Origin of the sequence: Streptomyces sp. NPDC058741 (assembly GCF_042746715.1) — a bacterium.
GTDB lineage: Bacteria > Actinomycetota > Actinomycetes > Streptomycetales > Streptomycetaceae > Streptomyces.
The window spans coordinates 111,573-168,425 of record NZ_JBHYQH010000003.1; the positions used below are offsets into that span (position 1 = coordinate 111,573).

43 protein-coding genes, 3 tRNA genes and 5 pseudogenes (1 of these 51 cut by a window edge) are annotated in these 56,853 nt (G+C 72.7%); 22 read left to right on the forward strand and 29 right to left on the reverse strand.

Going from position 1 to position 56,853, the window contains the following annotated elements:
- Positions 1–438: 438 nt before the first annotated feature.
- The 7 genes from pheA to ACFW6P_RS03365 form a co-directional block, all read right to left on the reverse strand.
- Positions 439–1,371: a prephenate dehydratase gene (pheA, locus tag ACFW6P_RS03335; RefSeq protein WP_386349066.1), complete on the reverse strand. Its 933-nt coding sequence runs from the start codon at positions 1,369–1,371 to the stop codon at positions 439–441.
- A 62-nt stretch (positions 1,372–1,433) separates the two neighbouring features.
- Complete coding sequence (gene efeB / locus ACFW6P_RS03340; RefSeq protein ID WP_386349064.1) at positions 1,434–2,723, reverse strand: iron uptake transporter deferrochelatase/peroxidase subunit; 1,290 nt, start codon at positions 2,721–2,723, stop codon at positions 1,434–1,436.
- Positions 2,724–2,729: 6 nt separating this feature from the next.
- Positions 2,730–4,763, reverse strand: a complete 2,034-nt coding sequence (locus ACFW6P_RS03345) for a copper resistance CopC/CopD family protein (protein WP_386349061.1) — start codon at positions 4,761–4,763, stop codon at positions 2,730–2,732.
- A gap of 12 nt (positions 4,764–4,775) precedes the next feature.
- Entirely contained in the window at positions 4,776–5,246 is a 471-nt protein-coding gene (locus ACFW6P_RS03350; RefSeq protein WP_386349058.1) for a copper chaperone PCu(A)C, read from the reverse strand.
- Positions 5,243–5,896, reverse strand: coding sequence for an SCO family protein (locus tag ACFW6P_RS03355; protein WP_386349056.1), 654 nt, complete (start codon positions 5,894–5,896; stop codon positions 5,243–5,245). Before ACFW6P_RS03355 ends, ACFW6P_RS03350 begins: the two co-directional genes overlap by 4 nt.
- Before the next feature lie 92 nt (positions 5,897–5,988).
- A complete protein-coding gene (locus ACFW6P_RS03360; protein ID WP_386349053.1) occupies positions 5,989–6,729 on the reverse strand; it encodes a YcnI family protein in 741 nt (246 codons plus the stop codon).
- A 129-nt stretch (positions 6,730–6,858) separates the two neighbouring features.
- Positions 6,859–7,677 carry a hypothetical protein gene (locus ACFW6P_RS03365; protein ID WP_386349050.1) on the reverse strand — a complete coding sequence of 273 codons (819 nt, stop codon included), beginning with the start codon at positions 7,675–7,677 and terminating at the stop codon, positions 6,859–6,861.
- 288 nt (positions 7,678–7,965) lie between these two features.
- Here ACFW6P_RS03365 and ACFW6P_RS03370 point away from each other — a divergent pair, with 288 nt between their 5' ends.
- Positions 7,966–8,430, forward strand: coding sequence for an ATP-binding protein (locus tag ACFW6P_RS03370; protein ID WP_386349047.1), 465 nt, complete (start codon positions 7,966–7,968; stop codon positions 8,428–8,430).
- 79 nt (positions 8,431–8,509) lie between these two features.
- Here ACFW6P_RS03370 and ACFW6P_RS03375 read toward each other — a convergent pair whose 3' ends face one another.
- The 3 genes from ACFW6P_RS03375 to ACFW6P_RS03385 all read right to left on the reverse strand — a co-directional run bounded on the left by ACFW6P_RS03375 (position 8,510) and on the right by ACFW6P_RS03385 (position 14,867).
- The gene (locus tag ACFW6P_RS03375) at positions 8,510–11,506 is read right to left on the reverse strand and encodes a glycine--tRNA ligase (protein ID WP_386349044.1); all 2,997 of its coding nucleotides are present in this window, start codon (positions 11,504–11,506) and stop codon (positions 8,510–8,512) included.
- Positions 11,507–11,814: 308 nt separating this feature from the next.
- On the reverse strand, positions 11,815–13,278 hold the full coding sequence (locus tag ACFW6P_RS03380) for an aminopeptidase P family protein (RefSeq protein ID WP_386349041.1): 1,464 nt from the start codon (positions 13,276–13,278) through the stop codon (positions 11,815–11,817).
- A 77-nt stretch (positions 13,279–13,355) separates the two neighbouring features.
- A complete protein-coding gene (locus tag ACFW6P_RS03385; RefSeq protein ID WP_386422814.1) occupies positions 13,356–14,867 on the reverse strand; it encodes a PP2C family protein-serine/threonine phosphatase in 1,512 nt (503 codons plus the stop codon).
- A gap of 499 nt (positions 14,868–15,366) precedes the next feature.
- On the opposite strand from ACFW6P_RS03385, the gene ACFW6P_RS03390 reads away from it, so the two are divergent.
- Positions 15,367–16,032 (forward strand): bifunctional DNA primase/polymerase, encoded by a 666-nt coding sequence (locus ACFW6P_RS03390; RefSeq protein ID WP_386349035.1) that lies wholly within the window; start codon positions 15,367–15,369, stop codon positions 16,030–16,032.
- Positions 16,033–16,487: 455 nt separating this feature from the next.
- On the forward strand, positions 16,488–16,769 hold the full coding sequence (locus tag ACFW6P_RS03395) for a hypothetical protein (protein WP_386422815.1): 282 nt from the start codon (positions 16,488–16,490) through the stop codon (positions 16,767–16,769).
- A 255-nt stretch (positions 16,770–17,024) separates the two neighbouring features.
- Here the strand turns inward: ACFW6P_RS03395 and ACFW6P_RS03400 are convergent, their stop codons facing one another.
- The 3 genes from ACFW6P_RS03400 to ACFW6P_RS03410 all read right to left on the reverse strand — a co-directional run bounded on the left by ACFW6P_RS03400 (position 17,025) and on the right by ACFW6P_RS03410 (position 19,770).
- Positions 17,025–18,017 (reverse strand): DUF5926 family protein, encoded by a 993-nt coding sequence (locus ACFW6P_RS03400; RefSeq protein WP_386349029.1) that lies wholly within the window; start codon positions 18,015–18,017, stop codon positions 17,025–17,027.
- Positions 18,018–18,127: 110 nt separating this feature from the next.
- Positions 18,128–18,769 (reverse strand): ATP-binding protein, encoded by a 642-nt coding sequence (locus tag ACFW6P_RS03405; protein ID WP_386349355.1) that lies wholly within the window; start codon positions 18,767–18,769, stop codon positions 18,128–18,130.
- A gap of 173 nt (positions 18,770–18,942) precedes the next feature.
- Positions 18,943–19,770, reverse strand: a complete 828-nt coding sequence (locus tag ACFW6P_RS03410) for a glycerophosphodiester phosphodiesterase (protein ID WP_386349026.1) — start codon at positions 19,768–19,770, stop codon at positions 18,943–18,945.
- A gap of 305 nt (positions 19,771–20,075) precedes the next feature.
- On the opposite strand from ACFW6P_RS03410, the gene ACFW6P_RS03415 reads away from it, so the two are divergent.
- The 3 genes from ACFW6P_RS03415 (at position 20,076) to ACFW6P_RS03425 (ending at position 22,534) form a co-directional block, all read left to right on the forward strand.
- On the forward strand, positions 20,076–21,512 hold the full coding sequence (locus tag ACFW6P_RS03415) for a S1C family serine protease (RefSeq protein WP_386349023.1): 1,437 nt from the start codon (positions 20,076–20,078) through the stop codon (positions 21,510–21,512).
- Positions 21,513–21,577: 65 nt separating this feature from the next.
- Positions 21,578–21,664, forward strand: a tRNA-Ser gene (locus ACFW6P_RS03420).
- 111 nt (positions 21,665–21,775) lie between these two features.
- The gene (locus tag ACFW6P_RS03425; protein ID WP_386349021.1) at positions 21,776–22,534 is read left to right on the forward strand and encodes a glycosyltransferase; all 759 of its coding nucleotides are present in this window, start codon (positions 21,776–21,778) and stop codon (positions 22,532–22,534) included.
- 11 nt (positions 22,535–22,545) lie between these two features.
- Here ACFW6P_RS03425 and ACFW6P_RS03430 read toward each other — a convergent pair.
- Both ACFW6P_RS03430 and ACFW6P_RS03435 read right to left on the reverse strand, forming a co-directional pair.
- Positions 22,546–23,305, reverse strand: a pseudogene (locus ACFW6P_RS03430) (PIG-L deacetylase family protein).
- A gap of 24 nt (positions 23,306–23,329) precedes the next feature.
- Positions 23,330–23,539 carry a ferredoxin gene (locus tag ACFW6P_RS03435; RefSeq protein ID WP_386349018.1) on the reverse strand — a complete coding sequence of 70 codons (210 nt, stop codon included), beginning with the start codon at positions 23,537–23,539 and terminating at the stop codon, positions 23,330–23,332.
- Positions 23,540–23,986: 447 nt separating this feature from the next.
- On the opposite strand from ACFW6P_RS03435, the gene ACFW6P_RS03440 reads away from it, so the two are divergent.
- The 4 genes from ACFW6P_RS03440 (at position 23,987) to ACFW6P_RS03455 (ending at position 31,701) form a co-directional block, all read left to right on the forward strand.
- On the forward strand, positions 23,987–28,195 hold the full coding sequence (locus ACFW6P_RS03440; RefSeq protein ID WP_386349016.1) for a hypothetical protein: 4,209 nt from the start codon (positions 23,987–23,989) through the stop codon (positions 28,193–28,195).
- A gap of 523 nt (positions 28,196–28,718) precedes the next feature.
- On the forward strand, positions 28,719–29,042 hold the full coding sequence (locus tag ACFW6P_RS03445) for a hypothetical protein (protein WP_386349014.1): 324 nt from the start codon (positions 28,719–28,721) through the stop codon (positions 29,040–29,042).
- Between the two features lie 293 nt (positions 29,043–29,335).
- Entirely contained in the window at positions 29,336–29,896 is a 561-nt protein-coding gene (locus tag ACFW6P_RS03450; protein ID WP_386349013.1) for a SigE family RNA polymerase sigma factor, read from the forward strand.
- A gap of 125 nt (positions 29,897–30,021) precedes the next feature.
- Positions 30,022–31,701 carry a long-chain fatty acid--CoA ligase gene (locus tag ACFW6P_RS03455; protein WP_386349010.1) on the forward strand — a complete coding sequence of 560 codons (1,680 nt, stop codon included), beginning with the start codon at positions 30,022–30,024 and terminating at the stop codon, positions 31,699–31,701.
- A gap of 408 nt (positions 31,702–32,109) precedes the next feature.
- Here ACFW6P_RS03455 and ACFW6P_RS03460 read toward each other — a convergent pair whose 3' ends face one another.
- Positions 32,110–33,315 carry an MFS transporter gene (locus ACFW6P_RS03460; RefSeq protein ID WP_386422817.1) on the reverse strand — a complete coding sequence of 402 codons (1,206 nt, stop codon included), beginning with the start codon at positions 33,313–33,315 and terminating at the stop codon, positions 32,110–32,112.
- Positions 33,316–33,444: 129 nt separating this feature from the next.
- On the opposite strand from ACFW6P_RS03460, the gene ACFW6P_RS03465 reads away from it, so the two are divergent.
- Positions 33,445–34,023 carry a TetR family transcriptional regulator gene (locus tag ACFW6P_RS03465; RefSeq protein WP_386422819.1) on the forward strand — a complete coding sequence of 193 codons (579 nt, stop codon included), beginning with the start codon at positions 33,445–33,447 and terminating at the stop codon, positions 34,021–34,023.
- Positions 34,024–34,041: 18 nt separating this feature from the next.
- Here the strand turns inward: ACFW6P_RS03465 and ACFW6P_RS03470 are convergent, their stop codons facing one another.
- The gene (locus tag ACFW6P_RS03470) at positions 34,042–39,117 is read right to left on the reverse strand and encodes a PAS domain-containing protein (RefSeq protein WP_386422821.1); all 5,076 of its coding nucleotides are present in this window, start codon (positions 39,115–39,117) and stop codon (positions 34,042–34,044) included.
- Positions 39,118–39,436: 319 nt separating this feature from the next.
- Positions 39,437–39,952 (reverse strand): SSI family serine proteinase inhibitor, encoded by a 516-nt coding sequence (locus ACFW6P_RS03475; protein ID WP_386348998.1) that lies wholly within the window; start codon positions 39,950–39,952, stop codon positions 39,437–39,439.
- 196 nt (positions 39,953–40,148) lie between these two features.
- Here ACFW6P_RS03475 and ACFW6P_RS03480 point away from each other — a divergent pair.
- A tRNA-Ser gene (locus tag ACFW6P_RS03480) sits at positions 40,149–40,239 on the forward strand.
- Positions 40,240–40,422: 183 nt separating this feature from the next.
- Positions 40,423–40,495 (forward strand) — tRNA-Arg (locus ACFW6P_RS03485).
- A gap of 365 nt (positions 40,496–40,860) precedes the next feature.
- Here ACFW6P_RS03485 and ACFW6P_RS03490 read toward each other — a convergent pair.
- Both ACFW6P_RS03490 and ACFW6P_RS03495 read right to left on the reverse strand, forming a co-directional pair.
- A pseudogene (locus tag ACFW6P_RS03490) lies at positions 40,861–41,342 on the reverse strand (protein kinase); the annotation flags it as partial.
- Positions 41,343–41,389: 47 nt separating this feature from the next.
- Positions 41,390–41,676: pseudogene (locus tag ACFW6P_RS03495) on the reverse strand (NUDIX hydrolase); the annotation flags it as partial.
- Between the two features lie 370 nt (positions 41,677–42,046).
- Between ACFW6P_RS03495 and ACFW6P_RS03500 the strand changes: the two are divergent.
- From ACFW6P_RS03500 to ACFW6P_RS03525, 6 genes and pseudogenes are all read left to right on the forward strand, one after another.
- Positions 42,047–42,313 carry a hypothetical protein gene (locus tag ACFW6P_RS03500; protein ID WP_386348996.1) on the forward strand — a complete coding sequence of 89 codons (267 nt, stop codon included), beginning with the start codon at positions 42,047–42,049 and terminating at the stop codon, positions 42,311–42,313.
- 235 nt (positions 42,314–42,548) lie between these two features.
- Positions 42,549–43,421: a DUF2797 domain-containing protein gene (locus tag ACFW6P_RS03505; RefSeq protein WP_386348993.1), complete on the forward strand. Its 873-nt coding sequence runs from the start codon at positions 42,549–42,551 to the stop codon at positions 43,419–43,421.
- A gap of 143 nt (positions 43,422–43,564) precedes the next feature.
- Entirely contained in the window at positions 43,565–44,305 is a 741-nt protein-coding gene (locus ACFW6P_RS03510) for a response regulator transcription factor (protein WP_386348990.1), read from the forward strand.
- 154 nt (positions 44,306–44,459) lie between these two features.
- Positions 44,460–45,768: pseudogene (locus ACFW6P_RS03515) on the forward strand (glycosyl transferase); the annotation flags it as partial.
- 100 nt (positions 45,769–45,868) lie between these two features.
- On the forward strand, positions 45,869–47,365 hold the full coding sequence (locus ACFW6P_RS03520) for an MFS transporter (RefSeq protein WP_386348986.1): 1,497 nt from the start codon (positions 45,869–45,871) through the stop codon (positions 47,363–47,365).
- A 185-nt stretch (positions 47,366–47,550) separates the two neighbouring features.
- Positions 47,551–48,306: a TetR/AcrR family transcriptional regulator gene (locus tag ACFW6P_RS03525; RefSeq protein ID WP_386348983.1), complete on the forward strand. Its 756-nt coding sequence runs from the start codon at positions 47,551–47,553 to the stop codon at positions 48,304–48,306.
- A 41-nt stretch (positions 48,307–48,347) separates the two neighbouring features.
- Here the strand turns inward: ACFW6P_RS03525 and ACFW6P_RS03530 are convergent, their stop codons facing one another.
- Both ACFW6P_RS03530 and ACFW6P_RS03535 read right to left on the reverse strand, forming a co-directional pair.
- Positions 48,348–48,815, reverse strand: a complete 468-nt coding sequence (locus ACFW6P_RS03530) for a PPOX class F420-dependent oxidoreductase (RefSeq protein ID WP_386348979.1) — start codon at positions 48,813–48,815, stop codon at positions 48,348–48,350.
- A gap of 10 nt (positions 48,816–48,825) precedes the next feature.
- A complete protein-coding gene (locus ACFW6P_RS03535) occupies positions 48,826–49,185 on the reverse strand; it encodes an STAS domain-containing protein (protein ID WP_386348976.1) in 360 nt (119 codons plus the stop codon).
- 207 nt (positions 49,186–49,392) lie between these two features.
- On the opposite strand from ACFW6P_RS03535, the gene ACFW6P_RS03540 reads away from it, so the two are divergent.
- Positions 49,393–50,115 carry a GAF and ANTAR domain-containing protein gene (locus ACFW6P_RS03540; protein ID WP_386348973.1) on the forward strand — a complete coding sequence of 241 codons (723 nt, stop codon included), beginning with the start codon at positions 49,393–49,395 and terminating at the stop codon, positions 50,113–50,115.
- Positions 50,116–50,172: 57 nt separating this feature from the next.
- Positions 50,173–50,874, forward strand: a complete 702-nt coding sequence (locus ACFW6P_RS03545) for a GAF and ANTAR domain-containing protein (protein WP_386348971.1) — start codon at positions 50,173–50,175, stop codon at positions 50,872–50,874.
- On the opposite strand, the pseudogene ACFW6P_RS03550 reads toward ACFW6P_RS03545, so the two are convergent.
- The 3 genes and pseudogenes from ACFW6P_RS03550 to ACFW6P_RS03560 form a co-directional block, all read right to left on the reverse strand.
- A pseudogene (locus ACFW6P_RS03550) lies at positions 50,857–51,259 on the reverse strand (YceI family protein); the annotation flags it as partial. The gene ACFW6P_RS03545 and the pseudogene ACFW6P_RS03550 sit on opposite strands and share 18 nt — an antisense overlap.
- Positions 51,252–52,931 (reverse strand): MDR family MFS transporter, encoded by a 1,680-nt coding sequence (locus tag ACFW6P_RS03555; protein WP_386348969.1) that lies wholly within the window; start codon positions 52,929–52,931, stop codon positions 51,252–51,254. The gene ACFW6P_RS03555 and the pseudogene ACFW6P_RS03550, both read right to left, overlap by 8 nt.
- A 13-nt stretch (positions 52,932–52,944) precedes the next feature.
- Positions 52,945–53,433, reverse strand: coding sequence for a MarR family winged helix-turn-helix transcriptional regulator (locus tag ACFW6P_RS03560; RefSeq protein WP_386348966.1), 489 nt, complete (start codon positions 53,431–53,433; stop codon positions 52,945–52,947).
- Between the two features lie 215 nt (positions 53,434–53,648).
- On the opposite strand from ACFW6P_RS03560, the gene ACFW6P_RS03565 reads away from it, so the two are divergent.
- On the forward strand, positions 53,649–53,846 hold the full coding sequence (locus ACFW6P_RS03565; RefSeq protein ID WP_386348963.1) for a hypothetical protein: 198 nt from the start codon (positions 53,649–53,651) through the stop codon (positions 53,844–53,846).
- Positions 53,847–54,287: 441 nt separating this feature from the next.
- Here ACFW6P_RS03565 and ACFW6P_RS03570 read toward each other — a convergent pair whose 3' ends face one another.
- The 4 genes from ACFW6P_RS03570 to ACFW6P_RS03585 all read right to left on the reverse strand — a co-directional run.
- Positions 54,288–55,190: an RNA polymerase sigma factor SigF gene (locus ACFW6P_RS03570; protein ID WP_386348960.1), complete on the reverse strand. Its 903-nt coding sequence runs from the start codon at positions 55,188–55,190 to the stop codon at positions 54,288–54,290.
- A 268-nt stretch (positions 55,191–55,458) separates the two neighbouring features.
- Positions 55,459–56,307 (reverse strand): RNA polymerase sigma factor SigF, encoded by an 849-nt coding sequence (locus ACFW6P_RS03575; protein WP_386349352.1) that lies wholly within the window; start codon positions 56,305–56,307, stop codon positions 55,459–55,461.
- 192 nt (positions 56,308–56,499) lie between these two features.
- Positions 56,500–56,793 carry a Dabb family protein gene (locus ACFW6P_RS03580; RefSeq protein ID WP_386348957.1) on the reverse strand — a complete coding sequence of 98 codons (294 nt, stop codon included), beginning with the start codon at positions 56,791–56,793 and terminating at the stop codon, positions 56,500–56,502.
- Positions 56,793–56,853 carry the 3' end of a hypothetical protein gene (locus ACFW6P_RS03585; protein WP_386348955.1) on the reverse strand. The gene runs 116 nt beyond the window's last position, so the window shows 61 of its 177 coding nt (coding positions 117–177); its start codon lies beyond the right edge, outside the window; it ends in the stop codon at positions 56,793–56,795. Before ACFW6P_RS03585 ends, ACFW6P_RS03580 begins: the two co-directional genes overlap by 1 nt.

Here is a 56,853-nt window from a genome sequence, read left to right on the forward strand (position 1 = left end):
TGGCGTTATGGGTGTCTTGCGCATCGCGTCAAGAGGAGGGGGCCGGCTCCCCGGAAAGGGTCATCCGAAAGGCTCGGCCTTGACTCGAATCCCTTCGCTGGGCGGCGACTTGGGGTTTGGTTGTCCACAGGGATCCACGGAGAAGAAAAGTTATCCACAGGCTGTGTGGAAGATCTGTGGACTTCGGAATGGATCACTTCGCAAGGTTCCATGGCCCCTCGGAATTCCCGATACAGGCCCGCTTCGCCCTCACTTTCGAGTGGAATGCGGTCATTCTGAAGAGTGATGCAAGGGAAGTGGGTGGACGAAGGGCGATCTGTCCCCTGATGGGTGAATCAAGGGGCTGCGGTGCGATATGCCGACTGAATCACACTTCGTTGTCGACTTGTCCCCAGGTCGAGAAGCTGACCTGTGGATAACTCCTGTGGACAACGACTGTCAGAACCGGCCGTCCTGGCACCGGGCGACCCAGTCCGCCGCCGCCACGAACTCCGCGTCCGAGGTCCCGAGCGGCGGCGGCTGGACGTCCAGCGGCTGCAGGTCGGCCCGAGGGTAGGAGCCGAGGTAACGCACCTGGAGGCAGATCCGTTTCAGGCCCATCAGGGCCTCGGCCACCCGGCGGTCGCTGATGTGGCCCTCTGCGTCGATGCAGAAGCAGTAGTTGCCGATGCCGGCGCCGGTGGGCCGCGACTGGAGCAACATCAGGTTGATGCCGCGCGTGGCGAACTCGCCGAGCAGGTCGCGCAGGCCGCCGGGGTGGTCGTCGCGCTGCCAGAGCACGACGGAGGTCTTGTCCGCGCCGGTGGGAGCCGCGGGCCGGGCGGGGCGGCCCACCAGCACGAACCGCGTCTGTGCGTTCTCGGCGTCGTGGATCCCGGTCTCCAGGGCCTCCAGGCCGTACCGGGCGGCCGCGAACTCACCGGCGAAGGCGGCGTCGTACCGGCCTTCCTGGACCAGCCGGGCGGCGTCCGCGTTCGAGGCGGCCGACTCCCAGTGCGCGTCCGGCAGGTGCTGCTTCAGCCAGTTGCGCACCTGGGGCTGGGCGGCCGGGTGGGCGGAGACGGTCTTGATCCCCGACAGCTCGGTGCCGGGCCTGACCAGCAGTGCGAAGGTGATCGACAGCAGCACCTCGCGGTAGATCATCAGCGGGGTGCCGGCGACCAGCTCGTCGAGGGTGGTGGTGATGCCGCCCTCGACGGAGTTCTCGATCGGCACGAACGCGGCCTCGGCCTCGCCGGCGCGTACCGCGTCGAGCGCGGACTGGACGGACACGTACGGGATGAGCTCCCGGGTGGCGGCCTCGGGAAGCGTGCGCAGGGCGACTTCGGTGAAGGTGCCCTCGGGGCCGAGATATGCATAGCTCGCTGGCATGACCTCACCCTAATGGCCTGGGCGAAGCGCCATCCCCTGCAAGCCCGCACCGGGCCCCACTCTCACCCCTCCAGCAACTCCTGCCCCACGTACCCGCCTTCCGCGGCCCCGCCCGGCACCGCGAACAGGCCGCTGGACTCGTGCCGGACGAACTGCGACAGGGCGTCGCCGCGGTCCAGCTTGCGCTGCACCGGGACGAAGCCGCGCAGTGGATCGGCCTGCCAGCAGATGAACAGCAGGCCCGCGTCGGGCGCCCCGTCGGGGTCGATGCCGTCGTGGAAGGAGAACGGCCTGCGGAGCATCGCGGCGCCGCCGTTCTGGTCCGGTCGGGTGATGCGGGCGTGGGCGTTGATCGGGATGACCAGGTTGCCTTGGGCGTCCGTCTTCTCCAGGTCCATCGCGGTCGTCTCGGTGCCGCCGGACAGGGCCGCCCCGTCGGACTTGCGGCGCCCGATGACGTCCTCCTGCGCCTTGACGGAGAGCTTCTCCCAGTCGTCGAGGAGCATGCGGATGCGGCGGACGACGGCGTAGGAACCGTTCGCCATCCAGGCCGGTTCGCCCGTCTCGGGGACGAAGATCCGCTGGTCGAAGTCGGACTCGCCCGGCTTGGGGTTGCGGGTGCCGTCGATCTGGCCCATCAGGTTGCGGGCCGTCATGGGGTGGGCGGTGGCGCCGGGGGAGCGGTTGAAGCCGTTCATCTGCCAGCGCACCGTGGCCGCCCGGCCCGCGTCCTTCTGGATCGCGCGCAGGGCGTGGAAGGCGACGAGGGCGTCGTCGGCGCCGATCTGCACCCACAGGTCGCCGTCGCTGCGCTTCTTGTCGATGCGGTCGGAGGAGAAATCGGGGAGGGGGTCCAGCGCGCCCGGGCGCTGCTTCTCCAGACCGGTCCTGGCGAAGAAGCCGTGGCCGAAGCCGAAGGTCAGGGTGAGTGACGAGGGCCCGGCGTCGCGGGCGATGCCGGTGTCGTCCTGAGTGCTCGGCTCACCCGCCATCAGCCGCCGTGCCGTCTCCGACCAGCGGCGGAGCAGGGCCGCGGCTTCCTTGCGGCCCGCGCCCGCGGCCAGGTCGAAGGCGACGAGGTGGCCGCGGGCCTGGAGGCCGTCGGTGATGCCGGGCTGATGTTTCCCGTGAAACATCGCCCGGTCGGTGCCGAGCGAGGTGAGCGGAGCGGCCGCCTCGGAGGGGGCGGCGGCGTATCCGACGGCGGCGCCCGCCGTGCCGAGGACGAGGCCGGTGGCCCCGGCGGTGCCCAGGAGACGCCGCCGTGAGATGCCCTCGGGGGCGGAGGCCGCCGCGGTGTGAGCCGGGGACGTCCCGGGGGTCCGGGCTTCGGGGATGGACTGGTCAGCCATGGGGGTTCAGCCGATCTGCGCGTTCTTGGTGACGGTCACCTCGTCGATGTCGGAGGTCCGCACGGTCACGTCGACCTTCCAGTCGCCGGCCATGGGGATCTGCACTCCGCTCGCCGACCAGTGTCCGGTAGCGATGTGGTCGGGGGCGAGGGGCAAGGGCCCGAGGTCCTTGGATGCGAGAGTGAACTCGACCTTCACCTCGGGGATGTCGAAAGCGCGGCCGTTGGGGCGCTCCACGTAGAGGTGCAGGTCGTTGTCGCCCACCCGGGCCGGGTCCAGGTCGACGGTGACGACGCCCTTGCCGTCCTCGCCGCCGGTGTCGAACGGCATGGTCAGGGTCAGTGCCCCGGAGGCGCCCGGGCCCGTGCCGGCGGCGGAGGACGCCGAGGACGAGGCGGCCGCCTTGGCCTCCTCCTCCGTGCGTCCCGGCTCGGTCTGGGTCAGCACGGTGGTGACGGCGAGCAGGACGACTGCGACACCGGCCTCGGCCAGCACGGAGCGGCGCAGGCCGAAGCGGTGGGGGTCGGCGTCGCGCAGGCGCTTCTGCCGGGCCGCGTCCCGGGCGGCCTGCTGCCGGGCGAGCTGGGCGGCGCGCGCGGCGTCGGCGGGCCGGCCGGGATCCGGCCGCGCCTCGGCTTCGCCGTCGGGGGGCGCGGTGCCGGCCCCGGTGTCCGTGTCCGAGGACGCTTCCGCGTCGGTCTCGGCCCGGTCCTCGCCGGACCCGGTCTCCGCCGTGATGCCCGTGACGCCCGGGGCGGCAGCGGCCGCGCCGACCCGTTCCCTCCCCTGCCGCGCCGGAGCAGCCGTCGTCTGCGCCAGCCGCCCCGTCCACCGCCGCGAGATCCACGCGACGCCGACCAGGACGGCCACCAGGGCGATCTTGGCCAGGAGGAGCTGCCCGTAGCGGGTGCCGGTGAAGGCCGACCAGGAGCCGAGCTGTCGCCAGGACTGGTACGTCCCCGTCGCGATCAGCACCAGGACGCTGCCGAAGGCCAGCCGGGAGAAGCGGCGCACGGCGGAGCTGTCGACGGGTGTGTCGGCGGGCGCCCGGTACAGGGCGACCAGCAGGGCACCGAGCCCGCCGAGCCAGAAGGCGACGGCCAGCAGGTGGAGCACGTCGACCGGCATGGCGATGCCCGCCTGCAGCCCGACGGAGGCGTGCTCGGACATCGCCCAGCTCGCGGCGAGCCCGGCCGCCACGACGACGCCCCCGATCGCCAGCCCGAAGGTAAGGTCACGCTTCTCCTCGGGGTCCTCGCGCTTGTCGTACGCCCCGAACAGCACGGCGACGAACAGCGCCGCCGCGGCGAGCAGCAGCAGCCGGGAGACGAGTGCCGCCCCGGTCTTGGTCTGCAGCACCTGCCCCAGCAGGCCCGGGTCGAAGACGTCGGCGACCTTCCCGGAGCCGGTGAAGGAGCCGCGCAGGAGCAGCAGGGCGAGGGTCGCCGCGGTGAGCGCGAGCCACCCGGAGACGACGAACCGCTGCACCGGCCGCACCCCGGAACCGCGTCGCCAGCAGGCGAGTACGAAGGCGGCGCCGCCCACCAGCACGATGAACCCGCCGTAGGACATGTACCGCCCGAAGCCGTACAGCCAGCCCACCAGCCCGTCGTCCGCGCCCTGTCCGGAGACCGTCACGGACGTCTTGGAGGGGGCGCCGACGGAGAAGGTGTACGCGCCGGAGACGGGGTGGCTGTCCGCGGAGACCACCTGGTAGGCCACGGTGTAGGTGCCGTCGGCCAGGCCGGGCTTGAGTCGCACGGCGTAGGTGGTGCCGCCGGTGCCGGACGGCTCGCCGGTGTCGGCGCGCTCACCGTCCGGGTCGAGGACGCGCAGCGAGTCGCCGGACAGGGCGACCTGCTCGGAGAAGGTCAGCGTGATCCGGGCCGGGGCCTCGTCGACCACCGCCCCCTGCCCGGGGTCGCTGCCGGTCACCGCGGCGTGCGCGGAGGCCGGACCGGCTCCGGCGAGGAGCGCGCAGACCGCGGCCAGCAACAGCAGTACCAGGGTCCGGACGCGTGGAGCGCGGGTCGGCGTCACAGAGGTCCTCCCTCAGTGTCCGGTCTTCGGGGTGTGGGTCGCGGACTTCACCGGCATCTCGACCTCGACGGGGCCGGAGTGGGCGAAGCGCAGCTCGACCGAGACGGTCTCGCCTTCCTCGGGCTTGCGCTTGAGCTGCTCGAACATGAGGTGGTTCCCGCCGCTCCTCAGCTCCAGCCGCCCGCCCGCGGGGACCGTGAGGCTCTCGACCTCCCGCATGGCCCCGTCGACGGTCTCGTGCACGGTGACCTGCCCGATGTCGCTGGTGACCGAGGTCAGCTCGTCGTCGGCGTCGCCGTGGTTGCTGAGGGTGAAGAACCCGGCCGCCATGTCCTCGGAGACGGGCTGCGGCATGTACGCGGAGGCGACGGAGAGTTCCGCCTTCCCGGAGCCGCTGTCACTGCCGGAGCCCGAGCCGCCGCAGCCGGCCAGGGCCAGCGCGCCGGCCAGGGCGAGGGCTCCCGGACCGGGTCGCCGCCTCACGGCTTCTCCCCCTTGACGATCCTGGGGAGGTCCTTGGTGTAGTCCTCGACGCCGGCGTCCTCGCCGTAGAGCACGTAGCCGCCGTCGGTCTTCGGCGAGAACGCGATGACCTGGGTGCCGTGCTCGGAGACGAGCTTGCCGTTCTTGTCCTTCGTCGTCGGCTCGATGGAGATGCCGAGGGTGCGGGCGCCGGCCTGGATGGTGGCGAAGTCGCCGGTGAGGCCGACGAACTCGGCGTCGATGCCCTTGAGCCACTTGCCCAGCTCGGCCGAGGTGTCGCGCTGCGGGTCGGTGGTGACGAACACCACGCGCAGCTGCTCCTGTTCGGCCTTGGACAACTGCTTCTTGGCGACGGCGATGTTGTTCATCGTCAGGGGGCAGACGTCGGGGCAGTGCGTGTAGCCGAAGTAGATGAGCGTGGGCTTGCCGTCGGTCTCCTTGCGGAGGTCGTACCTCTCGCCCTTGGTGTCGGTGAGGACCAGATCGGGCTTCTCGAACGGCTTGTCGAGGACCGTCGCGGCCTTGTCGGTGCCGGCCTCCTCCGACACCACGGAGACGGGCTTGCCGCCGTCGTCGCCGCTGCCGCAGGCGGTGAGGGTCAGGGAGGCGGCGGCGAGCAGGGCGGCCGCGGCGAAGGTCTTGGTGCGCATAGAAAAATGTCCCAGATGTCGGTGACCCGGCGCGCACCGGGGTGCCCCCGGCCGGGGGCGGAACCCGGCGCGCGCCGAGCGGGGAATGAGCCTCAGGCGTTGCCGCGCCGACGGCCGGCGAGCACGCCGTAGGCGACACCGGTCACGCCGACGACGATGCCGACCACGCCCAGGACGCGGGCGGTGGTGTCGGTGCTGTCGGAGGAGCCGGTGTCCGCCGCGGCGGTGTCGGTTTCGGTGGAGGCCTTCTCGGCCGACCCGGCGTCGTCGTCCGGGGCGCCGTGGTGCCCGTCCTCGGAGGCGGCGGAGAGCTGCAGCACGGGGGCCGGGTTGTCGGGCTCCTCCTGCCCCTCCTGCGGCACCTCGATCCAGCGGACGACCTCCTTGTTGTCGTACGTCTGGAGCGCCTTGAAGACGAGCCGGTCGGCGTCCTCGGGCAACTGGCCGACGGAGACCGGGAACTTCTGGAAGTAGCCGGGCTCGATGCCGTCGCCGTCGGCGGTCCAGGTGACCTTCGTGACGGCCTCGGAGATCTTCTCGCCGTGCATCTCCAGCGGCTTGTCCAGCGTGGACCGGGTGACCTTCACCTTCCAGCCCGGAACCGGCTCCGGCATGACGGAGGCCAGCGGGTGGTCGGTCGGGAAGTTGATCTCGAGCTTGGTGGTCGAGGCGTCGTCGCGCTCGTTGGGCACCTTGAAGTCGACGACCGCGTAGCCGCCCTTGGCGGCCGTGCCCTCGGGCTGCACGCTGACGTGCGCGAACGCGGGGGCGGACAGGGCGAGAACGGTGAGACCGGCGGCGGCACCGGCCGCGGCGATACGGGAAGCCTTCATGGGAAGGGGCACTCCGCTGTGAGTCGGGATGAGGAAGAGGGGCGCGCACGCGCGCCTGCCGCACGACGGCGGTCCCCTCCTCCCGGCCCTCCGGACAACGGGAAGGGGCGGAACAGTGGTCGGGTGGCGTCAGGCGGCCAGGGCGAGTGCGGCTGCGGAAGCCGTGACCGCCGGCGGGCCGCGCCGGATCACCGTGTGCCGGAGTGCGACGGTCCGCGGCATCGGGGGCTCGGGCCGCACGGCCCGCGGGGGGCGCGGACTCACGTCCGGTGCTCCCGGGAGGCCGACGCGCAGGGCGCGCAGCAGCGCGAGGGCGGCCCGCAGGGAGCGCACGAGCGCTCCTTCGGCGACACCCTGCGCCGAGAGTTCGGTGAGCCGCAGCACCGCGAGGTCGCCGCGGCGCAGCAGCCAGCCGGTGGCGAGGGCCGCGAGGACGTGACCGAGCACCATCGGCAGGGACGGCCACAGGGAGGCCGCGGAACCCGACGCGGCCTCCAGGTGCGCCGGGTGCGGGTCCGGGACCGGCTGGAGCCGGGCGTCGGTGAGGATCTTGTGGGCCTGCGCCGGGCTGATCGCCGCCGCCGTCGTGCCGCACAGCAGCCGAGCGGCCTGCTGGACGAGGGCGGCGTCGCTCAGGCCCGCCGGTGTCGAGGACGTGACGGCTGCCGCGCCGTGCTGGCCGAGGCCGAACAGGGTGTGCAGCACCGTCTGCCCGAGCGCCAGCACGGCCGTGATGCCCGGCAGCGAGCGGGCGCGCCCGGCGAGCGGGGCGGCCACCGCCGCGACACCGAGGAACCCGGCGCCCAGCGTCCACAACGGGATGCTGTCGCAGGAGGCGAGTGCGTGACCTGCTCCGGCCAGCACGACACAGACCGCGGCGAACACCGCGGTCCGCAGGATCCGGAGCCTGAGTCCGGAGCGCGTCGTGCACGTGTGGGGGGCAGTCATGGCGGGCCCATCATCGCACTGGCCCCGCGGGCCCCGTACGGCAGGTCCGCAAGATGCCGTACGACCGGAACGTCCCCCTCTGGCCCCGCCCGCCCACGGAGCGCCGGCGACCCGTCACCCCCCAGGAGCCGGTGCCGTTCCCGCAGCACCGGTTCGCACCCGCACCTACACCGATCAGGACCAGCACGCATCCGCCGTATGGGCGGCGTCACGTCAACTTCACGCTTACACACGGGGAGCGAGGGCAATACGTAACGGTATGTCGAGCCGCGGCCAGGAGGCTGGAGCATGAGCATCTGGTGGTCACTCCATCTGCGGCGCGAAGCTGCGAGCGTGCCGCTCGCCCGCCGCCTGCTCATCGGCGCGATGGAGACCGCGGGCGTGGACCCCGACATCTCCTACGACCTCTCCGTGGCCCTCAGCGAGGCCTGCGCGAACGCCGTCGAGCACGGCGGGGAGCTGGGACGCGGCCCGGGCTCGGAGGCGTACCGGGTCACCGCCTACCTCGACGGCGAGAAGTGCCGGATCGAGGTGGCCGACGCGGGCCCGGGGTTCCCCGCGGCCGCCCCCGGCCGGACCCGCCCCCCGATCCGGCCCGCGCATGGCGACGCCGAGAACGGCAGGGGGCTGTGCCTCATCGAGGAGCTGGCGGACCACGTCCACATCGGCAACAAGCCGAGGCGGGGCGGGGCCGTGGTGAGCTTCGACAAGGTCCTCAAGTGGCGCGAGGACGCGCCGCTCATGGCGGTCTGACCCACGCCCTCACCGCGAGGGGCGGTGTTTCACGTGAAACACCGCCCCTCGACGACCGCTCGGCGCGCCCCGGCCGTTTCTAGAGCGCGCTCCAGTCCAGTGTCCCGTGCGCCAGCACCGCCACGTCCGCCAGCAGCGCGAGCCGTGCCGTGCGGACCGCGGGGTCCGGGTCCATCACCAGCACCTCGTCGAAGAAGGCGCTGATCGCCTCGACCAGGGGGGCGGAGACCTCCACCAGTGCGTCGAGGTCGTGCTCCCGGCCCTGCAGGGCCTGCCGTACGGCCTCCACGCTCTCGGCGAGACGCACCTCGGCGGGCGCGGTGAGCAGGGACGGATCCGCACCGTCCGCCGACCCGTCCTGGGGCAGGATGCGCACCACACGCTGCAGTGCCGCGGTGAGCGCCTCGAACGCCTCGCTGCCGACATGCCGCTCCAGCGCCACCAGGGTGCGATCGCCCTGGGCGGGCCGGTCGGCCCAGCCCAGCACGGCCTGCACGAGCCGGTGCTCGTGCCCGGCGTCCGTCAGTTGCTGCTCGTAGCGCCGGGTGATCAGCTCCAGGGCCTCGGCGACCCGCTGGGCGGGCACCTGGACGCCCTGCGCGGCGTACCGCACGGCCGCCGCGCGCAGCCCGTCACTCACCCGGACGTCAGCGACCGTGGGCACACTGCGCAACACGTTGAGCAGCCCGATCGCCGCCCGGCGCACCCCGTAGGGATCGGAACTCCCGGTCGGCGCGGCGCCGATCAGGAACATGCCGGTCACCAGGTCGAACCGGTCGGCGAGGGACAGCACGGCGCCCGCCTCCCCGGCCGGCAGGGCGCCGCCGGCGGAGCGCGGCAGCTCCATCTCGGCCAGCGCCCGGGCGACCTCCTCGGACTCCCCGGACCGGCGGGCGTACTCCTCGGCCATCACCCCGGCCAGCCCGGAGAACTCGATCACCATCTGCGACGCCAGGTCGAACTTCGCCAGCGCACCCGCACGCCGGACGACCTCCACCGACTCCTCCGGGAGCCCGGCCCGGCCGGCCAGGTCCAGGGCGAGGAAGGCGATGCGCCCGGCGCGGTCGGCGACCGTCCCGAGCCGGTCCTCGAAGGTCAGCTTGTCCAGCCGCCGCCGGAACTCCTCCGGCGCCACCTTCAGGTCCGCCCGCCAGAAGAACGCGGCGTCCTCGTAGCGCGCCCGCAGCACCGCCTCGTTGCCCGCCCGCACCACGTCGTCGTCGCACAGGGCGTTGGCGAAGGTGACGAAGTGCGGCATGAGGCGCTCGCCGTCCAGCACGGGCAGATAGCGCTGGTGCTTGCGCATCACGGTCGTCAGGACGCTCGCGGGCAGCTCCAGGTAGCGCTCGTCGAACGAACCGCGCACGGCGTAGGGGAACTCCAGGATGTCGGTGATCTCGTCGATCAGCCCGGCCTGCCCCTCCACGTCGATCCGCCCGCCGACCTCGGCCGCCGCCTCCAGGGCCCCGCGCACCACTGCCCCGCGCCGGGCGTCCCGGTCGAGCAGGATGCCGTGCATGTGCAGGAAGTGCGGGTAGCCCTCGGCGGAGGTCACCCGGACCTCCGGATACGGGGCCTGCCGCTGCACGCGCGTGGTGTCGCCCGCCGAGAGCGAGGAGACCACCACGGGCAGGGGGGTGCGGCCCAGCAGCGCGAGCAGCCAGCGCACGGGACGAGAGAACGACAGCCCCGGGTCGCTCCAGCGCATGTTGCGTCCGGCGCGCAGCCCGGAGACGACCTCGGCCAGCAGGTGGCTGAGGACCTCGACGGCCGGACGACCCGCCTCGTGACGGGTCACCGCCACGTACTCGGTCCCGTTGACCTCGACCACCCGCACAGAGGCCGGTTCGGCGCCCTGGCTGCGCGCGAAGCCGAGCAGGGCGGGCGTGGGAGCGCCGTCCTTGTAGGCGGCGGCGACCTTGGGACCGCGCACGGTCCGCACGGTGTCCCGCTCGCGCGGCTGCACACCGTCGACCGTGATCACGATCCGCCGCGGCGTGGCCAGCACGTTGATCGCGCCGTGCCCGAGCCGCGTCTCGGCGAGCTTCGCGGTGACCGACGCGCGTACCGCCTCGGTGGTGGCGGGGACGTCCGCGTACGGGAGCTCCTCCACGCCGATCTCGAACAGCAGCGTCTCGACGCCGGGCACCTTGGGCAGCGGTGCCCGCACGGCCGGGGCCGGCGCGGCCGCGACCCCGAGAGGATGCTCCAGCGCGGCCCGCCGCCGCTCCCACAGCTTGGCCGACTCGTGGGTCAGGCCGCGCATCAGGGCGAAGGCCTTGGCCCGCTCGGTGGTGCTGATCGCCCCGCGCGCGTCCAGCACGTTGAAGGTGTGGCTGCACTTGAGCACGTACAGGTAGGCCGGGACGGGCAGTTCCAGGTCGAGCAGGCGCCGGGCCTCGGCCGCGTAGGCGTCGAACAGCCGGTGGTTGGTGTCCAGGTCGGCGTCGTCGAGATAGTAGCGGCTCATCTCGTACTCGTTCTGCCCGAACACCTCGCCGTAGGTGATGCCCGGGGCGTAGACGATGTCCTTGAAATGGGCCACGCCCTGAAGGTTCATCAGGATGCGTTCGAGTCCGTAGGTGATCTCCACCGACACCGGGTCCAGGGCGACGCCGCCGACCTGCTGGAAGTAGGTGAACTGGGTGATCTCCATGCCGTCCAGCCAGACCTCCCAGCCCAGCCCCCAGGCGCCGAGCGCGGGCGAGGCCCAGTTGTCCTCGACGAACCGCACGTCGTGCGCGTTCAGGTCGACGCCGAGGGCGCGGAGGCTGCCGAGGTAGAGCTCCTGGGGGTTGCCCGGGTCGGGCTTGAGGATCACCTGGAACTGGGTGTGGGTCTGGAGCCGGTTGGGGTTCTCGCCGTAGCGCGAGTCGTCCGGCCGCACGCTCGGCTCCACGTAGGCGACGCTCCACGGTTCGGGCCCGAGCACCCGCAGCGCCGTGGCCGGGTTGGCCGTACCGGCTCCGACCTCGGTGTTCAGCGGCTGCGTGATCATGCAGCCGTTGTCACTCCAGTACTTCTGGAGGGTGAGGATGGCGTCCTGCATGGTCAGCGCCGTCTGAACGTTCTTCATGGTGATCGCGCCCGTTCCTCGGTTCGGCCCGGCAAGGTCGGCCATGATCTCACACGTCAACTGGCGCTGACCTGGCGTTTTCCGAGCATCGGCCGGAAGCTCCCGGACCACCTGCAGGGTCCCTTCGGCCCGGCCGCACACGGCTGACGGCCAACGCCCCTACCGCCGCGCTCTCATGACGGCACACCACCGCTGCAACGCACACGGGGACGAGGCCCCGGCAGGGAACGCCGTGGACGCCCTGGTCCCCGCCGGGCGGGGATGCGGGGGAGCCGTACGGCCGGCTCCCCCGCGCCCCCGGACACCGCTCAGCCCGTGAGGGAGGCCATCCACGCCTCGACCTCGTCGGACCGCCGCGGCAGTGCCGCACTCAGATTCCGGTTCCCGTCCTCGGTCACCAGGATGTCGTCCTCGATCCGCACGCCGATGCCCCGGTACTCCTCCGGCACCGTCAGGTCGTCGGCCTGGAAGTACAGCCCGGGCTCCACCGTCAGGCACATCCCCGGCTCGAGCACGCCGTCGACGTACGTCTCGACCCGCGCCGCCGCGCAGTCGTGGACGTCCATGCCGAGCATGTGCCCGGTGCCGTGCAGCGTCCAGCGCCGCTGCAACCCCAGCTCCAGCACCCGCTCCACCGGGCCCTCGACGAGCCCCCACTCCACGAGCCGCTCGGCCAGCACCCGCTGCGCCGCGTCGTGGAAGTCGCGGTACTTCGCGCCCGGCTTCACCGCCGCGATCCCGGCCTCCTGGGCCTCGTACACGGCGTCGTAGATCTTCTTCTGGATCTCGCTGAAGCGCCCGTTGACCGGCAGCGTGCGCGTCACGTCGGCCGTGTAGTACGTGTGCGTCTCCACGCCCGCGTCGAGCAGCAGCAGGTCCCCGGAGCGCACCGGCCCGTCGTTGCGCACCCAGTGCAGCGTGCAGGCGTGCGGTCCGGCGGCGGCGATCGTGCCGTAGCCGACGTCGTTGCCCTCCACGCGGGCGCGCAGGAAGAACGTGCCCTCGATGTACCGCTCGGAGGTCGCCCGGGCCTTGTCGAGTACCTTCACCACGTCCTCGAAGCCCCGCACGGTCGAGTCGACGGCCCTCTGCAGCTCGCCGATCTCGAACGCGTCCTTGACCAGCCGTGCCTCGGAGAGGAAGACCCGCAGCTCCCCGTCGCGCTCGGCGGTGACCTTGTCGGTCAGCGCGGCCTCGATGCCGGCGTCGTATCCGCGCACGACCCGGACCGGGCCGGTCGCCTCGCGCAGCGCGGCGGGCAGCTCGCGCACGTCGGAGGCGGGGATGCCGTACAGCTGCTCCGCCTCGGTGAGGGAGTGCCGCCGGCCGACCCACAGCTCGCCCTGGCCGTCCAGCCAGAACTCGCCGTTCTCCCGGTCGGACCGCGGCAGGAGGTAGATCGTCGCCTCGTGGCCTCCGTCCTTCGGCTCCAGGACCAGGACGCCGTCCTCGGTCTGGTTGCCGGTGAGGTAGGCGTACTCGACGGAGGCGCGGAAGGCGTACTCGGTGTCGTTGGAGCGGGTCTTCAGGTTGCCCGCGGGGATCACCAGGCGCTCGCCCGGGAAGCGCGCCGACAGTGCGGAGCGCCGCGCGGCCGTCTCGGCGGCCTGGGGGACGGGAGCGAGGTCGCGCAGCTCGGTGTCGGCCCAGCCGCTCTTCATGTTCTCGGCCAGCTCGTCGGACACGCCGGGGTACAGTCCGTTCTTCCGCTGCTTGATCGGCTCCTCTTCGGCAGTCTCCGGGGTCTCCGAGAGCTCCTCCGCCACGGTCATCCTCCTTGTTACGGCACTGGACCACCGTCCACTGTACGGCGGAACGGAAAGGGGGCCCGGGCCGATGACGAGGAGGGTTACTCGAAGCGCGCCGCCAGCAGGACCACGTCCTCGGCGCCGTCGGCCGCGTCCAGTCCGCCCGGCAGCACGTTGCGCAGGACGTGGTCGGCGATCGCGCCCGGGTCGCCGCGCAGTGCCCGGGGCACTCCGGCCGCCGCCGCGCGCAGCCGCGCGAAGGCCCGGTCGATGGGCTCGCCGGTGCGGTGCAGCAGCCCGTCCGTGTAGAGCAGAACCGTCTCTCCAGGTTCGGCGAGAACCTCCAGGCTCGGCGCCTCCCAGCAGGCGAGCATGCCCAGCGGGGCGGAGACGGACGTCTCCAGGAACGCGGTGCGGCGCTCGCCGACGAGCAGTGGCGGGCTGTGCCCGGCCCCGGCCAGCGTGATCTTGCGGGCGGCCGGTTCGCAGTAGCCGAACAGGGCGGTGGCCGAGCGGGCCGGCTCGGTCAGCCGCAGCAACAGCTCCAGGTCGGACAGGACGGCGACCGGGTCCTCCCCCTCCATCACGGCGTACGCCCGCAGCGAGGCCCGCAGCCGCCCCATCGCGGCGACGGCGCTCGGCCCCGACCCGGTGACGGAGCCGACGGCGAGACCGAGGGCGGCGTCGGGCAGCGGCAGCGCGTCGTACCAGTCGCCGCCGCCGCGGGGGGACGTGCGGTGCCGGGCGGCGAGCTGGACGCCCGGCACCCGGGGCAGCCGCGCGGGCAGCAGCTCGTCCGAGATGGTCGCCATGCACGCCCGGGTGCGCTCCAGTTCCAGGAGCCGCTCCAGGTGCTCGGCGGCGTAGCGCGTGTACAGCCCGGCGAGGTGACGTCGGCGCTCGCTCGGCTCGGCGGGCTCGTCGTAGAGCCAGACGGCGGCGCCGAGGCGGCCGGCGGACTCGGTGGACAGGGGGAGGGCGTAGCTGGCGGCGTAACCGAGGCGGGCCGCGACCTCGCGGTGGCGGGGGTCGAGCTTCTCCTCGGCGAACAGGTCCGGCTCGGCGATGCCGTCCTCGCCACCGGGCAGTCCGTCGAGGATCCGGCCGTAGGACAGGGCGCTGCGCGGCACCGTCTCGATGTGGCCGAGGTCGGCGCGGGCCAGGCCCAGGCCGATGGTGGTGTCCGGGCCGAGTCCGTCGCCCGGTTCGAGGACGACGAGGCCGCGCTGGGCACCCACGAGGGCGGCGCCGGCCCGCAGCGTCTCCCGGAGCGCCTCGTCGAGCGCGGCTGTGCGGGCCAGGCGTTCGGTCAGTTCGTGGAGGGTGGTGAGGTCGGAGACCCAGCCGGCGAGGCGGTCCTGCAGCAGCGCGCCGGGCGGGGCCGGGGGGTTTGCCGGTGGGGCCGGTGAGGTACCCGCGACCGGCGCGACAGTCTGTGCGGGTGCGGGAACCGTTGAATCGATTCCGGCCACTTTCGGAGGGTGCGGAGCGTTCATGGCGTCCGGCCTTCCGGCCGGCGCATACTGCCCAAAAGCATCGCAAACCCCCATGTCATTCTGCGCCGCCAGCCGTGTCTCCACATGTACACGCACTCGTAAGGAGATGTCCAGCATTGTCCTGCCGGGATTCCTGGTGTCCGTGAGCGTTGAAGGAACTCCTTTCCTTCCCCTTGCCAAATAACGAAGTTGGCTGAAAACTGCCGCAGGGCAGGGCCTGTTGCGGTCGACTGGGCTTGCTCGACGGAGCGTCACAACGGTCGTGATGGGTACGTACTCGGTGAAGGCCAGGGGTGGTCGGGAGCCACCCGGAACCTGGTGACGGAACCGGGCGTCCTATCCACCGACGACCGTGCCCCATCCTCCCGCGGCGGAGGCGGAGAGAAATAAGCGCGACGGCAAACGCCATACTTCGCCACCCCTACGCCACCCCGTGCTTCTGATGCGCAGTCTGGACGGGACGGCCGTGGAGGCCGCCCGTGCTCGACCCACAGGGGTTCGCCCTGCCTGAGGCAGGGGTGTGATGCGCCAGCAGGTACGCACAGTGAAGTGATCGACACATGTTGTGATGTGGACCACGGTGTTGCCGGCGTGCAACGGAAAGGAACGAGCGCTCATGCGCGAGATCCTCGGAAGGCGACGCAGGCTCCTGTCCCGGCGCAGTGACGGGAGGCCTGAGCTGATCGGCGCGGCCCTGACCTACGCGACTCGATGGCAGTGGCCCGTACTCCCGGGTGTGGCGGCGGACCCGCAGGCGCTGAGCCGCTGCTCCTGCCCCGATCCGGAGTGCACGGTGCCCGGCGCGCACCCCTTCGACCCCGGCCTGCTCGCGGCCACCACCGACGAGCGCATGATCCGCTGGTGGTGGGGCAACCGGCCCACGGCGCCGATCGTCCTGGCCACCGGCGGCCAGGCGCCCTGCGCGGTCTCGCTGCCCGCGCTGCCGGCCGCCCGCGCCCTGGAGGCGCTCGACCGCCAGGGCATGCGGCTCGGCCCCGTCGTCGCCTCGCCCACGCGGTGGGCGATCCTCGTGAAGCCGTACTCGATGGAGCAGCTCGGCGAACTGCTCTACGCCAAGGACTTCGTGCCCGGCTCCCTCCGTTTCCACGGCGAGGGCGGTTACCTCGCCCTCCCGCCGTCGGAGACGGGCCGGGGCGGGATCAGCTGGGAGCGCGCGCCGCTGCCCGGCTCCGCCTCTCCGTGGCTGCCGGATGTCGAGGCCGTCGTGGACGTGGTGGTCGACGTCCTCACTCGTACGGGTGTGAGCGCGCCCGAGTTCTAGGGCGGCCGTACGCGCCGGATGCTCCGCCCACCGCGGCGCGTTATGTTCCGGGGCCGTGTCGCGTCATGCCCGGGACCGGTCCCGGGACCCTCGGAAGGCCGGACTCCTCCTCCTCAAGGGCGTGGTGACGGCCTGCGCGGTCGCACTGCCGTGGACGGTGGCGGCCGCCGGGTCCGTGGGGCCCGGCGATGTCGTGGACGCGGTGAGCGGAACGTCCCTGTCCGGTGCGGAGCGAGGGGGCCCGCCGGATCGCGGAGGCACTGCGGAGCGGGACGACGCACCGGAGCGGGACGGCTCGCCGGGGAGCACCGGCCCGCGACCCTCCTCGCGGGACGACGGGAAGCCGCCCTCCGTCCTGTCCGGGCTCCCGGCGCTCGGCGGGCATCCGTCGACGGCCCTGCAGCTGCGGTCCCGAACTCTCCTCCCCCGACGGTATCGAGGCGCAGACCTGTGTCGTGACGCAGGGCGCGGACACCTGGGCGCGGACCTACCAGCGCAACACGACCGGCCAGGCGCTGGACGCGGTCCTCACCCTGATGGCGCCCGGCGCCCGGACGGTCCGCACGGCCTGTGCGGTGGGCGCGCAGGACGAGCCGGGGACGGGCGGGACACCGCGTGAGTCCGCGTGGGACGGGCCGGCGGCGTACGCGGCGGTGGCGGAGTTCGCGCGGCGTGCCGGGCAGGGGCCGCTGCTGTTGCGCTCGGGAAGCAACTCCACGATGCCAGAAGTCAGTTGAAGCACGGCCGTGTTTGCCGCAACGGTCGCGACCGTGAAGTGTCCTGGTCGCCGGCGCATGAGAAGACCCGGTTGCTGGCGACGGGGGATGCACCAGCAACCGGGCTACAGGAACGGTAACAAGAGATCCGCCGTTAGCAAATTCGATCTCGCCCTTTCAGTCACCGACTGGCCTGTCTTCACCGGGAGTTGTGACGTCTTCGGGCCACGCGGGACCGGCCGGACGGCGGGCCGTCCGGCCGGCGGCGGCACACCCTCAGCTCAGCGTGACCTGCCGGTTCGTGAGGCCGCCGCGCGCCCGGCGCTCCTCCACCGTCAGCGGCGCGTCCGTGGCCAGGGCGGCGGCGAGGCGCTCGGCGAATTCCACCGCCGGCTTCTCCACGTCCTGCGCCGAGACACCGCTCGGCAGGTCCCAGACCGGCACCGTGAGGCCGTGAGCGCGGAAGGAGCCCACCAGGCGCGTGCCCTCGCCGAGGCTCGAACCGCCCGCCGCGTGCAGCCGCGCGAGAGCGTCCAGAAGCTGCTCCTCGGGGTGGGGCATGACCCACCGCAGGTGGTTCTTCTCCGGCGTCTCGCACCAGTACGCGGCGTCCACGCCCCGTAGCTTGACGGTCGGGATGGCCGCGGCGTTGGCCCGCTCCAGGGAGGCGGCCACCTCCGGCGTGGCGTTCTCCGCGTCCGGGACCCAGAACTCGAAGCCGCTGCGCACGTCTGGCTCGAAGGCGCCCTCGGGGTCGAGCAGATCCTGCAGTCGCGGACCGTGGGCCGGGGCGCGGCGGCCCTGCACGGGTGAGCCCGGAGCGGCTTCGAGGGCCCGCTGCAGCGTGTCGGCGAGGTCGCGGCTGATGTCGCCGGAGGAGGTGTCGTTCTGCAGGCCGAGCAGGACCGAGCCGTCGTCGCGGCGCAGCGCGGGCCAGGCCATCGGGAGCACCGTCGCCAGCGTGACCGCGGGGACGCCCTCGGGGAGGCCGTCCTTCAGGGGCAGCGCGACGGTGGCCGCGGGGACCAGCTCGCGCAGGGCCACCCAGTCGCACTCGCCGGGCAGTCCCTCGAAGGGACGGTGCACCAGCTCGGTGGCGGCGTGGGCGGCGGCCCGGCCGTGACACGCCTTGTAGCGGCGGCCGCTGCCGCAGGGGCAGGGCTCGCGGGCGCCGACGACCGGAACCTCTCCATGGGCGCCTGCGGCGCCGCCGGTCCCGCCGGTGGTCTGCGCGCGCTTGGCCTTCGTCTGGGGTCGCTTCTTGGCCATCGGTGGGTCTCCCGGTTACGGCTCGGCTCGTACGGTCGCGAGCCTAGCCGTTCGGGCCCCGGGCGACGGGGTCCTGTGGACAACACCCGCCCCGGCGCCGCGCGGGGCGCTCAGTCCCCGTCGTCGAAGGCGTCCGCGTAGTCCAGCCCGGGTATGCGCGAGACGGCCGGGGCGGCGACGCGCGTGGCGAAGTCGTCGCGGCGGTGCCCCGCGTCCGGGTCGTGCACGTCGCCGTGGACGACGACCCACACCGTGACCTCGCCGCGGACGTCGTCCCGTACGCCCCAGTCGTCGGCGAGCGCGGTGATGATGTTCAGCCCGCGGCCGCCGTGCGCCGTGACCGACGGGGTCGCGGGGGCGGGGCGGGTCGGGCCGCCGCCGTCCGTGACCTCGACGACGAGCCGGCCGGCCGGGTCCACGCGCCAGGCGGCACGGACGTCACCGTCGCCGGCGAGGGCGTCGCCCAGCGGTCTGCCGTGCTTGCACGCGTTGCTCAGCAGCTCGGAAAGAATCAGTACGGCGTCGTCGATGACCGATTCCGCCACCCCGCCCCCACGCAGCTGCGTGCGCATACGGTGCCGCGCCTCCACCACGCCCGCAGGGCCGTGGGGAACGGCCATGCTCGACGACGTGGGCGCCTCCTGTGCCACCACCAACGCCACCCCCGAGACCTCCTTCGCCCCACGCCACGGTGTGGATGCCCCATTGGCCTGTACCGGAAACCGGCCAAACCCCTCGCGGTGAGGGGGCATCCGCAGCCGGATACGGACCGTACGCGTGGAAGCGCTCACGGTGACGTGTGGCTGAATTTCTACGGTGTGGCCGAGACGCGAGGATCCCGCCCGGAGCGGTGTGGGGTCAAGAGGTGCGCGTGGGTCTGGTGTGACTTGTGTGGTTGATCAGGGTGGGCGTCCGGGAGTGCCGGTCATCGGCCCAGCTGGTCCAGCACCGCGCGCGGGCGGTTGGTGATGATGGCGTCGACGTCCAGGCCGACGCAGCGCTCCACGTCCTCCGGCTCGTTCACGGTCCACACGTGCACCTGGTGGCCGGCGTCCTTCAGCCGCTCGATGCAGCCGGGGTGGTTGCGCAGGATCCGGACCGACGGGCCCGCGATCCGCACCCCCGGCGGCAGGCGCCCGTCGCGCAGCCGGGGCGAGACGAACTGCGTCAGATGCACCGTCGGCAGGGTCGGCGAGGCGGCCCGCACGCGGTGCAGCGAACGGGCCGAGAAGCTCATGACCCGGATCTGCGACTCCTCGGGGCCGGCCGGGGCGTCGAGGCCGAACCGCTTCAGCAGGGACAGCAGCCGGTCCTCGACCTGCCCCGCCCAGCGGGTGGGGTGCTTGGTCTCGACGGCCAGCTCCACGCGGCGCCCGGCGTCGGCGACGAGTTCCAGCAGCTTCTCCAGGGTGAGCACGGAGGTCGCCTCGCGGTCCTCCGGGCGGTGCTCCCAGTCGGGGTCCTCGTCACGCGCACGGTAGGCCGCGCCCGTCTTCCAGGAGCCGAAGTCCAGGGCGGCGAGATCGGCGAGCTCCAGGGCGGAGACGGCGCCGCGGCCGTTGGACGTACGGTTGACGCGGCGGTCGTGCACGCACACCAGGTGGCCGTCGGCGGTGAGGCGCACATCGCACTCGAGGGCGTCCGCACCGTCCCCGATCGCCTTGGTGTACGCGGCCAGGGTGTGCTCCGGGGCGTCCTCGGAGGCCCCGCGATGGGCGACGACTTGAATCACATGCTGTCGTGCGTGGGTCACCGCGTCATGGTGCCACCGAGCGCGGGTACGCGTCCCTGTGACGGACCGGACGGTCGCGCGGGTCCGGACACCGGCGTTTGAATTGCATACTTTTATCCCTTGATGACCTATATAAGGAATGGCCCCGGACCCACAGGCACCGCTTATGGTGCTCTGACAGCCCGTGGGAAAAGCTTGACGGCATACAGAGGGACGAGCACAGCCGTACCGCGCCGGAGCCGTCGGCCGGCGTGACAGCCGACCAGCGTGACGAAGCGTGACCGAGTGCGACCCAGGACGACAGCCGTGGATCGAGGAGTGAAGCTGTGAGCACCGAGAACGAGGGCACCGCGGTACCCCCCGCCCCGTCCGCACCCCCCGTGCCGGTGGACGCTCCCGCTGCTCCGGCGCCCCAGGGGCCGTACGGACAGGACGCGCGGGGGGAGTCCCCCGCGCAGGGGCAGGCCCCCGACGGTCAGGGCACCCCCGGTGCCGCTGACGCCGCGGGGCACGGCACCTCCTCCTCGGCCCCCGACCCGTCCTGGCCCCCGCCCCCGCCGCCCACCGCCCCGTACGGCGACGGCGGCTCCGGGCCCGGCGCGGGCGGCTGGGGCTCCTCGTACCAGCAGCCGGCGCCGAAGCCCGGCCGCGGACGCGGTGTCCTGGTCGCCGCGGTCCTGGTGGCCGCGCTGGTCGCGGGCGGCCTGGGCGGCGGCCTCGGCTACACCCTGGCCAAGAACAACGACGAGAACACCGGCTCGACGACGGTCTCCGCCTCCAGCAACGGCGGCGATGTCAAGCGCGACCCGGGAACCGTCGCGGGCGTGGCCGCCAAGGCGCTGCCGAGCACGGTCACCATCGAGGCCGAGAGCAACAGCGGCGAGGGCGGTACGGGCACGGGCTTCGTGTTCGACAAGCAGGGCCACATCGTCACCAACAACCACGTGGTGGCGGACGCGGTCGACGGCGGCAAGCTGACCGCCACGTTCCCGAACGGCAAGAAGTACGACGCCGAGGTGATCGGCAACGCCCAGGGCTACGACGTGGCGGTCGTCAAGCTCAAGGACGCCCCGGCGGACCTGAAGCCCCTCACTCTCGGCGACTCGGACAAGGTCGCCGTCGGTGACCCGACCATCGCGATCGGCGCGCCCTTCGGCCTGTCCGACACGGTGACGACGGGCATCATCAGCGCCAAGAACCGCCCGGTGGCCTCCAGCGACGGCAGCGGCAGCCAGGCGTCGTACATGTCGGCGCTGCAGACCGACGCCTCGATCAACCCGGGCAACTCCGGCGGTCCGCTGCTGGACGGGCGGGGCAACGTCATCGGTATCAACTCCGCGATCCAGTCCACCGGCAACGGCGGCTTCGGCACGGGGCAGTCCGGTTCGATCGGCCTGGGCTTCGCCATTCCGATCAACCAGGCCGAGTACGTCGCCCAGGAACTGATCAAGACCGGCAAGCCGGTGTACGCCAAGATCGGCGCGTCCGTCTCGCTGGACGACAGCTCCGGCGGCGCGCAGATCACCGACCAGGGCGCGGGCGGCGCGGCACCGGTCGAGCCGGGCGGCCCGGCCGCCAAGGCGGGCCTCAAGCCCGGCGACCTGATCACCAAGCTCGACGACCGCGTGATCGACTCCGGCCCCACGCTGATCGGCGAGATCTGGACCCACAAGCCCGGTGACAAGGTCACGATCACCTACGAGCGCGACGGCAAGCAGCGGACGGTCGACGTCACGCTGGGCTCCCGCGTCGGGGACAACTGACCCCCACCCGCCCGCACCGACCCGTTACCCTTGTCCCCGCGCCGCCGATCACACGGCCGGCGCGGGGAGGCGTGCCCGAGCGGCCGAAGGGAACGGTCTTGAAAACCGTCGTGGCAGCGATGTCACCGTGGGTTCAAATCCCACCGCCTCCGCGTGGTGAGCAGTGAGAACGGCCCCTGACCTGGATGACTGGTCGGGGGCCGTTCTCGTGACCGGTCCCGCAGTGTCGGGCACCTCGTGCCCGGAAGGTGGTGAGCCCCGTCGTGAACCGGCGCATCGTCGTCGTCACGGCCGTGCACGGCCCCCATGCCCCGTTCCTCGAGGAGGCCTACGCGTCCCTGGGTGAGCAGCGATTACCCCGGGGGTGGGAGTGGCACTGGGTGATCAGGGAGGACGGGGAGAGCGAGGACGTCCGGCCGTACGTGCCCGACGACCCGCGGGTGACGTTCCGGCAGGGCCGGGGCGGGGGGCCCGGGGTGGTCCGGACCCTGGCACTCGCCCAGGCCGAAGGGACGTACGTGAAGTGCCTGGACGCCGACGACCGGCTCGCGCCGGGGGTGCTGGCCCGGGATCTGGCCGTGCTGGAGGGGGACCCCGGCCTCGGGTGGGTGACGTCCCGGGTGCTGGACCTGATGCCCGACGGCTCGACCGCCGGATTCCCGGGGGACCCCGAGGAAGGGGTGATCGAGCGGGGGGCCGTGCTCGATCAGTGGAGGGCGAACGGGTTCCTCGCCCCGGTGCATCCCGCCTCCCTCTTCGTGCGGCGTGACCTGCTGCTCGCCCTCGGGGGGTGGATGGCGCTGCCCGCGTCCGAGGACACCGGGCTGCTGCTCGCCCTGAACGCCGTGAGCCGGGGCTGGTTCTCCTCCGAGGTGGGGCTGCTCTACCGGAAGTGGGACGGGCAGGTCACCGGGCAGCCCGCTCATGTGGAGCGGCGGGAGCGGCAGGCCCGGATGGCGGTGGTGGAGGCCAGGGCGCGTGCGCTGGCCGGGCTGCGGTGGAGCGTCTCCGCCGGGGACTAGGTGCCGGGGAGTCAGCGCGGCGGTTCCGGCTGTGGTGCGGGCGCGGGTGCCGGGTCGTGGCGGGTGTACCACTCCGTGCCCGGCAGGCGGTGCCGTTCCGCCGCCGGGAGCGCGGCGATCAGGGCCGGGGCCGCTCCGCGTGCGACCTCCGTGCGGTGGGCCAGGATCGCGGCGGTCTTGCTGTCGAGCCAGGGCGTGACGTCGACCGTGTCGGTGACGCGTTCGTCAGGGACCGTGCGCGGCGCCTTGCCCTCGGGGGCCAGGTGCCCGTCCCAGGTGCGGACCGCCGAGCGCGGGTGCGTGGCCAGGTACAGGGCGCTGGGCTGCCAGGGGGTGCCGGTGCCCGGGCAGAGGCCTTCGAGCCCGGCCGCGTGGACCGCGAGCAGGGTCGCGCGGTGGGTGCGGACGTGGTCCTCGTGCCCGGTGAGGCCGCCGTACGCGTCGTGGGTGACCACGATGTCCGGACGGAACTGCCGGAGGTGGCCCACCAGTTCCCCGACTGTCTCGTCGAGCGGGGCGTCGCACGGGCGCGGTCGGCCGGGCGCCGGGTGCGGGACGCGGGAGTCGGCGTACCCGAGCAGGCGCGGGCCGGCGCCGAGGACGCGGAGCGCCTCGGCCGACTCCGCCGCGCGCGGGGGTGTCCGGGGCCCAGGTAGCCCTGACGACCGCCGTCCGGGCGCCCGCCGACGCGTGCCGGGCGGGCAGGCCGCCCGCCATCAGGGACTCGTCGTCGGGGTGGGCGAAGACCGCGAGCAGGCTCGGGAGCGTCATCCGGCCCCGCTACGGCCGGCCCCGCTACGGCCGTTCCGGCGCCGGCGTCCCGGTCAGGCGGATCGCCTGGCTCGGGCACTTCTCCGCCGCCGCCAGGACCTCCGGGTCGTCCCCCGAGCGCTCGCGGCCCGGACGGACGACACCGAATCCGTCGACGAACCCGAAGACCGCCGGGGCCCGGTACGCGCACTCGGCGGAGCCGTAGCAGAGATCGCGGTCGAGAGAGACCCTCATGTCCCTTTTCCCCTCCGGTCGGCGTGGTGGGCCGTGGACGTCAGGTGGTGCACCCGTTGACTGCCCAGCGCGTCATCGGCTGAACCGGACCCGCCGGCCGGCGGCGTGCGGTCGGAACGGCAAGTCGGCGGGGCGGGAAGAAACGGCCGACAAGTACCGGGTGGTATCGGGGCGCGGGGGCGGAGCGCACGGCCCGCCGGGAGGGTCACCACATCGTCCGGCACCGGTCCCTCCCCTCGTGGGGACCGGTGCCGGACGGTGGAGCCGTGGTCGTCCGACGCGGATGGAGCTGACCGGGTGGGTGTGTTGCTGGGGCCGGATCCTGCCATTTCCGGCCGTGGACGAGGAGGTTCCGGGGGTGCGCGGACGGTATTGCCGCAGGTCAGCGATATAGAGTGAGTTTTCCGGTCCGGACGCCCGGATGGCGCGAGCAGGGAGGGGGAGACCTTGGGCTCCGACTCGGGGGCACGCACCGCCTTCGCGGAACGCCTCGCACTGCTGTACAAGGAAGCCGGCAACCCTCCCCTCAAACGTGTGTCCGAATCGGTCGTCCGGCTCCAGCGCGCCGACGAACGCGGCCGGCCCGTGCGGGTGTCCGCACAGCGGATCAGCGACTGGCGCCGGGCCCGCAACGTACCCGCCCAGTTCGCCGCGCTCTCGGCCGTGCTGCTCGTGCTCATCCCCGAGGCGCGCCGCGCGCGGCCCTCGCCGGTGTCCCCGGGGCTGTACGACCTCGGGCAGTGGCAGCGGCTGTGGGAGGCCGCGGTGGCCGACCCGGTCGGCGAGCGTTCCGCCGCGTCCGACGCGCCCGCGTGGGAGGACCGGCCCGACGCCGAGGCGCCGCCCGCGCCCGGTGGGGTGTGCCCGTACCGGGGGCTGGCCTCCTACCGCCGGGAGGACGCCCGGTGGTTCTTCGGGCGGGAGCGGAGCACGGACTCGCTCGTGGCCCAGCTGGGAGCCGTGGCGGACACGGGCGGCCTGGTCATGCTGGTGGGCGCGTCGGGCGCCGGGAAGTCCTCCCTGCTGAACGCCGGGCTGGTGCCCGCGCTGCGGGCCGGGGCGCTGGACGGTGAGCGCAGCGGCGGCCCCGGCCATGAGGAGCAGAGCCGTGCTCCGGACGGCCGGGACGGCCCCGGCTCCGACCGGACCCCGGCGGGGGACGGCCGTGCCGCCGCGGACCGAGGTGACGGGGGCGGCCCGGCGCGCGAGGTCGTGCAGCTCGTCCCGGGCGGCGACCCGCTGGCGGAACTGGCCCGGAGCGTCCCCGAGCTGGCGCCCCTCCTCGCCGCCGCGTCGACGGGGTCCGAGGTCTCCGCATTCCCCGACGGTCCTTCCGAGGCCTTCGAGCCGTCCAGGGCCTCCGGCGCGTCCCTCCCGGGCCCCACCCCCGCCGGAACCGACCGCCCCGCCGCCTTCCGGGAAGCGGTCCGGGCCGCCGTCACCGCCTGGGCACGGCGAACCGCTCCTTCCGGCGCCCGGCCCGTCGTCATCGTCGACCAGTTCGAGGAGACCTTCACCCTCTGCCCGGACGAGGAGGACCGCCGCACCTTCGTCCGGGCCCTGCACGCCGCCTGCACACCGCCCGCCCCCGGCGCCCCGCCCCCGGCCGTCGTGGTGCTGGGCATAAGGGCCGACTTCTACGACCAGTGCCTGCGCTACCCCGAACTGGCCGACGCCCTCCAGCACCGGCACATGGTGCTCGGACCGCTCACCACCGCCGAGCTGCGCGAGGCGGTGACCGGGCCCGCCAAGGCCGTCGGGCTGGAGCTGGAACCGGGCCTGGCGGAGCTGATCGTCCGGGAGGTCAGCGCGGACCGGCCGCGCGGGGCGCACAACGCGGGCGTGCTGCCGCTGCTGTCGCACGCCCTGCTCGCCACCTGGCAGCGCAGGAAGGCGGGCCGGCTGACGCTGGCCGGCTACCGCGCGGCCGGCGGCATCCAGGGCGCGGTGGCGGCGACCGCCGAACGGGCCTGGTCCGGCCTCGACCCGGCGGCCCGCACGGCGGCCCGGCTGCTCCTGCTCCGCCTCGTCCGGCTCGGCGAGGACACCCAGGCCACGCGCCGCCGCGGCACCCGGCGTCAGCTGGCCCAGGAGTCGGCCGACCCGGGCAAGACCGAGGAGTCCCTGGAGGCCCTGGTGCGCGCCCGGCTGGTCACGCTCGACGCGGAGACCGTGGAGATCACCCACGAGGCGCTGCTGCACGCCTGGCCTCGGCTGCGCGAGTGGATCGACGGGGACCGACAGGGCAATCTGCTGCGCCAGCGCCTGGAGGAGGACGGCCGGGCCTGGGAGGAGTCGGGCCGCGACACGTCGCTGCTCTACCGGGGCTCCCGTCTGGAACAGGCCCACGGCTGGGCGAGGTCGGCCGGGAACACGTTCCTGACGCGCAGCGCGGTGGAGTTCCTGGCCGCCTCGGTCCGGCTGCGCCGGCGGTTCCTGTGGATCAGCCGGGGCGCGGTGGCGACGCTGGTCGTACTGGCGGTGCTGGCCGTCGGGGCGGCGGTCATCGCATGGAAGCAGCGCGACGAGGCCGTGTTCGAGCAGGTGCTGGCGCAGGCCGACCGCGTCCAGGACACCGACCCGTCGCTGTCCGCGCAGCTCGACCTGGTCGCCCACCGGCTCCGGCCGGACGACGAGGGCGCCACCAGCCGCCTGATCTCCGTGGTGAACGCCCCGCTGGCCACCCCGCTCACCGGCCACACGGGCGCCGTCTACCTCACGACGTTCAGCCCGGACGGCAGGACCCTGGCCACCGCCAGCTACGACCGGACCGTACGCCTGTGGAACGTCACCGACCCGCAGCGTCCCGAGCCCCTGGGCAAGCCGCTCACCGGCCACACGAGCTGGGTGAGCAGCGCGGTCTTCAGCCCCGACGGGCGGACCCTGGCCAGTGCCTCCGACGACGGAACGATCCGGCTGTGGGACGCGACCCGGCCGGACCGCCCCCGGTCGCTCGGCAAGCCCCTGACCGGCCACGAGGGCACGATCTACCTGATCGCCTTCAGCCCGGACGGCCGCACGCTGGCCTCCGTGGGCGACGACCGCACCGTCCGGTTGTGGAACGTGGCCGACCCGCGCCGGCCGCGTGCCCTCGGCGAACCCCTGACCGGGCACACGGAGGCCGTGCGCTCCGTGGCGTTCAGCCCGGACGGCCGGACCCTCGCGTCCGGCGGCGACGACGGCACGATCCTGCTGTGGGACGTCGGCCGGCCCGGGCGTCCCGAACGGGTCGGCCCGGCGCTGACCGGGCACGGCGCCGTCGTGCACTCCGTGGCCTTCAGCCCCGACGGCAGGACCCTCGCCAGCGGCGGCGAGGACAACACCGTCCGGCTGTGGAACACGACCGATCCCCGGCGCCCGGCCCAGATCGGGGCGCCGCTGACCGGCCACACCGGCCCGATCTGGTCCGTGGCGTTCAGCCCCGGCGGGACCATGCTCGCCGCCGCCAGCGCCGACAGCACCGCGAGTCTGTGGAAGGTCAGCGATCCGGCCTACCCGTCGCAGGTCGGCGCGCCCCTCGCGGGCAGCAGCGGTGAGATGTACGCGCTCGGCTTCAGCCCCGACGGGCGCACCCTGGCCACCGGCACGGGCGACAACAGGGTGCGCCTGTGGGCGACGCCGACCTCGGACATGACCGGCCGGACCGGTGCGTTCCGCCCCGACGGGCGGGTGCTGGCGACGGCCGGGCGGGACGGCCGGATCCGGCTGTGGGACGTCCGGGAACCCGCCCGTCCCGTGCGGATCGGCGAGCCGTTCCGGCCGGGCGAGGGCGGCGTGCGGTCGCTGGAGTTCGCGCCGGACGGACGCACCCTCGCGGTGGTGACCGGCGACCGCGCCGTGCAGCTGTGGGACCTCACCGACCCGCGGCGGCCCGTCCCGCACGGCTCGTCCGTCCCCCTGCGCATCCGGTACGCCGACCCGCTGGCGTTCAGCCCGGACGGGCGGGTCCTGGCCACCGCCGACGACGACCGCACCGTCCAGCTGTGGGACATCGCCGACCGCTCCCGGCCCCGCCGGCTGGGCACGCCCCTCACCGGGCACAAGGGCTACGTCAACTCCCTCGTCTTCAGCCCCGACGGGCGCACCCTCGCCAGCGGCAGCGCGGACGGCACGATCCGGCTGTGGGACGCGGCCGATCCCGGCCGGCCCACCCTGATCGGCAAGCCGCTGCGGGGCCATCTGGGGGCGGTCAACTGCCTCGCCTTCCGCCCCGACGGCCGCACCCTGGCCAGCGCCGGCGACGACAACTCCGTCCGCCTCTGGGACGTCGCCGACCCCGCGAAGGCTTCCCAGCGGGCCCGGCTGACCGGCCACACCGAAGCGGTCGTGTCCCTGACCTTCAGCCGGGACGGCCGCACCCTGGCGAGCGGCGGCAACGACAGCACGGTCCGGCTGTGGAACGTCTCCGACCCCTCGCACGCCACCGCGATCGGCGCGTCCATGAGCCACAGCGCCAGGACCGGCGACTTCCTCGCCTTCGGCCCCGGCAGCCACATGCTCGGCGTTTCCAGCGGCGCCGACACCATCCGGATCTGGGACCTGGACGTCGAACAGGCCGTGCGGCGGATCTGCGCGTCGACCCGGGGCGTGCTGACGCCGGACACCTGGCGCGCGTACCTTCCGCGCCTCTCCTACGACCCGCCGTGCGGCCCCTGAACGGACCCGCCCGCGCGCGGAGGCCCGCCCTTCGCCGACGTCTGGTGATACGAGTCACAACACCTGTTTCGTGACAGTCAGTCGGCTCGGACACGGCAAGCGCTTGTTACCCTTGGCCATAGCCCGACCGCTGGTGCATCCCCCGTCGCCAGCGGTCGGGCCTTTTCCCAGCAGCGGTCGGCGAAAAAGGGAAGAGGGAGCGACCGCGACGCGCCGGGCGGAGCGGTGTGCCCGAAAAGTGCCGGAACGCTTCACCCCGTGCGGCGTCCGGGGCCGAACAGCACCTTCCGTAGCGTCCGGGACGGAAGTGACGTGAAGGGGTTTATCGGCGTCTCCTCACGCCTGCGTGCGAAGAGCGGCTTCCGATGTGGTTCACCGGGATCCGCTGGGCAACTCTGGAGGCGCGACGTCGAGCACCACACCAGGGCGGCCGGCCGACTTCCCTGGTCGCAGCGGCACTTCGCGCACTCAAGGCCATGAGCCGGTGCGGCAAGGGTTTTCGAAGTCCTGGAGGGACAGCACCATGGCAAGCATCCGTACCGCCCGCGTCATCGCCGCCGTCTCCGCCCTTCCGCTCGCAGCCGCCCTCTTCACCGGTGTCGCGACGGCGGACACCGGCGCCTTCGCGGACAACGGATCCATCGCGGCCGCCGCGGGGGCCGAACAGGACAGCCTCGCCAGCGGCGTCGGCGGTGACAACTTCGGCAACACGGCGACCACCCAGCAGCAGGCCATCGGCGAGGGTGCCACGAGCCAGAGCAACACCGCCCAGATCAACGGCTCGGCGTTCACGGCCGTCAACCAGGGCAACTCCGACACCGCCATCGGCTTCTCCCCGCTGTGGTGAGCTGAGCCGGCCGGTGCACCGGCACCGGCCCGCCGTGCGTGGGGTGTGCTCCGTGGGGTGGCAAGCGTCTGGGCGGCGGTGCTCCGGTACCGCCGCGCAGACGTCTCTCCGCGTCCGCGTGCGGCCGCGGCGGGTGCGCTGGAGGCGTCCCTCAGGGGTGAACCCGCAGTCGTCCGGCCGCCGCGCTCCACCTCCAGGAGGTGCAGGCAGCCCCACCCGTACAACCTGAGGGGGACGCCGCTTCGGGACCTGCGGCCGATCCGCGGGCGTGGGCCCGCTCATAGCGTTGAGCCATGACCTCACCCGTCTGCACCACCGCTTCGAAGGCGGCCGCACCAGCGGCGCAGACCCTTCCGTACCCGTCGTTCTCCTCGTACGTCAGGGCCCGCCGGCCGGTGCTGCTGCGGACCGCCCGCTCGCTCACCGGCAACCCGTGCGATGCCGAGGACCTGCTGCAGACCGCCCTCACCAAGACGTACATCGCCTGGGAGCGCATCGAGGACCACCGCGCCCTCGACGGCTACGTCCGCCGGGCGCTGCTCAACACCCGGACCTCGCAGTGGCGCAAGCGCAGGGTCGACGAGTTCGCCTGCGACGAGCTGCCCGAGCCGGACCCGCTGCCGGGCGCCGACGACCCGGCCGAGCGGCAGGCCCTGCACGACGCGATGTGGCGGGCGATCATGCGGCTGCCGGCCCGGCAGCGGGCGATGGTGGTCCTGCGGTACTACGAGGACCTCAGCGAGGCGCAGACGGCCGAGGTGCTCGGGGTCTCGGTGGGCACGGTGAAATCGGCCGTCTCCCGCGCGCTCGGCAAGCTCCGCGAAGACGCTGAGCTGGGAATTGTCCGGCAGTGAGCGGTTGTGTCGTGCCCCGGTGAACGGTCGCCTCTTCCGACGTGAATTGATCGATCGTCCGGTCCTAGTGACATACCGAGCGGTATGTGAGCAGAATCAGCGCAACCCTTACTACCGCGTAGGCAATGCCGCCCCGGGAGGACGCCGTGCTGAGCACCATGCAGGACGTACCGCTGCTGATCTCGAGGATCCTGACCCACGGGTCCACGATCCACGGGACATCCCAGGTGACCACCTGGACCGGTGAGGACGAACCGCACCGCCGCTCGTTCGCCGAGATCGGCGCCCGCGCGGCCCAGCTCGCCCACGCGCTCCACGACGACCTGGACGTCGCCGCCGACGAGCGCGTCGCGACCCTGGCGTGGAACAACGCGGAGCACGTCGAGGCCTACTTCGCGATCCCGTCCATGGGCGCGGTCCTGCATACCCTGAACCTGCGCCTGCCGCCGGAGCAGCTGGCCTGGATCGTCAACCACGCCGCCGACCGCGTGATCATCGCCAACGGCTCCCTGCTCCCCCTGCTCGCCCCTCTGCTGCCGCACCTGAAGACGGTCGAGCACGTCGTCGTCACCGGGCCCGGCGACCGCTCCCTGCTCGCTGACGCGACCGCCCGGGTGCACGAGTACGAGGACCTGATCGCCTCCAAGCCGACCTCGTACGACTGGCCCGAGCTGGACGAGCGCCAGGCCGCCGCCATGTGCTACACCTCCGGCACCACCGGAGACCCCAAGGGCGTGGTCTACAGCCACCGTTCGATCTACCTGCACTCCATGCAGGTCAACATGGCCCAGTCGATGGGGCTGACCGACGAGGACACCTCCCTCGTGGTGGTGCCGCAGTTCCACGTCAACGCCTGGGGCCTGCCGCACGCCACGTTCATGACCGGCGTGAACATGCTGATGCCGGATCGTTTCCTCCAGCCGGCGCCGCTCGCCGCGATGATCGAGAGCGAGAAGCCGACCCACGCCGCCGCCGTCCCCACCATCTGGCAGGGCCTGCTCGCCGAGCTGACCGCGCACCCCCGAGACGTCTCCTCCCTCGGTCAGGTCACGATCGGCGGCGCGGCCTGCCCGCCCTCGCTGATGCAGGCCTTCGACGAGCTGGGCATGCGCGTCTGCCACGCCTGGGGCATGACGGAGACGTCCCCGCTCGGCACCATCGCCCGTCCCCCGGCCGCCGTGATCGGCACGGAGGAGGAGTTCTCCTACCGCATCACCCAGGGCCGCTTCCCGGCCGGTGTCGAGGGCCGCCTGACCGGCCCCGACGGCGAACGCCTCCCCTGGGACGGCCGGTCCGCGGGCGAGCTGGAGGTGCGCGGCCCCTGGATCGCGGGCGCCTACTACAACGGCCCCGACGGCGAACCCCTGCGCCCCGCCGACAAGTTCAGCGAGGACGGCTGGCTCAAGACGGGTGACGTCGGGACGATCTCCCCCGACGGCTTCCTCACCCTCACCGACCGCGCCAAGGACGTCATCAAGTCCGGCGGCGAGTGGATCTCCTCGGTGGAGCTGGAGAACGCCCTGATGTCCCACCCGGAGGTCGCCGAGGCGGCGGTCGTCGCCGTCCCCGACGAGAAGTGGGGCGAACGCCCCCTCGCCACGGTCGTCCTCAAGGAGGGCTCCACCGCCACCTTCGAGACGCTGCGCGCCTTCCTCGCCGACGAGGGCCACATCGCCAAGTGGCAGCTCCCGGAGCGCTGGTCGATCGTCGAGGCGGTCCCGAAGACCAGCGTCGGCAAGTTCGACAAGAAGGTGCTGCGCCGCCGGTACGCCGAAGGAGAGCTGGATGTCACCTCCCTCGGCTGACGGCCTGACCGGCTGACTGGCTGACGGGCGGAACGGTCCTGACGGGCTGGCGGGCTGGCGGGCTGACGGGCGGAACGGCTGACTGGCTGACGTGGCGGAAAGGTCCTGACGGGCTGACGGGCTGACGGGCTGACGGGCTGACGGGCTGACGGGCTGACGGGCTGACGGGCGGAACGGCCTGACCGGCTGACTGGCTGACGTGGCGGAACGGTCCTGACGGGCTGACGGGCGGAACGGCCTGACCGGCTGACGGTGACCGCCTGACCGCCTGACCGGCTAACCGGCTAACCGGCTAACCGGCTAACCGGCCGACCGAACCGCACGGAGCCCCCGGCCACAACCGGGGGCTCCTGTCCTGCGGGCAGGACGTGCGGGCCGGGGGGCGGGGAACGGGGCGGGCCATCGCGCTCACCGCCGCGACCAGGTCGTCCCCCACCCCAGCACCAGCCACACCCCGGCCACACCACACACCCCGCCCCACCCGAAGTGGCTGTAGGCGGCGCCCGCGAGGGCCGAGGCGGTCGCGCCGCCCGCGAAACCGGCGACCACATAAGCCGTGTTGGCGGTGGCGGGTGTGGCGGTGGCCGTCAGCGCGAGGGTCTGGTTGGCCACGTGGGAGGCGACCAGCGCCGCGTGGATCAGGATCGCGGCGGCGCACAGCGCCCACAGCACCTGCCCGCCCAGCCCGAACAGCGGCACCGACACGGCGGCGAGCAGATACGCGGAGTGCACCACCCGCGCCGCCCCGAACCGGTCCACCAGCCCGCCGGCCAGCGGGGCCACCGCACTCGCCGTCAGCCCGAACAACCCGAACAACCCGGCGGTCGCGGTGGAGAGCCCGTACGCCGGCCCGGTCAGCAGCAGGGCCAGCGAGGTCCACAGCGCGCTCCACGCACCGAACATCCCGGCCTGCCGCACACACGCCCGCCACAGCTCCGCCGAGCCCCGCAGCACCGAGGGCAGTGCGGCAAGGCCCGAGAACAGCGCGCCGTTCCCCCGCCGGCGCGACGGCAGCACGGCCGCGGTCGCGAGGCCCAGGGCGAGGGTGAGCACGGCCGCACCCGCGAACACCCAGCGCCAGCCGAAGGCCTCCCCGGCGAGCCCGCCCAGGACCCGGGCCCCGACGATCCCCGTGAACAGCCCGGCGATGACGGCCGCGACATGACGGGCCCGCCGGTCGGCGGGAGCGCGTTCGGCGACCAGCGGCACCAGCAGCTGGGGGACGACGGTCGCCGCCGAGGCGACGAACACGGCGACCGCGAGGGCCCCGGCACCGGGCGCGGCCGCACCGGCGACCAGCGCGACCGCGGTGACGAGGGTCAGGGAGGCGACCAGCCGGCGCCGGCTCACGCTGTCGCCGAGCGGGGCGAAGAACAGCAGGCCGACGGCGTAACCGAGCTGGGCGACCGAGGCGATCCAGGCGACCGCCGAGGGGGCCGAGCCGAAGTCGCGGGCCATGAGCGTCAGCAGCGGTGCGGCGAGGTAGATGTTGGCGGCGGTGACCGCGCTGCACACCGCGAGCAGGGAGAGGAAGAGACCGGGGGCGGGTGTACGGGGCCGCGGCGCGGGAGCCGTGCCCCGGGAGGAGGCCGAGGCCGTGGTCGCTGAGGACATGGAGGAGGACTCCTTGGAGTCGGCTCTAGTAACTAACTGGTTGGTTGGATAGCGGGCCAACAGTCTGGGCCGCCCGCTCATTCCCTGTCAACCAAACAGTTGGTTACCCGGCGCGCTACCCTCTTCCCCATGGCAGCAAGGCACCCCGAGGCCACCAGGGCCCGCATCTTCGAGGCGGCGGTCGCCGAGTTCGCCCGGCACGGCATCGCCGGGGCCCGCATCGACCGCATCGCCTCCGAGGCGAAGGCCAACAAGCAGCTGATCTACGCCTACTTCGGCAACAAGGCGGAGCTGTTCGCGATCGTCCTCGAGAAGAAGATGCTGCACCTCGCCGAGGCCGTACCCGTCGACCCGGACGACATCGAGGGCTGGGTCGACCGCCTCATGGACTACCACGCCGCCCACCCGGAGCTGCTGCGCCTGCTCTTCTGGGAGGGCCTGGAGTACGGCAGCACGGAACTGCCTCACGAGTCCGACCGTCAGGAGCATTACGCCCGCAAGGTCGCCGCCCTGCGGGACGGCCAGGCCCGGGGCGTCGTCACCGACGCCATCCCGGCGGGCGATCTGCTCTTCCTGCTGACCGCCCTGGCCAACTGGACCGCCGTCGTCCCGCAGATGCGGCGCATCCTCGCCGGCGAGACGGACCCCGACCGCGACCGCCTGCGCGCCTCGGTCAAGGAGGCCGCCCGGCGGCTCACGACGCGGTAGGGCGCGGGCACCCGCAGGTCAGTTGGTCCCGATCCGGCTGAGCAGTTCCACGATCCGGGACTGCACCTCGTTGCTCGTCGACCGCTCGGCGAGGAAGAGGACCGTCTCCCCGGACGCCAGCCGCGGCAGGTCGGCCTGGTCGACGGCGGCGGTGTAGACGACGAGCGGCGTGCGGTTGAGCTGCCCGTTCGCCCGCAGCCAGTCCACGATCCCGGCCTTCCGCCGATGCACCTGCAGCAGGTCCATCACGACCAGGTTCGGCCGGAACTGCCCGGCCAGCGTCACCGCGTCCGTGTCGCTCGCCGCCCGCGCGACCTGCATCCCGCGCCGCTCCAGCGTCGCCGTCAGCGCCAGCGCGATCTCCGCGTGCTCCTCGACGAGCAGGACGCGCGGCGGATGCTGCTCGGTGTCGCGCGGCGCCAGCGCCTTCAGCAGCACGGCCGGATCAGCGCCGTACGCCGCGTCCCGCGAGGCCTGCCCGAGCCCGGCCGTGACCAGGACCGGCACCTCGGCGGCCACGGCGGCCTGCCGCAGCGACTGCAGTGCCGTCCGGGTGATCGGTCCGGTCAGCGGGTCGACGAACAGCGCGGCCGGGAAGGCGGCGATCTGCGCGTCGACCTCCTCGCGCGAGTTCACGATCACCGGCCGGTAGCCGCGGTCGCTCAGCGCCCGCTGTGTGCTGACGTCCGGCGCCGGCCACACCAGCAGCCGCCTCGGGTTGTCCAGCGGCTCCGGCGGAAGTTCGTCGTCCATCGGCTGCGGCCGCGGCGGGTCGGCCACCTCGACGGCACCGCCCGGCCCGTCCAGCGGCTCGGGCCCCTCGGCGGCGTTCTCGTCCGGCGCGCCTATGGCGTACGACCGCCCGCCGCCCTCGGTCGCGGGCGCGAGCCGCGACTGCCCCGCGAGGGACGGCTGCGCCGGGACGGGCGCGGGCGCCGGGGCCTGGGCGGGGACCTGCGGGGCCGGCGGCGCGGCCTGCGCCGGGCGGGCCGCCTGCTCGGGCCGGGGAGCGGCTTCGCTCCACGCGCCCGGGTCCGTGCGCGTGGCGGGGTCGGGCGGCGTACCGAGCTTGCGGCGGCGGCCCGAGCCGCCCGGCTGATGCGGGGGAGGCGTCGCCGACAGCGGGACGGACGGCTGCTGGACCTGGGCGGCCTGCCGGTTGAACGGCACGCCCTGCCCCAGCGTCCGGACGCTGATCGCCCGGCCCTGCGTGGAGTTCGGGTCGACGGGCCCCGCGGCCTCGGCGGGCAACGGCTGAGCCGCCCGCGAGGTCCCCTCCGGGGGCAACGGCGTGCCAGGGGCCGGGGTGGCGCCGGGCTGCGCCGCCGGGTGCGCGACGGCCCCCGCGCCGGAGGTGGTGTCGGCGGCGGGCCAGTTCTGCGGGACGGGGGTGCCCCGACCGTCGGTCTCCTGCGCCGGGGCCACCTGCGCCTGCTGCCCCGTAACCGCCTCGGCGGGGAGCGGCTGCCCTGCGGAGGTGTGCTGCCCCGCCCCGGGGACGACACCCTGCGGCGGCAGGGGCTGCGCGGCCTGCGCCTGCACCGGGGCCTGCAGCACCTGCCCGGGAAGAGCACCCTGCACACTCTGCCCGAGCCCACCCTGAGCAGGCAGCGACACCCCCGCAGCAGGGAGCACCCCATCTGGAGGCGGAACGGCGGTGCTTTGCGGTGGGACAGGGGTGCCCTGCGGGGGTACGGCGGTGCTTTGCGGTGGGACAGGGGTGCCCTGCGGCGGTACGGCTGCGCCTGGAGGAACCGGGGTGCCCTGCGGCGCTACGGCCGTACCTTGCGCAGGTGCGGCGGTGCCCTGCGGGGGAACAGCGACGCCCTGCGGAGGTACGGCTGCACCCTGCGGTGCCGGTGTGCCCTGCGGCGGTGCGCCCGGAGCCGGCGCGACCTGGTCGGCAAAGCCCTGACCAACTGCACTCTGCCCGGGGACTGCCTGCCCGGCAGGACCCTGCCCAGGCATTGCCTGCGCCGGACCGGCCTGGCCCGGCGGGAGCTGCCCGGTGGCGTCCTGGGGCCGCGCGGTCATCCCCCGCTCGGCACCGACAGGCACGGCACCGGGCGGCACGGCACCCGCCACCGCCTGGCCAGCCTGCTGGGGGCTACCACCCGGTACCGGAGCCGGCTGACCGACCCCGGGCACGGGCGAACCGGGAACCGCGGAGGCACCGGGCGCTCCGGACACAGCCCCCTGCGCCCCGGCCGCTTCCGCTTCCGCTGGCTGCGGCGCGGCCACGGCGCGCCTCCGGCGTCCGGTCGGCGCACTCGTCGGATGCGGCTGCGCAGGAGTGTGATCGGCGGACTGGTCGTGGGGCACGGCATCGTGCCCGCCCTCGTCGACCGCCCCGTCACCGGAACTCGCGGGCACCGCAGACCCGGCCGCCTCAGCCACACCAGCACCGGCACCAGGCACACCCGCGGCACCAGCAGCGCCGACGGGACCAGGCACACCCGCGGAACCGGCACCAGGCACACCCGCGGCACCAGGCACACCCGCGGCACCAGCAGCGCCGACGGGACCAGGCACACCCGCGGCAGCGGCACCAGGCACACCCGCGGCACCAGCAACGCCGACGGCACCTGCGGAGCCGGGAGCCGCCACAGCTCCTTGCCCCGCTTGCCCCGCCTGCTCTGCCTGTCCCACCTGGCCCGCCTGCGCCGTCTGATCGGCCTCCGCAGGCGGCAGCGCGAAGACCGGACGCGGTCCCGCCGCCTCCTGCGCGGCCGCGGCCCGCTCGTTCGCGGCGGCCAGGGCCCGCCGCCGGCGCCCGGTCGGCTGAGGGGCCTGGCCCGGGGCGGCCACCGCCTCACCCGAGCCGCCGGTGCCCTCGCCGGACGACGGCGCGGGCAGCGCGGGCGGCAGCGCATGCTGCTCACCGGGCTCGCGCCGGGCCTGCCGCCCGGAAGGCGCGGGCACACCCTGCGGCGGAACGGTCCCGCCCAGCCCCGTGTTGGAGGCGGCGGCCCCGGCCGCGTGCTCGGCGGCCGTGACCACGGCTCCTTCGGACACCCCCTGGACGGCACTCCCGAGCGCTCCCACGGGCGCTGTGCCTGCCGCGCCCGCCGGGCCTGCTGTGCCGGCCGGGCCTGCTGTGCCGGCCGGGCCTGCCGCGCCCGCAGCGGCGTCCTCGGCCGGACGACCGCGCCGCCGCCCGGTACCGCCGGACCCGCCCTGCTCACCGGAGGCCTGCGCCGGCAGAGCGGCCGATTCCCCGGCGGCCCGCCGCCTGCGCCGCCCGGTGGGCGCCGCACCCTCGGCAACGGCACCGGAAGGACCGGCTCCCTCGCCCTCGTCGCCCGTCACCTCGCTGTCCAGGAACGCGTCGGTGGAGGCCCGGCGCGCCCGGCGCCGCCCCCCACCGGACGTCTGCTCGTCGGGCACGGCGACGGCAGCGCCCTCGTCCACGGGCTGCGCGGCGACCGCCCCGGCCCCGCCCCCGATGGGCACCTCCAGGACGTAAGCACTCCCGCTCATCCCGGGCACTTCGTGCGTCTGCAGCACACCGCCGTGCGCCCGGACGATCCCGCGCACGATCGGCTCGTGGACTGTGTCGCCACCCGCGTAGGGCCCGCGCACCTCGATACGGACGCCCTCGCCGCGCTGCGCCGCCGCCACGACGACGGTGTTGTCCATGTAACCGCCCGCCGACACGGGCGTGTTGCCGGTCGCGTCGACGCCCGCGACGTCCGCGACGAGATGGGCGAGGGCGGTCGCCAGCAGCCGGGGATCGACCTCGGCCTCGATGGGCGGCGCGTGCACGGCGAACTGCACCCGCCCCGGTCCGATGAGCTCCACGGCCCCGTCGACCCCGGCGGCGACGACGGCGTCCAGCATCACCTTCGTACGGGAGACGCTCTCGCCGCCCGCGTCGAGCCGCTGGTAGCCGAGGACGTTGTCGATGAGGGTCGTGATGCGCGAGTAGCCGGCCGACAGGTGGTGCAGCACCTGGTTGGCCTCGGGCCACAGCTGGCCGGCGTCGTCGGCGGCGAGGGCGGCCAGCTCGCGGCGGAGCTCCTCCAGGGGCCCGCGCAGGGACCGTCCGAGCAGGGTCAGCAGCTGGTCGTGCCGGGCGGCGAGCGCCTCGAAGCGGTCCTTCTCCCGCTCCCCGAGCGCGGCGTACCGCTCCTCGTTCGCGGCGAGCTCCTCGGCGTGCCGCTCGCGCAGCTCCTCCAGTTCGGTGACGTGCTGCTGGCGCAGGGCGGTCAGCTCGGAGGCCTGCTCCTCGGAGAGCCGCTCCAGCTCCTCGGCGTGGGCTTTGTCGGCCGCCTCCTTCTCCTCGACGACGGCGTCGTACGGACGCCGGTCGGTGAAGGTCATGACGGCACCGACGAGCTGGTCGCCGTCCCGCACGGGCGCGGTCGTCAGGTCGACCGGCACCTTCCCGCCGTCCTTGGCGTACAGCACCTGCCCGCGCACCCGGTGCTTGCGCCCGGAGCGCAGGGTGTCGGCGAGTGGGGACTCGTCGTACGGGAAGGGCGAGCCGTCGGCGCGCGAGTGCAGCACGAGCGTGTGCAGCTCGCGGCCGCCGAGGTCGCTGGCGCGGTGGCCCAGTATCTGGGCGGCGGCCGGGTTGACCAGGACGATCCGCCCGTCCGTGTCGGTCCCGACGACGCCCTCGGACGCGGCCCGCAGGATCATCTCGGTCTGCCGCTGCGACCGCGCGAGTTCGGCCTCGGTGTCGACGGTCCCGGACAGGTCGCGCACGACGAGCATGAGCAGCTCGTCGCCGGTGTAGCCGTAACCGTCGTACGCCTGCTGCCCGTTCTCGAGGTTCGCGCTGGTGACCTCGACGGGGAACTCCGTGCCGTCGGTCCGGCGCGCGACCATCCGGGTCGGCTTGGTCCGGGCACGCGGGTCGAGGTGCTCGGGGCGGCGCATGGAGCCGGGGATGAGCTTGGAGTCGAACTGCGGCAGCAGGTCGAGCAGCCCGCGGCCCACCAGAGCGGTCCCCGGGGTCTCGAAGGCCTCCAGGGCGATGGTGTTGGCGTTGACGACCGTCCCGTTGGCGTTGACCAGCACCAAGGCGTCCGGGAGGGCGTCCAGTATGGCTGCGAGGCGAGCAGCGCCTCGGGATGGCCTGCTGCTCACGAGACGCTTCCTCCCTAGTCACCGCACCTTGCCGACCGCTCCGGCCATCTTGCCAACCGGCCCGCGGCGTGTCACGCGAGGGAGTCTAAGGGCTGAGGTTGCGCCCGCGACGCCGGATGAGAGCGAGGTCGCACGAGGAAGTGACCCCGAACTGACGACCGGGTAACCCGTGAAACGCCCGCCCTCCTGCGACGACGTCGCGGGACCTCCGCGGGTCTTTTACGAAGGAGGCGTTTCTGTACCTTTCGGCCGGGTCGGCGGAATGAGGACGGACCGTGGCGCAAAGGGACGCCCGGACCACCCCCCGGGGGCCCTCCTCTCAGGCGCCTCCCCCGGCGTTCATGTCGGGCAGGAGCGGCACGAGGCGGTCCCAGCGGGCGATCTGGCAGCCGTCGCGGCGGTCGTAGGTCGCGTCGACGTGACGGCCGGACCAGGTGCCGGTGACGTGCGCGGTGGCCGGGCCGCCGTACTGCATGGTGCAGAAGCCGCCTTCGGGCGCGGGGGCGAAGAGGTCCTTGCCCCATCGCGTGTCCCGCTCCAGCGCGGCGCACGCTCCGCGCGGGTCGGGGTGGCTGCCGCTCTCGGGTGCGCAGTACAGCTCGAAGGTCCCGTCGGCGCGGCCGGCGTTCTCGACGGTGACGGTGAGGTGGTTTCGGTCGGGGTCCCGGCCGTCGCCGATCCGGGCCGGCGAGGGCAGTCCGGCGCCGCCGGCCTGGGCGTGGGCGGCGGGGGTGACGCCGGCCAGGGACCCGACGGCGGCGAAGGAGGCGGCGGCACCGACGAGGAGGCGCCGCAGGGCGGGGCGGGCGGTGGCCCGTGGAGTGGCACGCAACATGCCCTGACTAACGCCTGCGGCTCCCGGACGTTGCGCGCGCCCGCTCACACCCCCCTGCCGGACCACGCAGGCACCGGACAAGGCCTTTGCCCTGCGCCCTTCCCGCCTAGTACCGTGGGGGCCGATTGGTGACAGCACGCTCGACTGTGTCATCATCTGCACGCACCGCCTCGCGCTCGCGCGGGAGGATGTGTAGGGAGGCGTCGCCTAGTCCGGTCTATGGCGCCGCACTGCTAATGCGGTTTGGGCCTTAAAGCCCATCGAGGGTTCAAATCCCTCCGCCTCCGCACCCATCACGAAGCCCCGGTCACCCGACCGGGGCTTCGCTGTCGTTACCCCCCGATCCGACCGTTTCCGCAGCTCACAAGGGGTGCGGCCAATGGATTTCACATGGCGGCGGCAGTCATGTAATGTTCTTCCTGTCGCCGCGAGCGAGCCGGAAGGCCCGGGAGCGGCAAAAAACAGAACAAGCACTCGTAGCTTAACGGATAGAGCATCTGACTACGGATCAGAAGGTTGCAGGTTCGAATCCTGCCGAGTGCACAGCAGACCAGAGGCCCTGTGGAGTGATCCACAGGGCCTCTGGCTTTGGCTTGACGGCAGTGATTGACGGCACCGTCTCTATGAGTCGATCAGACGGCTACCGGGACACCGGCCGCGCCGTCGTCATCGTCCGGCCCGTTGCCGTCACGCCTCAGTGCGTCCTCGACGCGGTCGAAGGCGGACCGCTGGGAGTCGAGCCGTACGAAGGTGTGGATGTCCATGGTCACGCGGAGGGAGCTATGGCCGGGGACTTCCATGATCATGCGGGCGTCGGCGCCCTGTTCATGGACCAGCGAGGCGCAGGTGTGGCGCGTTGTTGGTCTTGCTTGAGCGAGCGCCGCCGGGCGAACTGAGTTCTGGAGGCAGCTAAGGGCCTCGCCCACCTCGTAGATGGTCGGCCGGTCCTCGGGAGCATGGCTGAGCATCGCCTCGATCAGCTTGCCCAGCTCACCTGGCGCCTTGACGAGGCGGCGTCTGCCGTCGGCCACGGCCTGTCTCTGTACCGGGCGTGGAGCGTCGTCCGGATACTCGACAGCCCGCCAGCCGGTGGCCGAGACGAGCAGGGGTGCTCCGAGGGCGTAGACGTCTGCCTCCGGGGTGGGCTCGGCTTCCCCGTGGCGAGCACACTGCGTGCGATCTCCGGGGCCTCGTAGTGGACGAGGCAACCGCGGAACGGGAAGTCGTATCCGTCGGGGACGTGTCCGCCCCGGGCCAGAGCCAGATCGATCAGATGCGTCCGCTCCGGCCCGATGATGAAGTGGGCGGGCTGCACATCGCCGTGGGCCCAACCTTTGGCGTGCAGCTCGGCCAGCACCTCCACACAGCCCAGTGCCACGCTGGCGTGTGGAACGACGGACGGGCCTTCGGCACGGCGGGGATCGATGCGGTCGGATGGTTCTTCTCCGTGGGCGGACCGGCGTAGGTGGCGCCGTCGATGCGGAAGACGTGGTGCTGCGAGTCGGTGATGCCGTTGGCCGGCTCGGCGTAGATCAGGGGCTTAACGGGGCCGGGGCGGTAACCGGTCTCTTCCAGGACTTCGCGGGCAGCGGCTTCCTCCGGGGTCTCGCCGTCCTCGACCAGGCCCATGGGTAGCTCCCAGGCCCACGAGTGGGTGATGAAGCGGTGTCGCCACATCATCAGGACCTCTTGGCGGTCGTGTTGACTACGGCTGCAACGGCCAGGTCCATGACCAGGCGATCCAAGGTGACGGCCCGTCTCAGCCTCCGTCTCAGTTCCCGGCATGTGCGGTCCGGTTCAGGGCCGTTCGGATGAGACCGGGGAGACCGGTGCAGCCCACGAGCGGGTCGGCCGTGGACCCGGGTGGACGCCCCTGCGCACACCGTTGCGCCCTCCTGCGCATCCAGTGCTCGGTCACCGCTCGACCGTGTTCCGCCTCGTCACGGAAGTGAGCGGCCGACTCGATCAGCGGTGACCGTGCGGGGCAGGTCGTCGCCTCCAGGTCGTCGTCTCCAGGTGCGGCGTCGCCGGTGGCGGGCTGTGTCAGGGAAAGGGACGCTGGATCCGGGGGCAACGTGATGGCGAGGTACTTCCATGTCTCGGACCAGCTCGGACCACAAGGCGCACACGCCCTTCTTCTCCCGCCCCGGTGTCCGCCGCTTCCTACCGTTCGTGGTGATCAGCGCGGTCGCTCTGGTGTTCATCTTCGAGAACCGCTCGACCGTCGAGGTCCGCCTTCTCATACCGCTCGTGAGCATGCCGCTGTGGGGAGCCCTCCTGATCGCCTGGGGGCTCGGCGTGCTCGCCTGCCTGTTCACGGTGCGCCGGCGGTCGAGCCGGCACTCGCGTCGTTCCGGATAGTGCGGCGACGTCCGTGGACGGCGTCGGCATGGCGTGCACCGAACGCCGTTCAGTCGGTCCGGCAGTGCCTCCAGGTAGTCCGCCGCCAGTGCGCTCGCCCGGGAGAACCTCGGTCAGGACGGCGATCTCGGCCGGGCGGGCTTCCACGCGGATGCGGCGGCGGTCGGTGGGGGCCGGGGACGCGGTGATCGCCGGGTCGTCTCGATGTCAGTGGCCTCAACTACGCTCGGCAGGGATGGCACACACATGGAGATGCTCGGGGCTGCGCTGGTCGGCGGACGGTCCCGTGCTGGTGTGGGACGGGGGCCGGCGCAGTGCGCTGAGCTGGGGGATAAGCGTGGCCTTCGGGGTCGTGGAGGGGGGTGTGCGGACGTGTGTGGGGGCTCGGGGGCATGCCTGTCCGGTGGGGGCGGTCGTGCCCGGCCGCAGTACGGGGGCGCGGTGTGAGGAGTGCGCGCGGCTGGACCGGGCGCATTCCGTCGCCGCCGACACGCTCGCCGACGATCCGAGGGCGTACCACGTGTATCTGGCGTGGTTCGGGCCCGGCATGGTCAAGGTCGGGATCACAGCCGAGGAGCGGGGCTCCGCCCGGCTGCTCGAGCAGGGCGCCGTCTGTTTCAGCTGGCTCGGCGTCGGGCCGCTGATGGCCGCCCGGCGTGCTGAGGAGCTGCTGCGGGCGGCCCTGGGTGTGCCGGACCGGATGCCCTACGCGGAGAAGCGGGCCGTGCGGTCGGCGCTGCCCGGTGACGAGGCGGAGCGGGCCGCTGAGATCAGTGAGGTGTACGGCCGGGCCGTGGCGCTCGCCGCGTGGCCGGAGTCCCTCGCGCGCAAGCCACTGCGGGTCGTCGACCATGTCGGCGTGTTCGGGCTCGCGGGGGTGCCCGACGCCGTCGGGGAGGTGCGCGAGCTGGTCGCCGGGGCCGCGGTCTGCGGGGAGCTGGTGGCCGCAGCCGGGCCCGACCTGCATCTGGCGACCGGGCGCGGGGCGGTCGTGATCGACACGCGGCTGATGGCCGGGTGGGAGCTGGTGGCCGCCACGGGCGGCGAACCGGCCGTTCCCGTGCGGCGGTTCAGGGCGGCGCCGGGCGTGCAGGGCGGGTTGTTCTGAACCCGCGGCCGTCTGCTCCCCTCGGCTCGCGTCCCTTCCGCCCGTTCTTCCCAGGCTTTCCCTGAGAAGCGCCTGTGTGTTTCTCAGGGCTTTCACAGATTGCCGAAAGGGTGTTCTCAGAGGGCCCCGACATCGTGTGCGGCATGACCACGACCTCGCCCCAGGGGCGCGCCGAACTGCTGAGGCCGGACGGGAGCCCCGTCCGCGTGCTGGTGGTGGACGACGAGCTGTCGATCACCGAGCTGCTGTCCACGGCCCTGCGCTACGAGGGATGGCAGATCCGCAGTGCGGGGGACGGACACGGGGCCCTCCAGGCCGCCCGCGGCTTCCGGCCCGACGCCGTCGTCCTCGACATGATGCTGCCGGACATGGACGGTCTGTCGGTGCTCCGGCGGCTGCGGCGCGAACTGCCGGACGTGCCCGTGCTGTTCCTCACGGCCAAGGACGCCGTCGAGGACCGGATCGCCGGGCTGACGGCGGGCGGGGACGACTACGTCACCAAGCCGTTCAGCCTCGAAGAGGTCGTCGCCCGGCTGCGCGGACTGATACGCCGGTCCGGTGCCGCCGACCGGCGGGCCGAGTCCCTGCTGGTCGTCGGCGACCTCACCCTCGACGAGGACAGCCACGAGGTGACCCGGGCCGGCGAGAACATCCACCTCACCGCGACCGAGTTCGAACTGCTGAGGTTCCTCATGCGCAATCCGAAGCGCGTGCTCAGCAAGGCGCAGATCCTGGACCGCGTGTGGTCGTACGACTTCGGCGGCCGGGCCAACGTCGTCGAGCTGTACATCTCCTACCTGCGGCGGAAGATCGACGCCGGGCGGGAGCCGATGATCCACACGCGGCGCGGTGCCGGGTACCTGATCAAGCCCGCGGTGTCATGAGGGGACGGCGGCAGCCGGGTGGGCGGGGACGGCAGCAGGGGCGGGGACGGCAGCCGTGCACGCTGCGCACGCGGCTCGTCGTCGCGTCCGTGGTGCTGATCGCCGTCGTGTGCGCGGTGATCGGGACCGTGACGACCCTCGCCCTGCCCGTCGCTTCCTGGAACTGACCTTCGCCTACAACGGCCTGGGCCGCCTCAACGGCGACGAGACGGGCAGTGTCGGGGGCGGGGGCGGCAACTGGGGGGAGACCGGCTGGGACCGGCTGTTCGGCTCCTCCGTCGGCGGCCAGGTCTTCTGGCTGATCCCGGCCGCGCTGGTCCTGCTCGTCGCGGGCCTGGTGGCCACCCGGAAGGCCGGGCACACGTCCGTGACGCGGGCTTCGTTCCTCGTCTGGGGCGGCGCGCTGCTCACGACCATGCTGGTCTTCAGCTACATGCAGGGCATCTTCCACGAGTACTACACCGTGGCCGTGGCCCCTACCTTGACCCGCTGGCCGGCGCGGGCGCGGTACTGCTCTGGAAGAAGCGGGACGAGGCGTGGGCGTCCCCGGCCCTGGCGGCCGCGACGACGGCGACCGCGGCCTGGGGGTACGTCCTGCTCAACCGGTCTTCCGACTACCTGCCCTGGCTCAAGTGGGTCGTCCTGGTCGGCGGCCTGACGGCGGCTCTCGGCCTGGTCTTCGCGGGGCGGCTCGGGCGGTATCCGGCCCTGGGGGCGGCCGGCCTGGGGCTCGTCGCCGCGCTGGCCGGTCCGGCGGCGTACACGCTCACCACGGTGAACGAGGGGCACAGTGGCTCGATCGTCACGGCGGGTCCCGCGGTCGCGGGCGGCCGGGGCGGCCCGGGCGGTGGAGGCCCCGGCGGGGGCGGGCTCGGACGGCGGGTTCCCGGGCGCGGGCCGGAACCGGCCGAACCAAGGGGGGTCAGAACCAGCAGGGTCAGAACCCACAGGGCCAAGACCAGCAGGGTCAGAACCCACAGGGCAACGGCTTCCCTGGCGGCGGCATGCCGGGCCGGAACCGGAACCGGAACCAGAACCAGCAGGACGCTGACGGCGGCCGGACGGGAGGGATGGGCGGTGGCGGCGGTATGGGCGGCCTGCTCAACGGCGCCGACGTCGGCTCCGAGGCCAGGAAGCTGCTGGAGACGGAAGCGGACCGGTACACCTGGGCCGCGGCGGCCATCGGCGCCCGGAACGCGGCGAGTTACCAACTGTCCACCGGAGAGCCGGTGATGGCCGTCGGCGGGTTCAACGGAACCGACCCGTCACCGACGCTCGCGCAGTTCAAGCAGTACGTGGCGGAAGGCGAGATCCACTACTTCATCGCCTCCGGCGCGGGCGGCGGCAGGGGCCGCGGTGGCGGTACGTCCTCCGAGATCATCTCCTGGGTGGGGGCCACCTTCCAGAAGGTCACGGTCGGCTCGGCCATCTTCTACGACCTCACGCGGAAGGCGGGCGACTGACACCCGGCGAGCGATCCACGAGGGGGTGGTGGCCGAGCGCCACCACCCCCCTGCGCACATTCGTTGTACACCGTAAGGGAAGCGTTATACGGTGTAGAACATGACGACGTCCCCCCGGGAAACCGCCCCGCCGGCGACAGCGCGCGGCGGGCATCCCCAGCGCTGGCTGATCCTCGGTGTCATCTGCCTCGCGCAGCTCACCGTGCTGCTCGACAACACGATCCTCAACGTGGCGATCCCCTCGCTCACCCGTGAGATGGACGCGTCGACCGCCGACGTCCAGTGGATGATCAACGCCTACTCGCTGGTGCAGTCCGGGCTGCTGCTCACCGCGGGCAACTCCGCCGACCGCTACGGCCGCAAGCTGATGCTGATGGCGGGCCTGGCGATCTTCGGCGTGGGATCGCTCGCGGCCGGGCTGTCCCAGAGCCCGGCCCAGCTGATCGCGGCCCGTGCCGGCATGGGCGTCGGCGGCGCGCTGCTCATGACCACGACCCTCGCCGTCGTGGTGCAGATCTTCGACGACACCGAGCGGGTGAAGGCCATCGCCCTCTGGTCGACGGTCAGTTCGCTGGGCTTCGCGGCCGGGCCGCTGATCGGCGGGGTGATGCTGAACCACTTCTGGTGGGGCGCGATCTTCCTGATCAACCTCCCGGTCGCCCTCCTCGGCCTGGTCGCGGTCGCCGCGCTGGTGCCGGAGTCGAAGCACAGGGCCGGTGACCGGCCCGACCTGCCCGGCGCGGTGCTGTCGACCCTCGGCATGACGGCCTTGGTGTACGCGATCATCACCGGGCCGGAACACGGCTGGACCTCCGGGCAGGTGCTGGTCCCCGCGCTGCTCGGCGCGGCCGTGCTGGGCCTGTTCGTGCTGTGGGAGCTGCGGACCGAACACCCCATGCTCGACATGCACTTCTTCCGCGACCAGAGATTCGTGGGCGCGGTCGCGGGCGCCGTCCTCGTGGCGTTCGGCATGACGGGATCGCTGTTCCTGCTCACCCAGCACCTGCAGTTCGTCCTCGGCTACGAACCGCTGGACGCGGGCCTGCGGACGGCTCCCCTGGCGCTGACGGTCGTGGCGCTGAACTTCACCGGGGTCGGGGCGAAGCTGGTGCTGAAGGCGGGCACGCCGGCGGCGATCGCGCTCGGGATGACCCTGGTCTCCGCCGGGCTCGCCGCGATCGCGCTGCTCGGCGGGCACGGGTACGGGGGCATGCTGCTCGGCCTGGTCGTCATGGGCGCGGGCGTGGCCCTGTCCATGCCGGCGATGGCCAACGCGATCATGGGCGCGATCCCGCCGGAGAAGGCGGGCGTGGGAGCGGGGATCAACGGAACGCTCGCGGAGTTCGGCAACGGGCTGGGCGTCGCCGTCCTCGGGGCCGTGCTCAACTCCCGGTTCGCCTCGCTCGTCGCCGTGTCCGCGACCTCGCTCCCGGCGGCGCTGGCGGCGGCGGGCAGTGCCGAGGAGAAGGCGCGGATCGCTGACGCGTTCGCCTCCGGCCTGGAGACCAGCCAGCTGTTCGGGGCGGTCGCCGTGCTGGCGGGCGGACTGGTCGCTGCGGCGTTGCTCCACAGGGCCGAGCGGGCAGGATCCGCGTAGAGGCTCGGGCTGCGCGGACGTCGTGCCGGTGCCGGTCCGCCGGCCCTCGCCCTCGAAACCGCGGTGAGCCGGACGGCCTCACGCGGCATCCGCCGGGTCCTCCGCGCGGGGACCTCGACACGGCCCGGTGCCCCGTGCGGGGCGCCTGGCATGATCGGCGTCCCAGGGAACGAGGAAGGTGCGCCATGGCGAGAGCGGCCCGCAAGAATCAGCCGCGCTCCAGCGTCTGGCTGGAGGGCGAGGCGCACCGGCGGCGCGGCGGGCAGCCCTCCGGGCTGGACCGGGGGCGGATCATCGAGGCCTCCGTGCGGCTGCTGGACGCCGAGGGGCTGGCCAGGTTCTCGATGCGGCGCCTGGCCGGTGCGCTGGACGTCACCGCGATGTCCGTCTACTGGTACGTCAACACCAAGGACGACCTCCTCGAACTCGCCCTGGACCAGGTCATGGGGGAGATGCGGCTGCCCGACCCGGACGCCGACGAGGACTGGCGCGACCAGGTGCGGTCGCTCGCGCGGGAGTACCGGACGCTGCTGGTCCGGCACCCCTGGGTGTCGGCGCTGGTCGGCGTCTACCTCAACATCGGGCCGCACAACCTGGCCTTCTCCCGGGTCGTCCAGCGCGTCGTGCGCCGCACCGGGATGCCCCCACGGCGCCTGACGAGCACGATCTCGGCCGTCTTCCAGTTCGTCTACGGCTACGGAACCCTGGAGGGCCACCTGTCCACGCGGGCCGCGGCCACCGGCATGACCCTGGACGAGTACTTCCAGGAGTCGCTGAGCACCGTGACCGCCGCCCCGCAGGCCGCCGACGTCATCCGGGAGTCGCAGGAGATCATGGCGGCGCGCGGCGGGGACACGGTCGAGGAGATGCTGGAGCGCGACTTCGAGTTCGCGCTGGAACTGCTGATCGCGGGGATCGAGGCGATGGTCGCCCGGGGCTGACCGGTCCGGAGGGCCTGCGCCACCGGTCCGGACGGCCTGCGCTACTCCCCTTCGACCAGGCGCGCCGGGAAGCCGCCCGTCGCCACCGGGCCCCACCGCTGAGGGGTGATCCGGATGATCGACTTGCCCTGCTTGACCATGGCCGCGCGGTACTCGTCCCAGTCGGGGTGCTCCCCGGCGATGTTCCGGTAGTACTCCACGAGCGGTTCGACGGAGTCGGGTGTGTCGATCACCTCGGCCGAGCCGTCGATCTGCACCCAGGGGCCGTTCCAGTCGTCGCTCAGCACGACGATGCTCACACGCGGGTCGCGCTTGGCGTTGCGGGTCTTGGCGCGCTCGGGGTAGGTCGAGACCACGATCCGGCCGGAGTCGTCGACCCCGCAGGTCAGCGGGGAGGCCTGCGGACCGCCGTCGGACCGCCGGGTCATCAGGATCGCGTGGTGCCTGGGCCGTACGAAGTCCAGCAACTCGTCCAGGGAGACACGGGTGTTCGTCGCGATGTTCGCCATGCCGGGCAGCCTACGACGCCAGGGCCTCCGGCAGGTTGTCGTACACGGGCACGTCCCGGCGCAGTCCGGTGAGCCCCAGGACGCGGCTCGCGACACCGTCCGGCCGGGCCACCAGATGCACCCGGACCTCGGGGATGCGCAGGCGGATGTCGTTGATGAGACGGACGCCCTGGGAGTCCATGAAGGAGGTGCGCGTGAGGTCGAGGACGAGGACCTCCATGCTGTCACGCCGGTCCTCGAGCGCGGACACGATGCGGGGGAGCAGTTCCGCCGCGTTGCAGAAGTCGATCTCGGCCGGCATGGCGAGATGGACGCGGCCGGGCAGGTCGTGCAGTTCTGTGGGATTCGCGAAGAAGGTCACGGCGCTCACCTGGCAGACGATCGTCCGGATTCCGGTAAGGCCGCTTCCTGACCCAGGGGCCCAGTAGACCACGGCGGCGGGCTGCCACGGAACCCGCGGACGCGGCCCTCGGCCGGGCGTCACCTCCAGGCAACCGAACAGTTAGAGTGCTGTCCGTCCTGTGCTCGCAGTCGGGAATGTGCTGCGGAGCTCTCCTGCGCACGGTCATGGCCGTGCATGCCGAAGAGGTTCGTGGTGGCTGCGTCTTGTTTTCCTGATTTGCCCCGATTTCCTGCGGGCTTCGAGCTGGCCGAAGCTCTGACGGAGGCCTCTCAGCAGCTGCACGAAACCCTCACGCCGCACAGCACGCTGCGCACCGCGGTCCGGCTGGCCGTGCACCTCATGCCGGGGGCCGAGCACGCCGGCATCTCCGTGATCGAGCGCGGCAACAAGCTCCGCACGCTCGCCTGGACCGACGAGGTCGTCCGCTCGGCCGAGGCCCGGCACACCGGCCGCGAGCAGCACGGGCTCTGGGACCAGCTGTGGAACGACCCGGTGGTGCGGATAGCGGACAGCGAGGCGGACGACGGCTGGGACGTGCTGGCGGACGTGGGACTGCGCTCGGCGCTGTCGCTGCGGCTGCGCGCCGACCGCCGCCGGCTGACCGTGCTCACGGCCTACGCGCGCAAGCCGGGGGTCTTCGACGAGGACGCGACCCGCATCGGCCGGCTCTTCACCGAGCACGTCAGTATCGCCCTGGACTCCGCGACCGTGCGCGAACAGCTCACCGAGGCCATGCGCACCCGGGACCTGATCGGCCAGGCCACCGGCATTCTCATGGAACGTCAGGGCATCGACGCCGCGGCGGCCTTCGAGAGCCTCGTGCGGGCCTCCCAGCGGGAGAACGTGAAACTGCGCGACCTCGCCCGCCGGATCGTGGGGGTGCACAACGCCGACTGAGGTGAGCCGCGCCACCTCGGGGGCGTGTTCGCAGGACGACGGGATATCCGTACCGTCATGACTTCCGAGACGTCCGACACGCTGGACCAGGCGATGGTGCGCAGCAGCGGGCTCGACACGCTGCTGCGTGCTCTGACCGACCGCGCGGTGCAGGAGGTCCCCGGCGCGGCCGCGTGCAGCATCACCGTGCGCCGCGCCGACCGGCTGCTCACCCTGGCGGGCAGCGAAGGCCTGCCCAGCGGCCTGGACCTGCGGCAGTACGAGAACGGCTCGGGGCCCTGCGTCGACGCCGCCGAGACCGCCGTCGAGCAGTACGTGCCCGACGTGGCCGCGGAGACGCGCTGGCCGTCCTTCACGGAGTACGCGCTGTCCGTGGAGGTCCGCTGCGTGCTGGCGGTGCCGGTCGCCGTCGAGGGCGAGAGGGGCGCCGCGATCAACTTCTACGGGGTGCGGGCACAGGCCCTGGGCACGGGCCGGGACGCGGCCCGTGCCTTCGCGGCGCGTGCCGGGGACGCGGTCGACGTGGCCCTGCGCATCGAGCGGCGGGGCGAGTCGGCTGCCGACGTGCGCACCGCGTTGCTCTCCCGCAGCACCATCGACCAGGCGATCGGCATCCTCATGGCCCGCGAGCGGATCGACGCCCGCGACGCCCTGGAGCGGCTGCGCCGCATCTCGCAGCACCGCAACGTCAAGCTGCGGGACCTGTGCGGCCAGGTGGTGGCGAAGGTGTCCGCCCCGGACTCAGGCCGCCGGGAGTGACTCGCCCCGCACGGCCTGGACGTCCAGCTCCACCTTGAGGGTGGTGCCGATGGCGGCGATGCCCGCCTGCAGGACCTGGTGGTAGTTCATGGCGAAGTCCTCCCGGCGCAGTTCGGTCGTCGCGCGGAAGGCCGCCCGGGTGCCGCCCACGGGTCCGGGCCCGTGCCGAGGTAGGCCAGGTCGAGGTCCACGGGCCGCACGACTCCGTGCATGCCCAGCTCGCCGTGGACGGTCCACCGGTCGGACCCGGTGGCCGTGAGCCCCGAGGACCGGTAGGTGATCTCCGGAACCGCTCGGCGTCCAGGAAGTCGGCCGACCTCAGGTGCCCGTCGCGCATGCCGTTGCCGGTGTCGATGGACGCGGCCCGGATCACCGCCTCAGCTCGGCGCGGCCTTCTCGGAGGCGGGGACCTCGGCCGTGGCCTCGGCGGGAGCCTGCGCGCCGGCCTCGACCTCCGCGGCCTGCGCCAGGCCGCCCTTCGTCCGCAGCGGGACCTCCTTGATGAACAGCGACACCAGCAGGGCGAGCAGCGCCAGCGGGGCCGAGTAGAGGAACACGTCCGCGACACCGTGGCCGTAGGCGCTCTCGACGACCGTGCGGATCGGCGCGGGCATCGTGTCGAGATCGGGTATGCCGCCACCGGCCGTACCGGCGTGGCCGAGCGCCGCGCCCTTGGGGCCGAGGCCCTCCAGGCCGTCCTTGACGTAGTCGGTGATCTTGTTGCCCAGGACCGCGCCGAGCGCCGAGACGCCCACGGCACCGCCCAGGGACCGGAAGAAGGTCACCGTGGAGCTGGCGGTGCCCAGGTCGCCCGGCTCCACCTGGTTCTGCGTGCAGAGCACCAGGTTCTGCATCATCATGCCGATACCGAGACCCAGCAGCGCCATGAACAGCGCGATGTGCCAGTACTCGGTGTCGTAGCGGATGGTGCCGAGCAGGCCCAGGCCCGCGGTCACCAGCACGCCGCCGCCGAGCAGCCAGCCCTTCCAGCGCCCGGTGCGGGTGATGACCTGGCCGGAGACGGTGGAGGAGACGAACAGGCCGGCGATCATCGGGATCGTCATGACGCCGGACATCGTCGGCGACTTGTCGCGGGCCAGCTGGAAGTACTGGCTGAAGAAGACGGTGCCGGCGAACATCGCGATGCCGACGAACAGCGAGGCCAGCGAGGCCAGCGTGATCGTGCGGTTGCGGAACAGCCGTAGCGGGATGATCGGCTCGCTCGCCTTCGCCTCGACGAGGACGAACAGCGCCATCAGCACCACTGAGCCGCTGATCATCGTGTACGTCTGCCAGGACAGCCAGTCGTACGTGTCACCGGCGAAGGTCACCCAGATGAGCAGCAGGCAGACGGCGGCGGTGATGAAGAAGGCGCCGGCCCAGTCGACCTTGACCTTCCGCTTCACCACGGGCAGGTGCAGGGTCTTCTGCAGCACGATCAGGGCGACCACGGCGAAGGGCACGCCGACGTAGAAGCACCAGCGCCAGCCGAGCCAGTCGGTGTCGGTGATGACACCGCCGACCAGCGGACCGCCGACCATGGCCGTGGCGAAGACCGCGCCCAGGTAGCCGTTGTACCGTCCGCGCTCACGCGGCGAGATCATCGCCGCCATGATGATCTGGGCCAGCGCGGACAGACCGCCCATGCCGATGCCCTGCACCGCGCGGAACGTGATGAGCATGCCCGGGTTCTGCGACATGCCGGCCGCGGCCGAACCCAGCACGAAGATCACCAGCGAGAGCTGGATCAGCAGCTTCTTGGAGAAGAGGTCGGCGAGCTTGCCCCACAGCGGGGTGGACGCGGTCATCGTCAGCAGGGACGCGGTCACGACCCAGGTGTAGGCGCTCTGGCCGCCGCCGAGGTCCCCGATGATCCGGGGCAGGGCGTTGGAGACGATCGTCGACGACAGGATCGCGACGAACATGCCGAGCAGCAGGCCGGTGAGGGCCTCCATGATCTGCCGGTGCGTCATCGGTGCGCCGCCGCCGGAGGAGCCGTGGGAGCCTCCCCCGTGCCCGGCATGAGCCCGCACACCGGCTGGTGTGGTCGTTGCCATGGGCTTCCTTTACTTACGTGCTCGCGGGTGTACGGGTGGTCTGTTCGGCGCCGGACGGTGCCGCCCGGGCCGCGGGCCGGCAGTCGAAGCTCTCCCGCAGCCGCGCCATCAGGTGCGTGAGCCGGCCGACCTCCTCGTCGGTCCAGTCGCCCAGGCGTTCGGCGAGGACCTCGGTGGTCCGCCGGGACAGCTCGTCGAGCTGCGCGCGGCCCGCGGGGGTGAGGCGCAGGATGCGGGAACGCTTGTCCGCGGGGTCGGGGGAGCGTTCGATCCAGCCCCGGTCCACGACGTGCGCGACATGGCGGCTGGTGACGGACATGTCCACCGCGAGCAGCTCGGCGAGCTTGCTCATGCGCATGTCGCCGTGGCGGTCCAGCAGCGTCAGGACGGCCGCCGACCCGCCGGGGCATTCGGCGGGCATGATCCTGCCGAGCTCCCGCTTGACGGCGCCGAAGGCGCTGAACTGGCGGACCAGCTCCTCGTACTGCGCCTTCCCGGCCACGACACCTCCCGCTTTTGTTGCTTAGGGCAACCATAGAAGCTGTTGGTTGCTGCAGGCAAATAAGAGAGCGAGGTGTGGGACAAAAACTTGGCAAAGGCAAGTATTGCGAGAGTAAATGTGCAGGTCGCGAGTCCGGCGCAACGGGTCGCACAGCTCTAAACGGAAGGCCAACCCCCACTTGGGGACCCCCGGCGTTTTCGCTAGGGTCTCGGGCCATGGCTAACAACCAGGCCCCGCAGGGCAATCACGACCCCGCCGGCAGCACCCAGATGTTCCGCGCGTTCGTCGACGAGGCGCCGCAGGGACGCCAGGCCGCGGCGACGGGCGGCAGCGGTCCGCGTGTCGGTCTCATCCTCGGCATCGTCGCCGCCGTCGCGGTGGTCGCTGCGGTGGCGTGGCTGGCGCTGGGGTAACTCGTACGGCGGGGCGAACCCGGTACGGATGCCGGGCCCGGGGCGTCGCACAACCCGGCGGAACGGGGTACCGCTGCGCCCACCCGTGCCGCCCTTAGCGGCACGCATGCCCGCAGCGAGGCGGACCGGCACCCGCGCACGCATGGGAGGAGACGTGCCGGGGGGTGCCCGCCCGCAGCGGTTGGCGCGTCAACGAACAGCCAGCCGTTACGCAACTCCATCGCGCCAATCCGAGGACGGACACTCCCCGGCGCGGCCCCGCCCCACGAAAAGCCGGCAGGCGCAACGCGCACCTCCACCGAAGCCGCCACAGGCCGCCGCAGGCACCCGGCCCACGACGGCCGACGACGCCACGACGACCCGGGACAGGACGGCCCACGACGGCCCGGGACAGGACGGCCCACGACGGTCCAGGGCGGCCTACTGCGCCCCGCCGCGCGGTCAGTCCGAGATCAGACCTTCCCGCAGCTGCGCCAGCGTCCGCGTCAGCAGCCGTGAGACGTGCATCTGCGAGATGCCGACCTCATCGCCGATCTGCGACTGCGTCATGTTCGCGAAGAAGCGCAGCATGATGATCCGCCGCTCGCGGGGCGGCAGTTTGGCCAGCAGCGGCTTCAGGGACTCGCGGTACTCCACGCCCTCCAGCGCCGTGTCCTCGTAGCCCAGACGGTCCGCCAGCGACCCCTCGCCGCCGTCGTCCTCGGGGGCCGGTGAGTCCAGCGAGGACGCCGTGTAGGCGTTCCCGACGGCCAGGCCGTCCACCACGTCCTCCTCCGACACCCCGAGCACGGAGGCGAGTTCGGTGACCGTGGGCGACCGGTCCAGCTTCTGCGAGAGCTCGTCGCTGGCCTTGGTCAGCGCGAGCCGCAGTTCCTGGAGCCGGCGCGGCACCCGCACCGACCACGAGGTGTCGCGGAAGAACCGCTTGATCTCCCCGACCACCGTCGGCATCGCGAACGTCGGGAACTCCACACCCCGTTCGCAGTCGAACCGGTCGATCGCCTTGATCAGCCCGATCGTGCCGACCTGGACGATGTCCTCCATCGGCTCGTTCCGGGAGCGGAACCGTGCCGCGGCGTACCGCACCAGGGGCAGGTTGAGCTCGATCAGCGTGTCGCGGACGTAGGCGCGCTCGGGGCTGTCCTCGTCGAGTGCGGCCAGCCGCAGGAACAGGGAGCGGGACAGGGTGCGGGTGTCGATGGCGCCCGCGGTCGGAAGAACCGGGACGGGCTCGGCCGCCAGGGCCGGGACGTCATCGATGGGGCCGAGTGAGTCGAGAGCATGGGGAGCTGTCTCGCTCTCCGCGAGCGTGAGCACCTTCGAGCTGCCCTGTTCTGCGGACATGCCACCCCCTTTGGGTCGCGGGACGGTCGCGGCGAACGCCCCCGCTTGAGGAACGCAGCCTTCACCTGAATACCGGAGCCGAAGCCCTGGCAAACGCGCTTCACGCAGAATGTCACATGTCGGCAACACGCTGTAGTGACATGTCGACATCTGAGACGCGAATCAGCCCTGCAAACAAGGGGTCTGACGGATCGCGGGCCCGGAACTGTCGGCAACCGCCCTGATGAGCGGTTCCCTCCTGCCGGTGATCTCTCGCTTTCGTTTGCGGTTACGCGTCGATGCGGTTCGCAGACCGCAATCGCTGGAAGCTACGCGCCAGTAGGCGTGACACATGCATCTGCGAGACGCCGAGTTCCGCACTGATCTGAGACTGCGTCAGATTGCTGTAGTAGCGCAGCAGCAGGATCCGCTGCTCCCGCTCGGGCAACTGTACGAGCAGGTGCCGGACGAGGTCCCGGTGCTCCACGCCGACCAGCGCGGGGTCCTCGTAGCCGAGCCGGTCCAGCAGTCCGGGCAGCCCGTCGCCCTCCTGTGCGGCCTCCAGTGAGGTCGCGTGGTACGAGCGCCCGGCCTCGATGCAGGACAGCACCTCGTCCTCGGTGATGCGCAGCCGCTCGGCGATCTCGGCGGTCGTCGGGGACCTGCCGAAGGCGGTCGTCAGGTCCTCGGTCGCGCTGTTGACCTGCACCCACAGCTCGTGCAGCCGGCGCGGCACATGGACCGTGCGGACGTTGTCGCGGAAGTACCGCTTGATCTCCCCGACGACGGTCGGCATCGCGAACGTCGGGAACTGCACGCCCCGGTCCGGGTCGAAGCGGTCGATGGCGTTGATCAACCCGATGGTGCCGACCTGGACGACGTCCTCCATCGGCTCGTTGCGGGAGCGGAACCGGGCGGCCGCGTAGCGCACGAGCGGGAGGTTCGCCTCGATGAGCGCCCCGCGCACGCGGTCGTGCTCCGGCGTGCCCGGCTGGAGTTCCTTGAGCTGCGCGAACAGCACCTGCGTGAGGGCGCGGGTGTCGGCGCCGCGGCTGCGCTGGGGCGCTGGTTCCGGGGCGGGCGCCTGAGGGGACGGTGCCTGAGGGGACGGTGCCTGAGGTGCGGTACTGGCCAGCACGGTCAACTCCACCTCGTCATCGTCAACTCAACGATCGCCTCTTCCATCAAAAGCGGTCATAGCATCACAAGACATGTCCACTGTGTGCAAGCACCCCATCACTCCGTGTTGAGTGGTGAAAGCCAGCGAAACTGAACACTCCTGATGGAAAAGCCCCCCGCCGGAAACGGCGAGGGGCTCGGAGCGGCCTGCTCAGAACTCGTAGTCCGCGATCACCCAGGTGGCGAACTCCCGCCACAGTGCGACACCGGCCTGGTGGTCGGGGTGCTCGACGTACCGCCGCAGCGCGTGGACGTCGTCGAAGGCCGAGTTGATGGCGAAGTCGTAGGCGATGAGACGGTCGCTGATGTTCCAGCCGAGCTCCCAGTGGCGGAGCTCGGGGATCGTGCCGTCGAGGGCGCGGAAGGCCGCGACGCCCCGCACGACCCGTGGGTCGTCGCGCTCGACGCCCTCGTGGAGCTTGAAGAGGACCAGGTGGCGGATCATCACTCTCCTCCGTTCGCGACCCACGTCGCGAAGTCGCCGAGGGCTTGGGCGGCGTCCGAA

Excerpts from the sequence above, each read along its gene's own strand:
- ACFW6P_RS03355 (WP_386349056.1), bottom strand. The coding sequence starts at position 5,896 with ATGCGCACCAAGACCTTCGCCGCGGCCGCCCTGCTCGCCGCCGCCTCC.
- ACFW6P_RS03520 (WP_386348986.1), top strand. The coding sequence starts at position 45,869 with ATGACGACGTCCCCCCGGGAAACCGCCCCGCCGGCGACAGCGCGCGGC.
- efeB (WP_386349064.1), bottom strand. The coding sequence starts at position 2,723 with ATGGCTGACCAGTCCATCCCCGAAGCCCGGACCCCCGGGACGTCCCCG.
- ACFW6P_RS03475 (WP_386348998.1), bottom strand. The coding sequence starts at position 39,952 with ATGTTGCGTGCCACTCCACGGGCCACCGCCCGCCCCGCCCTGCGGCGC.
- ACFW6P_RS03370 (WP_386349047.1), top strand. The coding sequence starts at position 7,966 with ATGAGCATCTGGTGGTCACTCCATCTGCGGCGCGAAGCTGCGAGCGTG.
- ACFW6P_RS03580 (WP_386348957.1), bottom strand. The coding sequence starts at position 56,793 with ATGATCCGCCACCTGGTCCTCTTCAAGCTCCACGAGGGCGTCGAGCGC.
- ACFW6P_RS03380 (WP_386349041.1), bottom strand. The coding sequence starts at position 13,278 with ATGACCGTGGCGGAGGAGCTCTCGGAGACCCCGGAGACTGCCGAAGAG.
- ACFW6P_RS03445 (WP_386349014.1), top strand. The coding sequence starts at position 28,719 with ATGGCAAGCATCCGTACCGCCCGCGTCATCGCCGCCGTCTCCGCCCTT.
- ACFW6P_RS03525 (WP_386348983.1), top strand. The coding sequence starts at position 47,551 with ATGGCGAGAGCGGCCCGCAAGAATCAGCCGCGCTCCAGCGTCTGGCTG.
- ACFW6P_RS03400 (WP_386349029.1), bottom strand. The coding sequence starts at position 18,017 with ATGGCCAAGAAGCGACCCCAGACGAAGGCCAAGCGCGCGCAGACCACC.
- pheA (WP_386349066.1), bottom strand. The coding sequence starts at position 1,371 with ATGCCAGCGAGCTATGCATATCTCGGCCCCGAGGGCACCTTCACCGAA.
- ACFW6P_RS03385 (WP_386422814.1), bottom strand. The coding sequence starts at position 14,867 with ATGCTGGACATCTCCTTACGAGTGCGTGTACATGTGGAGACACGGCTG.
- ACFW6P_RS03540 (WP_386348973.1), top strand. The coding sequence starts at position 49,393 with ATGCCGAAGAGGTTCGTGGTGGCTGCGTCTTGTTTTCCTGATTTGCCC.
- ACFW6P_RS03390 (WP_386349035.1), top strand. The coding sequence starts at position 15,367 with ATGCGCGAGATCCTCGGAAGGCGACGCAGGCTCCTGTCCCGGCGCAGT.
- ACFW6P_RS03405 (WP_386349355.1), bottom strand. The coding sequence starts at position 18,769 with ATGCCCCCTCACCGCGAGGGGTTTGGCCGGTTTCCGGTACAGGCCAAT.
- ACFW6P_RS03460 (WP_386422817.1), bottom strand. The coding sequence starts at position 33,315 with ATGTCCTCAGCGACCACGGCCTCGGCCTCCTCCCGGGGCACGGCTCCC.
- ACFW6P_RS03360 (WP_386349053.1), bottom strand. The coding sequence starts at position 6,729 with ATGAAGGCTTCCCGTATCGCCGCGGCCGGTGCCGCCGCCGGTCTCACC.
- ACFW6P_RS03530 (WP_386348979.1), bottom strand. The coding sequence starts at position 48,815 with ATGGCGAACATCGCGACGAACACCCGTGTCTCCCTGGACGAGTTGCTG.
- ACFW6P_RS03435 (WP_386349018.1), bottom strand. The coding sequence starts at position 23,539 with ATGAGGGTCTCTCTCGACCGCGATCTCTGCTACGGCTCCGCCGAGTGC.
- ACFW6P_RS03450 (WP_386349013.1), top strand. The coding sequence starts at position 29,336 with ATGACCTCACCCGTCTGCACCACCGCTTCGAAGGCGGCCGCACCAGCG.
- ACFW6P_RS03555 (WP_386348969.1), bottom strand. The coding sequence starts at position 52,931 with ATGGCAACGACCACACCAGCCGGTGTGCGGGCTCATGCCGGGCACGGG.
- ACFW6P_RS03375 (WP_386349044.1), bottom strand. The coding sequence starts at position 11,506 with ATGAAGAACGTTCAGACGGCGCTGACCATGCAGGACGCCATCCTCACC.
- ACFW6P_RS03500 (WP_386348996.1), top strand. The coding sequence starts at position 42,047 with ATGTCTCGGACCAGCTCGGACCACAAGGCGCACACGCCCTTCTTCTCC.
- ACFW6P_RS03465 (WP_386422819.1), top strand. The coding sequence starts at position 33,445 with ATGGCAGCAAGGCACCCCGAGGCCACCAGGGCCCGCATCTTCGAGGCG.
- ACFW6P_RS03510 (WP_386348990.1), top strand. The coding sequence starts at position 43,565 with ATGACCACGACCTCGCCCCAGGGGCGCGCCGAACTGCTGAGGCCGGAC.
- ACFW6P_RS03570 (WP_386348960.1), bottom strand. The coding sequence starts at position 55,190 with ATGTCCGCAGAACAGGGCAGCTCGAAGGTGCTCACGCTCGCGGAGAGC.
- ACFW6P_RS03565 (WP_386348963.1), top strand. The coding sequence starts at position 53,649 with ATGGCTAACAACCAGGCCCCGCAGGGCAATCACGACCCCGCCGGCAGC.
- ACFW6P_RS03455 (WP_386349010.1), top strand. The coding sequence starts at position 30,022 with ATGCCGCCCCGGGAGGACGCCGTGCTGAGCACCATGCAGGACGTACCG.
- ACFW6P_RS03505 (WP_386348993.1), top strand. The coding sequence starts at position 42,549 with ATGGCACACACATGGAGATGCTCGGGGCTGCGCTGGTCGGCGGACGGT.
- ACFW6P_RS03365 (WP_386349050.1), bottom strand. The coding sequence starts at position 7,677 with ATGACTGCCCCCCACACGTGCACGACGCGCTCCGGACTCAGGCTCCGG.
- ACFW6P_RS03545 (WP_386348971.1), top strand. The coding sequence starts at position 50,173 with ATGACTTCCGAGACGTCCGACACGCTGGACCAGGCGATGGTGCGCAGC.